At 71.0% G+C, this 55,360-nt stretch carries 49 protein-coding genes; 26 read left to right on the forward strand and 23 right to left on the reverse strand.

Annotated elements, in window-relative coordinates; genetic code table 11:
- Positions 1 to 43 precede the first annotated feature (43 nt).
- Entirely contained in the window at positions 44 to 940 is an 897-nt protein-coding gene (locus MXD57_RS26320; RefSeq protein WP_250404515.1) for a hypothetical protein, read from the forward strand.
- Between the two features lie 246 nt (positions 941 to 1,186).
- Here MXD57_RS26320 and MXD57_RS26325 read toward each other — a convergent pair whose 3' ends face one another.
- From MXD57_RS26325 to MXD57_RS26345, 5 genes are all read right to left on the reverse strand, one after another.
- Positions 1,187 to 1,732 (reverse strand): hypothetical protein, encoded by a 546-nt coding sequence (locus MXD57_RS26325; RefSeq protein ID WP_250404516.1) that lies wholly within the window; start codon positions 1,730 to 1,732, stop codon positions 1,187 to 1,189.
- Between the two features lie 10 nt (positions 1,733 to 1,742).
- Positions 1,743 to 6,464, reverse strand: a complete 4,722-nt coding sequence (locus MXD57_RS26330) for a putative T7SS-secreted protein (protein ID WP_250404517.1) — start codon at positions 6,462 to 6,464, stop codon at positions 1,743 to 1,745.
- A complete protein-coding gene (locus tag MXD57_RS26335) occupies positions 6,464 to 7,123 on the reverse strand; it encodes a hypothetical protein (RefSeq protein ID WP_250404518.1) in 660 nt (219 codons plus the stop codon). The genes MXD57_RS26330 and MXD57_RS26335 overlap by 1 nt, the downstream gene beginning before the upstream one ends.
- On the reverse strand, positions 7,120 to 7,647 hold the full coding sequence (locus MXD57_RS26340) for a hypothetical protein (RefSeq protein WP_250404519.1): 528 nt from the start codon (positions 7,645 to 7,647) through the stop codon (positions 7,120 to 7,122). Before MXD57_RS26340 ends, MXD57_RS26335 begins: the two co-directional genes overlap by 4 nt.
- Positions 7,648 to 7,819: 172 nt before the next feature.
- A complete protein-coding gene (locus MXD57_RS26345) occupies positions 7,820 to 9,532 on the reverse strand; it encodes a chitinase (RefSeq protein ID WP_250404557.1) in 1,713 nt (570 codons plus the stop codon).
- A gap of 359 nt (positions 9,533 to 9,891) precedes the next feature.
- Here MXD57_RS26345 and MXD57_RS26350 point away from each other — a divergent pair, with 359 nt between their 5' ends.
- The 14 genes from MXD57_RS26350 (at position 9,892) to MXD57_RS26415 (ending at position 21,224) form a co-directional block, all read left to right on the forward strand.
- Positions 9,892 to 10,719 carry a hypothetical protein gene (locus MXD57_RS26350; protein ID WP_250404558.1) on the forward strand — a complete coding sequence of 276 codons (828 nt, stop codon included), beginning with the start codon at positions 9,892 to 9,894 and terminating at the stop codon, positions 10,717 to 10,719.
- 62 nt (positions 10,720 to 10,781) lie between these two features.
- Positions 10,782 to 11,489: a Flp pilus assembly protein CpaB gene (gene cpaB / locus MXD57_RS26355; RefSeq protein ID WP_250404520.1), complete on the forward strand. Its 708-nt coding sequence runs from the start codon at positions 10,782 to 10,784 to the stop codon at positions 11,487 to 11,489.
- Between the two features lie 12 nt (positions 11,490 to 11,501).
- Complete coding sequence (locus tag MXD57_RS26360) at positions 11,502 to 12,752, forward strand: AAA family ATPase (protein WP_250404521.1); 1,251 nt, start codon at positions 11,502 to 11,504, stop codon at positions 12,750 to 12,752.
- A 7-nt stretch (positions 12,753 to 12,759) separates the two neighbouring features.
- A complete protein-coding gene (locus tag MXD57_RS26365) occupies positions 12,760 to 13,143 on the forward strand; it encodes a TadE/TadG family type IV pilus assembly protein (protein ID WP_250404522.1) in 384 nt (127 codons plus the stop codon).
- A 1-nt stretch (position 13,144) separates the two neighbouring features.
- Positions 13,145 to 13,492, forward strand: coding sequence for a TadE/TadG family type IV pilus assembly protein (locus MXD57_RS26370; RefSeq protein WP_250404523.1), 348 nt, complete (start codon positions 13,145 to 13,147; stop codon positions 13,490 to 13,492).
- An 18-nt stretch (positions 13,493 to 13,510) separates the two neighbouring features.
- A complete protein-coding gene (locus tag MXD57_RS26375) occupies positions 13,511 to 14,848 on the forward strand; it encodes a CpaF family protein (RefSeq protein WP_250404524.1) in 1,338 nt (445 codons plus the stop codon).
- 7 nt (positions 14,849 to 14,855) lie between these two features.
- Entirely contained in the window at positions 14,856 to 15,800 is a 945-nt protein-coding gene (locus MXD57_RS26380; protein WP_250404525.1) for a type II secretion system F family protein, read from the forward strand.
- Between the two features lie 13 nt (positions 15,801 to 15,813).
- Positions 15,814 to 16,701: a DUF5936 domain-containing protein gene (locus tag MXD57_RS26385; RefSeq protein WP_199211812.1), complete on the forward strand. Its 888-nt coding sequence runs from the start codon at positions 15,814 to 15,816 to the stop codon at positions 16,699 to 16,701.
- A gap of 20 nt (positions 16,702 to 16,721) precedes the next feature.
- Complete coding sequence (locus MXD57_RS26390) at positions 16,722 to 18,305, forward strand: sensor histidine kinase (RefSeq protein WP_374114751.1); 1,584 nt, start codon at positions 16,722 to 16,724, stop codon at positions 18,303 to 18,305.
- 27 nt (positions 18,306 to 18,332) lie between these two features.
- Entirely contained in the window at positions 18,333 to 19,088 is a 756-nt protein-coding gene (locus MXD57_RS26395; protein WP_250404526.1) for a response regulator, read from the forward strand.
- 113 nt (positions 19,089 to 19,201) lie between these two features.
- Complete coding sequence (locus MXD57_RS26400; protein WP_250404527.1) at positions 19,202 to 19,393, forward strand: Flp family type IVb pilin; 192 nt, start codon at positions 19,202 to 19,204, stop codon at positions 19,391 to 19,393.
- Positions 19,390 to 19,989, forward strand: coding sequence for a pilus assembly protein TadG-related protein (locus tag MXD57_RS26405; RefSeq protein ID WP_284506127.1), 600 nt, complete (start codon positions 19,390 to 19,392; stop codon positions 19,987 to 19,989). The genes MXD57_RS26400 and MXD57_RS26405 overlap by 4 nt, the downstream gene beginning before the upstream one ends.
- Positions 19,990 to 20,022: 33 nt before the next feature.
- On the forward strand, positions 20,023 to 20,604 hold the full coding sequence (locus MXD57_RS26410; RefSeq protein WP_250404529.1) for a hypothetical protein: 582 nt from the start codon (positions 20,023 to 20,025) through the stop codon (positions 20,602 to 20,604).
- A gap of 5 nt (positions 20,605 to 20,609) precedes the next feature.
- Positions 20,610 to 21,224 carry an OmpA family protein gene (locus MXD57_RS26415; RefSeq protein WP_250404560.1) on the forward strand — a complete coding sequence of 205 codons (615 nt, stop codon included), beginning with the start codon at positions 20,610 to 20,612 and terminating at the stop codon, positions 21,222 to 21,224.
- 127 nt (positions 21,225 to 21,351) lie between these two features.
- On the opposite strand, the gene MXD57_RS26420 is transcribed toward MXD57_RS26415, so the two are convergent.
- Complete coding sequence (locus MXD57_RS26420; RefSeq protein WP_250404530.1) at positions 21,352 to 21,732, reverse strand: DUF192 domain-containing protein; 381 nt, start codon at positions 21,730 to 21,732, stop codon at positions 21,352 to 21,354.
- 202 nt (positions 21,733 to 21,934) lie between these two features.
- On the opposite strand from MXD57_RS26420, the gene MXD57_RS26425 reads away from it, so the two are divergent.
- The gene (locus MXD57_RS26425) at positions 21,935 to 22,420 is read left to right on the forward strand and encodes a GNAT family N-acetyltransferase (RefSeq protein WP_250404531.1); all 486 of its coding nucleotides are present in this window, start codon (positions 21,935 to 21,937) and stop codon (positions 22,418 to 22,420) included.
- Between the two features lie 25 nt (positions 22,421 to 22,445).
- Here the strand turns inward: MXD57_RS26425 and MXD57_RS26430 are convergent, their stop codons facing one another.
- Positions 22,446 to 22,955 carry a DinB family protein gene (locus MXD57_RS26430; protein ID WP_250404532.1) on the reverse strand — a complete coding sequence of 170 codons (510 nt, stop codon included), beginning with the start codon at positions 22,953 to 22,955 and terminating at the stop codon, positions 22,446 to 22,448.
- Between the two features lie 53 nt (positions 22,956 to 23,008).
- Here MXD57_RS26430 and MXD57_RS26435 point away from each other — a divergent pair, with 53 nt between their 5' ends.
- From MXD57_RS26435 to MXD57_RS26455, 5 genes are all read left to right on the forward strand, one after another.
- On the forward strand, positions 23,009 to 23,794 hold the full coding sequence (locus tag MXD57_RS26435) for a class I SAM-dependent methyltransferase (protein WP_250404533.1): 786 nt from the start codon (positions 23,009 to 23,011) through the stop codon (positions 23,792 to 23,794).
- Positions 23,795 to 24,409: 615 nt separating this feature from the next.
- A complete protein-coding gene (locus MXD57_RS26440) occupies positions 24,410 to 25,183 on the forward strand; it encodes an isoprenyl transferase (RefSeq protein WP_250404534.1) in 774 nt (257 codons plus the stop codon).
- 385 nt (positions 25,184 to 25,568) lie between these two features.
- Complete coding sequence (locus tag MXD57_RS26445) at positions 25,569 to 26,894, forward strand: PhoH family protein (RefSeq protein ID WP_250404535.1); 1,326 nt, start codon at positions 25,569 to 25,571, stop codon at positions 26,892 to 26,894.
- 429 nt (positions 26,895 to 27,323) lie between these two features.
- Positions 27,324 to 28,028, forward strand: a complete 705-nt coding sequence (locus MXD57_RS26450; protein WP_250404536.1) for a transglycosylase SLT domain-containing protein — start codon at positions 27,324 to 27,326, stop codon at positions 28,026 to 28,028.
- A gap of 168 nt (positions 28,029 to 28,196) precedes the next feature.
- Positions 28,197 to 29,582: an AI-2E family transporter gene (locus tag MXD57_RS26455; RefSeq protein WP_250404537.1), complete on the forward strand. Its 1,386-nt coding sequence runs from the start codon at positions 28,197 to 28,199 to the stop codon at positions 29,580 to 29,582.
- Here the strand turns inward: MXD57_RS26455 and MXD57_RS26460 are convergent.
- From MXD57_RS26460 to MXD57_RS26480, 5 genes are all read right to left on the reverse strand, one after another.
- A complete protein-coding gene (locus MXD57_RS26460) occupies positions 29,538 to 29,990 on the reverse strand; it encodes a hypothetical protein (RefSeq protein ID WP_250404538.1) in 453 nt (150 codons plus the stop codon). The genes MXD57_RS26455 and MXD57_RS26460 overlap by 45 nt on opposite strands.
- A 99-nt stretch (positions 29,991 to 30,089) precedes the next feature.
- Entirely contained in the window at positions 30,090 to 34,118 is a 4,029-nt protein-coding gene (locus tag MXD57_RS26465) for an SGNH/GDSL hydrolase family protein (protein WP_250404539.1), read from the reverse strand.
- 177 nt (positions 34,119 to 34,295) lie between these two features.
- Positions 34,296 to 34,835, reverse strand: coding sequence for a hypothetical protein (locus MXD57_RS26470; RefSeq protein WP_250404540.1), 540 nt, complete (start codon positions 34,833 to 34,835; stop codon positions 34,296 to 34,298).
- A gap of 325 nt (positions 34,836 to 35,160) precedes the next feature.
- Positions 35,161 to 35,703, reverse strand: a complete 543-nt coding sequence (locus MXD57_RS26475) for an alkyl hydroperoxide reductase (RefSeq protein ID WP_250404541.1) — start codon at positions 35,701 to 35,703, stop codon at positions 35,161 to 35,163.
- A gap of 3 nt (positions 35,704 to 35,706) precedes the next feature.
- The gene (locus MXD57_RS26480; protein WP_250404542.1) at positions 35,707 to 36,261 is read right to left on the reverse strand and encodes a peroxiredoxin; all 555 of its coding nucleotides are present in this window, start codon (positions 36,259 to 36,261) and stop codon (positions 35,707 to 35,709) included.
- A gap of 133 nt (positions 36,262 to 36,394) precedes the next feature.
- On the opposite strand from MXD57_RS26480, the gene MXD57_RS26485 reads away from it, so the two are divergent.
- Positions 36,395 to 37,348, forward strand: a complete 954-nt coding sequence (locus tag MXD57_RS26485) for a LysR substrate-binding domain-containing protein (protein WP_250404543.1) — start codon at positions 36,395 to 36,397, stop codon at positions 37,346 to 37,348.
- 67 nt (positions 37,349 to 37,415) lie between these two features.
- On the opposite strand, the gene MXD57_RS26490 is transcribed toward MXD57_RS26485, so the two are convergent.
- From MXD57_RS26490 to MXD57_RS26510, 5 genes are all read right to left on the reverse strand, one after another.
- Entirely contained in the window at positions 37,416 to 39,797 is a 2,382-nt protein-coding gene (locus MXD57_RS26490; RefSeq protein WP_250404544.1) for an ABC transporter permease, read from the reverse strand.
- Positions 39,794 to 40,483, reverse strand: a complete 690-nt coding sequence (locus MXD57_RS26495) for an ABC transporter ATP-binding protein (protein WP_250404545.1) — start codon at positions 40,481 to 40,483, stop codon at positions 39,794 to 39,796. Before MXD57_RS26495 ends, MXD57_RS26490 begins: the two co-directional genes overlap by 4 nt.
- Positions 40,480 to 41,004, reverse strand: coding sequence for a PadR family transcriptional regulator (locus MXD57_RS26500; protein WP_250404546.1), 525 nt, complete (start codon positions 41,002 to 41,004; stop codon positions 40,480 to 40,482). Before MXD57_RS26500 ends, MXD57_RS26495 begins: the two co-directional genes overlap by 4 nt.
- 163 nt (positions 41,005 to 41,167) lie before the next feature.
- On the reverse strand, positions 41,168 to 41,422 hold the full coding sequence (locus MXD57_RS26505) for a hypothetical protein (protein ID WP_250404547.1): 255 nt from the start codon (positions 41,420 to 41,422) through the stop codon (positions 41,168 to 41,170).
- Positions 41,419 to 42,405 (reverse strand): SPFH domain-containing protein, encoded by a 987-nt coding sequence (locus MXD57_RS26510; RefSeq protein WP_374114752.1) that lies wholly within the window; start codon positions 42,403 to 42,405, stop codon positions 41,419 to 41,421. The genes MXD57_RS26505 and MXD57_RS26510 overlap by 4 nt, the downstream gene beginning before the upstream one ends.
- Before the next feature lie 235 nt (positions 42,406 to 42,640).
- On the opposite strand from MXD57_RS26510, the gene MXD57_RS26515 reads away from it, so the two are divergent.
- The gene (locus MXD57_RS26515; protein ID WP_250404548.1) at positions 42,641 to 44,989 is read left to right on the forward strand and encodes a transglycosylase domain-containing protein; all 2,349 of its coding nucleotides are present in this window, start codon (positions 42,641 to 42,643) and stop codon (positions 44,987 to 44,989) included.
- Between the two features lie 60 nt (positions 44,990 to 45,049).
- Here MXD57_RS26515 and MXD57_RS26520 read toward each other — a convergent pair whose 3' ends face one another.
- The 5 genes from MXD57_RS26520 to MXD57_RS26540 all read right to left on the reverse strand — a co-directional run bounded on the left by MXD57_RS26520 (position 45,050) and on the right by MXD57_RS26540 (position 52,058).
- Entirely contained in the window at positions 45,050 to 45,463 is a 414-nt protein-coding gene (locus MXD57_RS26520) for a hypothetical protein (protein WP_250404549.1), read from the reverse strand.
- Between the two features lie 177 nt (positions 45,464 to 45,640).
- A complete protein-coding gene (locus tag MXD57_RS26525; RefSeq protein ID WP_250404550.1) occupies positions 45,641 to 47,719 on the reverse strand; it encodes a SpoIIE family protein phosphatase in 2,079 nt (692 codons plus the stop codon).
- A gap of 293 nt (positions 47,720 to 48,012) precedes the next feature.
- Positions 48,013 to 48,702: a cytidylyl-2-hydroxypropylphosphonate hydrolase gene (fomD, locus tag MXD57_RS26530; protein ID WP_250404551.1), complete on the reverse strand. Its 690-nt coding sequence runs from the start codon at positions 48,700 to 48,702 to the stop codon at positions 48,013 to 48,015.
- A 73-nt stretch (positions 48,703 to 48,775) separates the two neighbouring features.
- Positions 48,776 to 50,161: a class II fumarate hydratase gene (locus MXD57_RS26535; protein ID WP_250404552.1), complete on the reverse strand. Its 1,386-nt coding sequence runs from the start codon at positions 50,159 to 50,161 to the stop codon at positions 48,776 to 48,778.
- A gap of 223 nt (positions 50,162 to 50,384) precedes the next feature.
- A complete protein-coding gene (locus MXD57_RS26540; protein WP_250404553.1) occupies positions 50,385 to 52,058 on the reverse strand; it encodes a fumarate hydratase in 1,674 nt (557 codons plus the stop codon).
- A 168-nt stretch (positions 52,059 to 52,226) separates the two neighbouring features.
- On the opposite strand from MXD57_RS26540, the gene MXD57_RS26545 reads away from it, so the two are divergent.
- Positions 52,227 to 52,928, forward strand: a complete 702-nt coding sequence (locus tag MXD57_RS26545; protein ID WP_250404554.1) for a DUF1707 SHOCT-like domain-containing protein — start codon at positions 52,227 to 52,229, stop codon at positions 52,926 to 52,928.
- A 175-nt stretch (positions 52,929 to 53,103) separates the two neighbouring features.
- Complete coding sequence (locus tag MXD57_RS26550) at positions 53,104 to 53,478, forward strand: WhiB family transcriptional regulator (RefSeq protein WP_250404555.1); 375 nt, start codon at positions 53,104 to 53,106, stop codon at positions 53,476 to 53,478.
- A 189-nt stretch (positions 53,479 to 53,667) separates the two neighbouring features.
- On the opposite strand, the gene glpX is transcribed toward MXD57_RS26550, so the two are convergent.
- Positions 53,668 to 54,702, reverse strand: coding sequence for a class II fructose-bisphosphatase (gene glpX / locus MXD57_RS26555; RefSeq protein WP_199211838.1), 1,035 nt, complete (start codon positions 54,700 to 54,702; stop codon positions 53,668 to 53,670).
- Positions 54,703 to 54,829: 127 nt separating this feature from the next.
- Between glpX and MXD57_RS26560 the strand changes: the two genes are divergently transcribed.
- Entirely contained in the window at positions 54,830 to 55,354 is a 525-nt protein-coding gene (locus tag MXD57_RS26560) for a DUF4245 domain-containing protein (RefSeq protein WP_250404556.1), read from the forward strand.
- Positions 55,355 to 55,360: the final 6 nt, after the last annotated feature.

Raw genomic sequence — 55,360 nt, forward strand, 5'->3', positions numbered from 1 at the left:
GGCCTGACTCGTTGATCACGTCGACCGACAGAAGGGAGAGCCGATGGTCGGCTCGTCGCACGAAGCGCTGCACCGGATTTTCCAGAAGGACCCCACTCTGCTGACCCGTGCGTTACAGCGTGTGCTGCACGTGCCGTTCCCCGAACCGAAGGAGATCGCGGCGCTGAACGTGGACCTCACCGAGATCGAACCGGTCGAGCGGCGTGTGGACACGCTGCTGCGCGCGGAGACGGACGAGGGTACGTACCTCTTCGTGATCGAGTCGCAGGGGAAGGTGGACGACCGCAAGCGAGGGAGCTGGCCGTACTACCTCTCCTACCTCTACGAGAAGTACCGCTGCGAGCCGGTGCTCATCGTCGTCACCCAGAACAGTGCCACCGCCAGATGGGCCTCGCGACCGATCCGGTTGGGGTTCCGGGACTGGCATTCGCTGACAGTGCGGCCGCTCGTGCTGGGTCCGGACAACGTACCGGTGATCGCGGACGAGGAGGCGGCCACGAGGGACGTACCCGTTGCGGTGCTTTCGGCGATGACACACGGGCGCGGTCCGCAGGCCCCCGCCATACTGGAATCCCTGGCCACCGCCCTACGGACCATCGATGACGAAACCGCCGCGGTCTTCGTGCAGTTCGTCGACTCCTGCCTGGCCGACCCCCAGGCGAAGCAGATGTGGAGGGACCTGATGACAGCGACTCAGTACTTCTGGCGCCACCCGCTGGCCGAGCAGGTGCGCGAAGAGGGCCGGGAGGAAGGCCGCGAGGAGGGAAGGGTCGAGGCCAAGGCCGAGATGATCCTCCGCATGCTGCAGTGGCGCGGCATCGAGGTGCCCGACGCCGTCCGCGACCAGGTGAACGCCTGCACCGACCCGGGTCGGCTCGAGGTCTGGGCCCAGCGGGCGATGCGCGCCAGGGACGCGACGGAGCTGTTCGCGGCGGACTGAGGTAGAGCTCGACGGAGCATGGTGAGGTGCTTGCCGATATGGGTGTGGGTGCAGCCAATTTAGGTAGAGTTTGGCCCGCGCGTTATCCCTGGCACACCTCGCTACGCTTCAAATAATTAAGATGGTTCGAATTTAGGGTTGACCGGTTAGAAAAGGTGGCCGACCGGACTGGAAATCTTCCGCCAGTCAACCTGGCTATGCTTCTAACTCCTCCTGTGGTGAGCTGTCATGCAGTGCTGGGTGTCTTCAAGGTAGGTGCGGAATGACAGACAGCCACTCCGTGAGCCGTTGACGCAGCGGATTTTCTAGCACGATTTCCATCAGCGGCCTCAGTGGTGTCAGGAGATTCTTTACGTACCTCAGTCTGAGTATCCTGTTCGGTGGTAGCGACCTCCATTCTTCAGCCTCGTTGATCACTTCTTCGTAAGTCTTCCCGATCTCGCGGAAAACCATCGAACACAGATCTTGTACATCACGCAGCGAATCGCCCTGCCTGGGACCAAAAGTCAAAACGGCGTAGGCGCGAATGTTGACCTCGTCGACGAGAATTTTCACAGGGGGCACCTGGCCGCTTTCGCGCTTCCGTTGACATGCGGTCAATGCCAAGCAGGCCCACTGGAGGCGCGTTTCCGCGCCCTGTCGATCGTCACGCATGCGACCGTCTGACAGTTCGCGCAGCGTTTCCCATTCTTGCCAATGAGTCGTAGTGCCGTCGGCCCTTGCTGAGATGCGCTGCAACTCTTCTACGGATCTGCTGGAGAAACTACCCCCAATCAATGCACTAAGGCTCATGTTCGACGGATTATCCGATGAGTATGATTCCGGCACGCTCGAAGCTGTCCTTTCCGATCTGCAGGCTTTCGGCTGATGGTCTGTAATGTCCACTATTGTTGTTGATTTCGATGCCGAAGTAACTTCCGTCGCCGCCCGCGATCTCCGCCTCGCCAGCGGCCTGTACCGGCTGTCCGCGAGTCAGGACGGGATGCTTGAGCTCGACGCCGTTGACGTGTTTCGGAATGATGAGCAGATCACCGTTCTGATCCACGGCCCATTTGACCGTTCCGGAGTTGATCGCTTCATCGAAACCGGCATCTCCTACCGTTAATGGCTTGACGCCGAGGCGCTCCGCATCGGCCAACTCGCTCTCGAGCTCTTCAGGTAGCTGATTTCTGAAGCACGGAGTGAGCCCGAGAGGGTCTGTGAGTCGGTTTGGATTTACTACGTATGCGCTCGGGTTGGGAGCAGGAGCGAGTCCGAGGGGGTCTGTTGTGGTGTAGCGGGCGGTTTCCGGGTCGTAGTGGCGGAAGTAGTTGTAGTGGAGGCCGGTTTCCGGGTCGTAGTACTGGCCTGGGAAGCGTAGGGGGGTGTAGGCGGTGCTGTTGGCTGTCCACGCCGTGGTGCCCCAGAGGGTGCTTCGTGTGCGCCAGGCGATGTCGCCGTGTTCGTCGATGAGTTCGCTGGGGGTGCCGACGAGGTCGGTGATGATGGCGAAGAAGCGGGAGTCGATCTCGTTCTGGGGGGCGTCGGCCGCTGTGATGCGCTCGGTCTGGGCGAGGGGGCGCAGGCCCTGGTGGTCCCAGGTGAGGGTGACCGGGTTGGGGAGGTCCGCGGAGGTGGTGGTCTGTTCGCAGAGGGTGGTGCCGTCCCAGGTGAAGGTGACCCGTTCCAGCACGGTCTCGCCGTCGTCCGCCAGGCGGAGTTTCGCGGTGCGGCGGCCCAGGGGGTCGTAGGTGTAGCGCCAGCGGGTGCCGTCCGGGGTGGTGACCGCCGTCAGGCGGTCCTCGGGGTCCCATTCGTAGCGCCAGGTGTCCGGTTTGCGGGACAGGCGGGTCTTCTGGCGCAGGGTGATGCGGCCCAGGGCGTCGTGTTCGTAGCGGACGTTGCCCGCCCGGGTGATGCGGGTGCCCGCATAGGTGCGCGGGCCGGTCGCTTCGCCGCCGGGGTGGTCGGCCGGCCATTCGGCCCGGGTCTGGTTGCCCGCCTCGTCGTAGGCGTAGCGCTCCGTCCAGCCGGCCGCGTGCACCGCGGTCACCCGCCCGGCGGCGTCCAGGTCGAAGCGGCGGGAGCCGGTCAGGTGGTCGTCGATGCCGGTCAGGTTGCCGTCGGCCCGGTAGCGGTAGGTCCGGTGCTGCACCGTGCGGTCGCCGGCACCGGTCACCGACTGGGTCGTCAGGCGGCCCACGGGGTCGAAGGTGTGGTCGAGGGTGATCGTGTCGCCGATGTGGCGGGACAGTTCGCGGCCCGCCTCGTCGTAGGTGAAGTCGATGGCGTGGCCCGAGGCGGCCACCATGCCGGTGCGGCGGCCCGTGGCGTCGTAGCCCCAGGTCGTCCTGGCGCCGGTCGGGGTGGTGCGGCCGGTGCGGCGGCCGAGGGCGTCGTACGCGTACGTCAGCGTGCGGCCGTCGACCGTCTCGGAGTGCAGGCGGCCGTGGCGGTCGCGCAGCAGCGTGAGCGTCGTGCCGTCCGGTCCCGTCGCCTGGGCGAGTTGGTCGGTGAGGTCGTAGGCGTAGGTGGTGACCCGGCCGGCGGCGTCCTTGCGCAGGACCTGGCCGAGTTCGTCGCGTTCGAAGGCCAGCGTCTCGCCGAGCGCGTTACAGCGGGAGGTGAGGCGACCCGCGGCGTCGTAGGTGTACGCCAGCGTGCGGTCGTCGAAGTCCGTCTCCGTGACCAGGTGGCCCGCCGCGTCGTACTCGTACGTCCACGTCAGCCCCTGCGGGTTGCTGACCTTCGTCAGGCGCAGTTCCATGTCGTGGTCGAACTCGTAACGCACCCCGTCCGGGCCGGTGCGCGCCGTCAGCAGGTCGAAGTGGGTGTACTCGAAGCGGGAGACACCGCCCATCGGATCGGTGTGGCCGGTGCAGTTGCCCTCGCCGTCGTACGTCCACGTCTCCGTCGTGCCGTCCGGCGCCGTGCGGCGGGTCAGGTGACCCTCCACCGACCACCGCAGCCGTGTCACGGCTCCGGTCGGGTCCGTGACGGCGACGGGGCGGCCCAGTGCGTCGCGTTCGTAGCGAGTGGTCGCGTCCAGGGGATCGATGATCTCCAGGGGGAGACCGGCGCGGTCGCAGACGACCCGTGTGGTGTTGCCCAGCGGGTCGGTCACGGTCGTCAGGTGGCCCGCGGCGGTGTACGTGAAGTGGGTCGTCCGGCCCGTCGGGTCCGTGACCGACGTGCGGTTGCCGCGCTCGTCGTACGTCTGGCGGACCACCGTGCCGCCGGGACCGGTCACCTTCACCGGCAGGCCGAGTCCGTCGTACTCGGCTGTCGCCTCACGGCCGTCCGGGCGCGTGAGCGACGTGAGGTTGCCCTCCTCGTCGTAGCGGAACGTCGTCGTGTGGCCCAGCGGGTCCGTCTCGGAGAGCAGACGGTTGAAGCGGTCGCGGCTGTACCGGGTCGTCGCGCCGAGCGGATCGGTCTCCGCCACCACTTGGAGCGCTTCGTTGATCAGGTAGCGCTGGGTGTGGCCCTCGCCGGTCGTGGTGGTCGTGGTCCGGAGGTTCGTCGACGGGTCCGGGGCCCCGTAGGACAGGCGCACGGTCACGTGTCCTGCGGAGCCGGCCTGGGCTGTGCAGCGGCTCTTGCCGTCGTACTCGTAGGTGTAGCTCCGGTCGTTCGCGTCCGTCCAGGACGCGACCCGGCCCGCCTCGTCGTATGCGAAGCGTAGTGGCAGCCCGGAGGAGTTGATGACCTTCGTCAAGTTGCCGTCCAGATAGCCGTAGCGCTTCAGCTCCTCACCGGTCGTGGCGAGGTGGAAGGCCGTGACCCGACCGGAGTCCGTCGTGATGCGAACGCCCTGGCCGCCGCTGGAGACCACGGCCAGCGGAGTGCCCTCCGCGTCGTACTCGAAGGTGATCCAGTTGCTGTTGCGGTCGTCTATCTGTTCCAGCACCGCGAGGTTCTCGCCCCGGTCGGCGAAATGCCGGGTCCGGCTGGTCTGCGGATCCGTGACCGTGTAGCCGCCCTCCACGCGGTCCAGGGGCCAGCGCGGGCCATGGCTGGGGAGGGTGGGCAGGCCGGGGGCCGGGTGCGGATAGGCCAGGAGCAGGCCGTCCTCCGTCACGAAGACGACGCCCTCGGTGTCGATTTCCAGGTGCTGGTCCAGAGTCGAGGACCAGGACGGGCCGAACCAATGGCCCAAGCGGTAACCGGACTCGGCACGTCGCTTGAGGACCAGGGGCAGTACCCCGGGCAGGGTGACGTCGGTCTGCGGCAGGAACATCTTGCCCGAAGCGACGTCGACCGGGTCGCCGCAGTGTTTCACGGCCCCGTCGGTACGTGAGTACTCGTGCGGACCGTCGTTCACCTCGGCGCGCGCGCTTCTCCCGGCCGCCCCCTCGGCTCCCGCCGCCTCCCGCTCGGCGGTCTTCAGCGAGTCGCGCATCGCGAGTCTCTCCGCGGTGGCGGCCCGGACCCCGTTCACCTCCAGCCCCACTCCGTCGGTCAGGAGTACCTGGGGCGCGAAGCGGCCACCGAATTCGGCGGGGTCCCTGGCGAAGTCCTGGAACGTCTGCCTGAGCGTCCGTTCGGGGTGTGTCGCGCTGGACACCAGGCCGGCCAGGGTCATCGCCTGATGCTGTAGTGCCTCGGCGGGGTGGGTCAGGTTGTACGGGTCGAGGGGGTTGGCGCCGCGGACCATGCCGTACAGGCCCGCCGTGCCTTTGATCATGCCTCCGCCGACATGGAGCATCTCGGTGTTGAAGGCGCCGTAGCCGTCGACCGCGTCCACCTTCAGCTGGGTCAGCGGGGGCGGTTCCGCCGGTGCGTGGGCCATGGCCGACCCGACGGCCTTCGCGGCGGCGCCGGCGGCTTCGTCGCGCTGCTCGCGGGCGTCGTGGAGAAGCTCCTCGGCCTCCTTCACGAGCCCGGCACCGGGGTCGTCGAAGTCACCGGGGTCCGGGCCTGGCTCCTTGTCGCCCGACTTCACCGCGTCCCTGTAGGCGGTGACGCGCTTGTCGTACGCGTCCTTCGCCGTCGCCGAGGCCTCCCTGCCCTTCTTGTAGAGGTCGATCGCGCCGCGGGCCTTTCGCTGTGCCCAGACGACCGTCTCCGCGTAGGTCTCCAGCGCCGTCGCCGCCTTGGCGCAGGCGTCCGCCGCGTGCAGCCAGTTCACCGGGTGCATCGCGAACTTCTCGCGGAACGCGTCGGCCGCCTCGCCCTGCCACTGCGAGGAGTCCAGCCTGCGCATGCCCTGGCCGACCCGGTCGAAGGCGGTGTGGAAGTCCTTCAGGTGCTTGGCGGTGGACCGGATGTCCCCCGCGTCACCGTGGATCAGGTCGGTCGGTTCGTCGGTCTCGCCGAGCTGCCGCTCGCCCGGCGTGGCGCCCAGCGCGGAGGCGGCCCGGTCGCCGTAGTGGTGGACCTTGTCCGCCCAGCCGTGGGCGCCGACCCCGTCGAGGGCGTCGGCGGTGACGTCGCTGCCCTTGTCGATGCCCTCGCCGAGCTTCTTCCTGCCCGCGTCGTAGACGTTCTTGCCGTGCCTCAGGCCACTGTTGATGCCGTCGCCGATGTCACCGAGGATGCCCATCAGCCCTCACCGCCCTGCCCGGCCGCCCTCGCGCGTTCCTCGGGGGACGGGCCCCACATGTCGTCGAGCACGCGGTTGTAGTCGTCGCCGGTCCCGGTCACCTGGTTGACGCGGTCCATCGTGACGCCCGGCGGCAGGCCCAGTGACCCGGTCATGGCGTCCCGTCCGGCGTCCTTCAGGCTCTGCTCGGACTTCTGCCGGGCCTCGTCGAACGACTTCCCGCTGTAGTCGGGATCCGTGACGGCGTCGACGCTGCTCCGGCGCAGTTCGTCCCAGCCCATCCGGGTGACGTCGTCCTCGGACGCGTACGGGTTGCCCACCCCGGCGTTGTAGGCGACCTTCATGGCGCCGTCGACGTACTGGTCCGTCTCGTGCAGGGTGCCCGCCGACAGGCCCACGTCCTGAGCGAACTCGTTGCCCTCCGCCACCAGGCCGCGCACGCCCCACTCCCAGCGTTCGCAGAACGACTTGAACTTGGCGGTCAGGTCCTCGTGACCCAACTGGATTCCGGAGAGTTCCAGGTTCGAGAAGCCCCGGCCCACACCGGCCAGGCTGTCGACGCCCAGTTCCTCGAGTTCGGCCAGGGTGAGCGTGATGCCCTTCGCTATCTCGTCCAGCCCCGCGGCCTTGATGTCCTTGCCGCCCTTGCCCCCGCTCACCGCGGTGCCTCCGCATCGGTCGTCCCGGCGGCCGGGTCCACGGCCACCGCGTCCGGCACGATCCCCGCGACGGGCGGGAACAGCACGCCCTCGTCCCCGTCGGCCGCGTCCAGCGCCACCCCGCACGGCACCCCTACGGCCGCGACCCCGGCGTCCAGCAGCCTGGCGCCCAGCACCCGCCGGTACGCCCACTCCCGCTCGCCCTCACCCCTCGCGACCGCGAACCGGGCCAGTGCCGGCTCGTTCGAGAAGGCCAGGATCCAGCGGACGCCTCCCTGGTCGGCGGTCAGCGGGTTCTCCTCCGCGTCCACCGGCACCAGCACGGGCGTGCGACGGAACTCACCCAGCACAGCGGCGAACTCGCGGCGCCGGCGCCGCACGTCGACGACTTCCGGATCAGGTGCGGCGCGCTCCTCGCGCGAGACCTCGCCGGGTGCCGCCGCGTCCGTCATCTCCGCGTACTCGGAAAGCGGCGACCTGCGTATGTGCCCCGTCCGGCCGCCGTCACCCCCGTGATCAGCCATGCCCGGGATCATCACACCGGCCCGTTGCCGAACGCAACGCGGTACCCGTCACGACCCAGGGGCTGTGGCCGGATCGGTTCGGCGCCGGAGACACGCACCTGCGGACACACGGACGCCCGGATCCCCCCGGACCCGGGCGTCCACGGCCGCCGGAGTTCAGCCGGCGCCCACCTCACGGCATCGCGTGCACATGCGCCCCCACCGCGTTCGACCACGCGTTGCCGGACGAGGCGTCCCAGTTCGTGGACCAGGTCATCGCGCCGCGCAGGCCGGGGTAGGTCTTCGAGGGCCTGAAGGTGCCGCAGCCGGTGCCCTTGCTCAGGCAGTCCAGCGCGTTGTTCACGACCGTCGGGGACACGTAGCCGCTGCCCGCGCCCCTCGTCGAGGCCGGCAGGCCGAGGCCGACCTGCGACGGGGACAGGCCGCCCTCGAGCTGGATGCAGGCGAGGGCTGTCAGGAAGTCCACCGAGCCCTGGCTGTAGACCTTGCCGTCACAGCCCAGCATGGAACCGCTGTTGTAGTACTGCATGTTGACGACCGTGAGGATGTCCCTGACGTTCAGGGCCGTCCGGAAGTAGGCGTTCGACGTCGACTGCATGTCGATCGTCTGGGGAGCCATCGTGATGACCAGGGACGGGCCCGCCTTCGAGGAGAGGGAGCGCAGCGCCTGCGTCATGTAGGTCGCGTCGAGACCGTTCTCCAGGTCGATGTCGACGCCGTCGAACCCGTACGTCTGCATGAGGGAGTGGACGGAGTTCGCGAAGTTCGCCGCCGAGGCCGAGTCGCTGACCGACACCGTGCCGTTCTGGCCGCCGATGGAGACGACGACCTTCTTGCCCGCCGCCTGCTTGGCCTTGATGTCGGCCTTGAACCGGTCGACGGTGTAGCCGCCGAGGCCGGCCGAGTCCAGGTTGAAGGAGACCGCGCCCGGTGTGCCGGTGGCGTCGGCGAAGGCGACCGCGATGATGTCGTAGGCCGACGGGACGTCGGAGATCCGCTGGACCTTCGCCCCGTTGTCGAAGTTCTGCCAGTAACCGGTCACGGCGTGCTTGGGCAGCGAACCGCCGCCGCCCCCACCGCCGGTGGCCGCCGTCGTCGCCGTCACCGCGCCCGACTTGGCGGACTCGCCCGCCGAGTTGGTCGCCGTGACCTGGAAGGAGTACGAGGTCGACGCGGTGAGGCCGCCGACCGTCGCCGAGGTGCCCGTCACCGCCGTCACCCTGGTGCCGTCGCGGTAGACGTGGTAGCCGGTGGCGCCGGACACCGCCGGCCAGGACAGCGAGACCGAGGAGGAGGTCGTGCCGGCAACCGTCACGCCGGAGGGCGCGGCGGGCACGGTGGGGGCCGGGTCGTCGCCGCCACCGCCGTCGGGGCCGTAGACGGAGATGTCGTCGGCGTAGTAGGCGGCCTGGCCGTACCAGCCGTGCGTGTACACCGTGACGGACGTCGTCGACGCGCCCGTGGTGAACGTCGTCGAGAGCTGCTTCCAGGACGCGCTGTCGGGGGTCCAGGTCGAGACGTCCGTCGTGCCGGTGCCGGTGACCCCCAGGTAGGTGTAGCCGCCCTGGACCCATCCGCTCAGCGCGTAGGTGGAGTTGGGCTTCACCGCGACCGACTGGGAGCACCGGGCGTTGTCCTGGCCGGCCGGAGTGGCCTGCAGCGCCGAGGAGCCGGAGTGGACGGGGGAGGAGACCGTCGTGCCGCTGGCGGCCGTACAGGTCCAGTTGCCCAGGCCCGCCTCGAAGCCGGCGTTGCGGGCGTTGTTGACGTCCGCGGCCGAGGCGGGGGCGGCGGCCAGGCCCGCGAGGGCGAGGGCGAGGGCGGTGGCGGCGGACCAGGTGCCGGCGCGTGTCCGGCGTCCGCGTCCGGTCCGGTCCGACGGCATGGCTGATGCACGGTCCACAGGGGCCTCCGGTGGGGGAGTCGGTGGGGAGGGTGGGGCGGGGGACGGTGGCCACCGTTGGCGTACAAGTTGGTCTAGGCCAATCCGGCTGTCAAGAGGTCCAGACCAAAACCATCTCCGGCCCGGCGCTCAACCTGTCCGGTTTTGGCGCCACTTGTGCCCGATGAGTTCCACACGAGCTACACAAACGCTGTTCTCCGGTCATTGGGGCGTGGATACAGTGCTCACGTAGTCACGCAATGAAGTCGTCCCGGCGCGGAGGAGTGACACCGACGAGCCGCGGGGCGTGAAGGAGCGGGGAGCTGCGCGTGCCAACTGCCATTGCCGTGACCAGTGCCGACATGGCACTGCCGGCGCAGGACGAACGGACCATGCCCGCCGTCGTGCTGCGCGACCTCGACCGGCGCCCGCTGGAGCAGACCCTCACCGAACTGCACGCGCTGACGGAGCAGTACGGGTACCTGGTCGTCGTCTGCTCGCAGGCCACTCCGGAGCCCGTCGTGCGGCGGCTGCACACCCTGCGCTCGCTGCTGGAGAGCGACCGCGTCGCCGTCTTCCGGCCCGAGCTCCCGCCGCTCGGCATCGCCGTCCTCGCCCGGCAGCTCAGACAGCTCGCCTCCTGCGACCTCAGCCCCGGCGTGCTCGCCTCGGCGGGCCGGCTGCTCACGCACTACATCCACGCCGGTGCCGTCCTCGGCTCCGTCGCCCGGCTGGACCGGGTGCCGGTCGGGCTGAAGACGCACGCCAGGTCCTGGGTGCCGGGCAGCCAGTTCGCCGTCGTCGCCCATCCCGAGCCGCAGCTCGTCCGGGTCGCCCCCGGCGCCAGGCTCAAGGGCCCCGAGTTCGGCACCTGGATGCTCATCGCCAAGGGGCAGTTGCAGAGCGACTGGCTCGCCGGACTCGCCGAGGAGTGGACCGCGCACGCGCTGCGCGAGACCCCGCTGCCGTCCGAGTCGCCGCGCTGGTGGGGTACGGGCCGGCTGATCGAGTTCTGCAGCCACCTCGCCGACCTGTCCGTCCTCTACCAACTGGTCACCTCGGTACGCCAGTCCACCTGCCACTGGTGCGGCCTCGACGTCATCGGCGACCGCTGCGTGTTCTGCTCCGCCACCCCGCCCCTCCACGAGCCGCCCGCGCCGCGGGCCCTGGAGCGGCGAACGCCCGCCTGACCCGTACGAACGCCACATCACATCCCGCTCGACCGATTCCCCCCAATGAGGTTGCCCGGTTCATGAACTCCCGTCAGCGCCGCGGCGTGATACTCCTGATCCTCTCGGTCCTGTGCGCCCTCGGCGCGTTCGCCGGCGTGCTCTCCGTCGTCCACGACGTGAACTCCAAGGTCGGGCCCGAGGTCACCGCCTACCGGGTCAAGTCCGACGTGAAGCCCTACACCGTGCTGAACACGGGCCAGTTCGAGAAGACCGAGATGCCCGAGCGGTGGCTGTCCGGCAACGCCGTCACCGATCTGCGGCAGATCCGGGGCAAGATCGCCGTGACCACCCTGCGCGCCGGCTCCCTGCTCCAGACCGACATGGTCGTCGACCGGCCCGCCCTGCAGCCGGGCCAGCAGGAGGTGGCCATCATGATCGACGCGGCGACCGGGGTCGCCGGCAAGATCACCCCCGGGTCGCGCGTCAACGTCTATGCCACCTTCGAGGGAAAGAAGGAGGGCGACCCCGACCAGTCGAAGATCATCGTGACCAACGCCCGGGTCCTCGACGTCGGCCGCATCACCGCGCTCGAACCCGACGCCGGCAAGGACCGCAGGGAGCCCACCGAGGCCGTCCCGATCACCTTCGCGCTGTCCACCCTCGACGCCCAGCGGATCACCTACGCCGAGTCCTTCGCCCAGCGGGTCCGGCTCGCCCTGGTGGCACCCGGCGGCCAGACCGGCGTTCCGGACAAGGACCGCACGTACGAACTCGCGACGGACAAGTGAGAGGCGGTCCGCATGCCCACCAGGATCCTCCCGGCCGGCGCCGACCCCGACGCCGTCCGCTCCCTCGTCACGCTGCTCAGCCAGCTCCCCGACGCGGAGCCGCAGCCGCCCGTCACCGACTCCACCCAGCTCGTCGACGCCCTCGCCCGGCTCGCCGCCGAATCGGTCGACGAACTGCCCGAGGTCGTCGTCGTCCACGAACGCATCGGCCCGGTACCCGCCCTGGAGCTGATCCGCGAGGTCGCCCTGCGCTTCCCGGCCGTCGGCGTCATCCTCGTCACCACCGACGCGAGCCCCGGCCTGTTCTCCGCCGCCATGGACGCCGGCGCGCGCGGCCTGGTCCCGCTGCCGCTGTCGTACGAGGAACTCGCCAACCGGGTTCAGGCCGTCGCCCAGTGGTCGACGGGCGTACGCCGCCATCTCGGTCACGGCGCCGACCCGACCGGCGGGGCCGGCGGCACCGTCGTCACGGTCAGCGGCGCCAAGGGAGGCGTCGGCGCGACCCTGGTCGCCATCCAGCTCGCGCTCGCCGCCCAGGCCTCCGGCCGGCCCACCGCCCTGCTCGACCTCGACCTGCAGGCCGGCGACGTCGCCTCCTACCTGGACGTCCAGTTCCGCCGCTCGGTCGTGGACCTGGCCGCCATCAACGACATCTCCCCGCGGGTCCTCGCCGACGCCGTCTTCCGCCACGACACCGGACTCGCCCTGCTCCTCGCCCCCGCCGAGGGCGAACGCGGCGAGGAGGTCACCGACCGCGCCGCCCGCCAGGTCGTCGGCGCCCTGCGCTCCCGCTACGAGGTCGTCGTCGTGGACTGCGGCGCCCAGCTCGGCGGGGCGAGCGCGGCGGCGGTGGAGACGGCCGACACCGCGCTGCTGGTGACCACCCCCGACGTGGTCGCCGTACGCGCGGCCAAGCGGACCGTGCGGATGTGGGACCGGCTGCAGATCCGCAAGGCCGAGGAGACCACGGCCGTGGTCAACCGGCACACCCGCGGCACGGAGATCCAGCCGCCGCTGGTGCAGCGCATCACCGGTACGGCGCTGGCGCGCACCGCCGTACCCGCCAACTTCAGGGAGCTGCAGGCGGTCGTGGACGCGGGGCGCGTCCACGAACTCGACGGCAGGAGCACCGTCAAGCAGGCCCTGTGGGCGCTCGCCGGGGAGCTGGGCCTGGCCAAGGCGTCCGAGGGCCCCTCCCACCGGGGCGGTGGCCGGCCGCGCGGCGACCGGGCGTCCGTGAGCTTCCGGCGGCGGAAGGAGTGAGGGTCCGATGAGACGCCCGCGCGGTGACGACCGGGGCCAGGTCGCCGTCGAGTTCCTGGGGATGACCCCGCTGATCGTGCTCACACTGGTGCTGATGTGGCAGTGCGTGCTCGTGGGGTACGCCTACACGCTCGCGGGGAATGCTGCCGACGAGGGGGTGCGGGCCGGGACGGCGGCGCACCGGGGCGAGCGTTTCGGCGCGTGCCAGCAGGCCGCGCTGAGGCACCTGTCGGGGGCCTGGCGGGAAGGGGCCGAGGTGACGCAGTGCGGCGGGCAGGGCTATGTGACCGCCGACGTGTCGCTGAAGGTCCCCGTCCTCTTCCCCGGCTCCGTCGACTTCCCCGTCACGGTGCACGGCCACGCCGGCGCCGTCGAGGAGGTGAAGGACTGACATGCCACGCAGGGGACGTGACCACGGCCAGGTGGCCATCGAGTACCTGGGGTTCATCCCGGTCCTGCTGATCGTCGCACTGGCCGGCTTCCAGATCGGGGCCGTCGCCTACGCGGCCGAGCAGGCCGGCACGGCCGCTCGGGCCGGAGCACGGGCCGAGTCGCTCGGGCAGTCCGCCCAGCAGGCCTGCGCGCAGGCCGTCAGCGGCGGCCTGCGCGTGACCTGCGGCCCCAGCGGAGGAGGGGACGACTCGGTCACCGTCACCGCCTCCGTCTCCATCCCCTCGGTCGTCCCGGGCTGGCACTTCGACCCCGCCGAGAAGTCCGCCACCATGCCCCGCGACCACTGACCGAGGAGAGGCGAACCCATGAGCCTGCGGGCACGCATCAACTCCCCCGAGGAACCGGGCACCCGGGGCGAGGACGGGCACCTGGTCGCCTCGTACCGGGCGAAGCTGCTGGAGGAGATCGACCTCGCCGAGATGAGTTCGCTGGCCGCCGCCGAACGCAGGGCGCGGCTCGAGCGGGTGCTCGGACACATCATCAGCCGCGAGGGCCCGGTGCTCTCCACCGCCGAGCGGTCCCAGCTCATCCGGCGGGTGGTGGACGAGGCGCTGGGCCTCGGCATCCTGGAACCCCTGCTGGAGGACGCCTCCATCACCGAGATCATGGTGAACGGGCCGGACGCGATCTTCGTCGAACGCGGAGGCCGCGTCGAGCAGCTGCCGATGCGCTTCGCCTCCGCCGACCAGCTCATGCAGACCATCGAACGGATCGTCTCGACGGTCAACCGCCGCGTGGACGAGTCCAACCCGATGGTGGACGCCCGGCTCCCCTCCGGCGAGCGGGTCAACGTCATCATCCCGCCGCTGTCCCTGACCGGCCCCACCCTCACCATCCGCCGCTTCCCGCGCTCCTTCACCCTCCAGGAGCTGATCGGCTTCGGCTCGCTCGACGAGCCCATGGTGTACCTGCTGGCCGGACTGGTGCAGGCGAAGTTCAACATCATCGTCTCCGGGGCCACCGGCACCGGCAAGACCACCCTGCTCAACGCCCTGTCCGGGCTCATCCCGGCACACGAGCGCATCATCACCATCGAGGACTCCGCCGAACTCCAGCTCCAGCAGACCCACGTGGTCCGGCTCGAGTCACGCCCGCCGAACGTCGAGGGCAAGGGCCAGGTCACCATCCGGGACCTGGTGCGCAACTCCCTGCGCATGCGGCCCGACCGCATCGTGGTCGGCGAGGTCCGCGGCGGCGAGTCCCTCGACATGCTCCAGGCCATGTCCACCGGCCACGACGGCTCCCTCGCCACCGTGCACGCCAACAGCGCGGAGGACGCCCTCACCCGGCTGCAGACCCTCGCCTCCATGTCCGACGTCGAGGTGCCCTTCGTGGCGCTGCACGACCAGATCAACAGCGCCGTCGACGTCCTCGTCCAGCTCACCCGGTTCGCCGACGGCGCCCGCCGCATCACCGAGATCGCCCTGCTGGACAGCCACGGTGGCGATCCGTACCGGCTCGCCACCGCGGCCCGCTTCCACGCCCGGCCCATGACCGCCGACGGCCAGGTGTACGGCGCCTTCGAGTACCACCCGCTGCCCCGCCGCGCCGCCGACCGCCTCCACATGGCGGGCCAGCCCGTCCCGCAGGCCTTCGGCGTCGCGCACTCCGCGGAACAGCTCGCCACCCGAGAAGCCAGGTAGGACCCCCATGGAACTCCACACGCTCGTACAGCTCACCACCGGTGTCGCCCTGCTGACCTGCGTCCTGGCCGTCGCGGGCGTCCACACCTACGCGGCGGGCCGGGCCCAGCGCGCCGCCCTCGTCGACCGGCTCGCGCACGGCGCGGAAGGCTCCGCCCCCGGCCGCCGGCGCCGCTTCCCCACCCTGGACCGCCGGCTGCGCCGCACCGCACTCGGCCGGAAGCTGGAGCTGCGGCTGGCCGCGACCGGACTGGACGTCACCCCCGGCGAGTTCTTCGCGTACATGCTCGCCACGGTCGCCGCGCTCTGGCTCGTCGGACAGGCCACCCTGGCGCCCTTCTTCGGCCCGCTCGCCGGGCTGCTCGGCATCTGGGCGGCCGTCCAGTTCCTCAACTGGCAGCGGCAGAAACGCATCGAGCGCTTCATCAACCAGCTCCCCGAACTGGCCCGCATCCTGGCCAACGCCACCCAGGCCGGCCTCGCCCTGCGCACCGCGATCGGCATGGCGGCGGAGGAGCTGGAGGCACCCGCGGGCGAGGAACTGGCCAAGGTCTCCGACCAACTGGCCATCGGCCACTCCCTCGACGACGCCCTGGGCGAACTCGCCGACCGGCTCCCCTCCCGCGAACTGGTCGTGCTCGTCACGACCCTGGTGCTGTCCAACCGGGCGGGCGGCCAGGTCGTCTCGGCCCTGCGCAACCTCACCGAGACCCTCGAGGAACGCAAGGAGACCCGGCGCGAGATCCGCACCCAGCTCTCCCAGGTGACGATGACGTCGTACGCCGTCCCCGTCCTCGGCATCGGCGCGCTGTTCCTGATGAACGGGGTCAAGGACGGCGCCCTCGACCGCATGACCGGCTCACCGGTCGGCCAGGCCTGCGTGATCATCGCCTTCGCCATGTACGCCGTCGGGTTCGTCCTCATCCGCCGGATGAGCCGGATCGACGTGTGAGGGGGCTGACCTGATGGCATACCTGCTGGCCCTGCTGATGGGCCTCGGCGTCTGGGGCGCCTTCGCCGGCGTCCGGATGTACCGCGCGGACGCGAAGCTCCCCGGCGACCTCGCGCTCGCCCTCGAGGTCGGCGCCACCCGCACCGGCGCGGTGGACTCCGTGATCGACCGGATGGGCATGCGCTACGCCCCGGCCGTGCTCCGCCTGATGGGCCCCCGCCTGGTCGCCCGGTACCGCCGCAGGATCGACCTCGCGGGCAACCCCGGCGGCCTCACCATCGACCGCTACGCGGCCCGCCGCGCGGTCTACGGCGCACTCGGCGGCGTCGGCTTCCTGGTCTTCCTGCTGCGCGGCCAGTGGTTCGTCGCCCTGCTCCTGCTGCTGTTCGGGGCGTTCTGGACGGAGGTCGGCATCTGGTCCGCGATCCGTGTCCGCAAGGACGTCATCGAGCGGACCCTGCCGGACTTCCTGGACGTGCTCGCGGTGGTGGTGAGCGCCGGGCTCGGCTTCCGCCAGGCACTGGACCGGGTGGCCACCCGCTACGAGGGCCCCTGGGCGGACGAACTGCGCATCACCCTGCGCCAGATGGACCTCGGCATGAGCCGCCGTCAGGCCTTCGCGGAGCTGCGCCGCCGGAACGACTCCGAACAGGTGGCGATGTTCGTGACGGCGCTGCAGCAGGGCGAGGAACTGGGCGCGCCGATCGTCGACACCCTCGTCTCGCTCGCCAAGGACATGCGCCGCACGGACGCCCAGAACGCCCGCCGCAAGGCCGCCCGCGCGGTCCCCAAGGCCACCTTGATGATCACCACGTTCATGGTCCCGGCGACGATGCTGCTGCTGGGCGCGGGCCTGCTGCTGGGTTCCGGCGTCGACTTCGGCTCCCTGACGGGCGAGTAGGCGGGGGCGAGGTGGCGACCATGACGCCGGCGAAGGGGGCCACGGGCCGTCGGTACCGGCGTGCCCGGGCGCAGGGCGCGGGCCCGGGCACCGGGGCCGGACGGCCCACGCCGGGCGGCGACGCCCCCGCCGGGGGCGCGGGTGGTGCCACCGGCGACATGAACCCGGCTCACGACGGGGCGCACGCTCCGTCCCCCGGCCCCGAGAAGCTGCAGATCCGTGCCCTGCAGGCGATGTGCCGGCAGGTCTTCGGGTTCCGCCTCGCCATGATCGTCCTCGCGGCCCCGGCCGCCCTGCTCAACGCGTCGCCCGGCCTCGGCGTCCGCCTGGTCGGCGCGGCCGTCGTCATCACCTTCATGGTGTCCTACGTGCTGTTCCGCGACTGGGAGCGCTTCGGCCCCCTCCTGCTGCGCCACCCCAGCCTGCTGGCCGCCGACACCCTCTTCGGCTCCCTCCCGCTGATCTCCGCGGGCCCGGACACCACCCTCGCCTACGTCAGCGTCTGCACCCCGCTGCTCGCCGGTCTGGTCTACGGCTGGCGGGGCGCGGCCTGCTTCGCCTCGCTCCAGTCCCTGATACTGCTGCTGGTCCACGCCACCCTCGAGGCCGACCAGCGCGCGGGCGTCGCGGAGTCCCTGCTGCTGCCCGGCCTGTGCGTCGTCACCGGCGCGATGGGCTCGACCCTGCGCAACCTGATGCTCCGCTACGGCGCCGCGACGCAGGCGCTCACGGCGGTGCAGGCCCGCCTCGCGGCGACGGAGGCGGTACACGCGGAACGCGCCCGGCTGGCCCGCGAGATGCACGACTCGGTGGCCAAGACCCTGTACGGCGTCGCCCTGGCCGCCGACGGCCTGGCGGCGACCGCGTCGGCCGACGCCCCGGACCCGGCCCGCGTCCGCCGCCAGGCCGACCTGGTGTCCCGCTCGGCGCGCCGGGCGGCGGCGGAGTCCAGGGAACTCCTGGAGGACCTGCGCCGTGAGGACTCCCCGGCGGCACCGCACACGGACCTCTGGTCGCAAGCCACCGCACGCGCCGCGGACTTCGGTGGCCGGACGGGCCTACCGGTGACGTGCCGCCGCACCGACGACCCCCGAGTCGCCCTCCCGTCCCTTCCCCCGCCCCTCGCCCGCCACCTCCTCGCCATCGCCGCGGAGGCCCTGGAGAACGCCCACCGCCACGCGTCGGCGACCCGCGTGGAGCTGACCGCGGGGGTCGAGGGCGACCTGCTCCGCCTGTCGGTCCACGACGACGGCGACGGCCTGCCGCCCGGCACGACGCTGGACAACCTGCGCCGCTCCGGCCACTTCGGCCTGCTCGGCATGGTCGAACGCGCCGCCGCGGCGGGGGCCCGCATCCGCATCGGCCGGGGCGGCAACGCCCGCGGCACGGAGGTCAGGGTGGAACTGCCCCTGCGGTCCGCCGGGCCCGCACGGCCCGGCACGCCCGCTGGGCCCGCCCGTCCCGCCGAGCCCACGGAGACCGCACGTTCCGCGTGGCCCACGGAGGCCGAAGGGTCCGCGCAGCCCACGGAAGCCGCAGGGTCCGCGTGGCCCACGGAGGCCGCACGTTCCGCGCGGCCCGACGGCACGCCCGAGAAAGCCTGAGCCCTTGAGCCCGAGAGGAGGCACCCGATGCAGCACCTGAACCCCGGTCCGGACTTCCCGCCGGCCACGGTCAGGGCCCCCCTCCGCCTCGTGGTGGCCGACGACAACCCGGTCATCCGCGCGGGCCTCACCGCCCTCCTCGCCGACCGCGAGGACACCACGGTGGTGGCGCAGGCGGCGGACGGCCGCGAGGCGTACGAGGCGGCGCTGCTCCACCGCCCCGACGTCGTCCTGCTCGACGTCCGCATGCCCGGCGTCGACGGAATCTCGGCATTGCCCCACCTGGTGCGCCTGGCCCCGGTCATGATGCTGACGTACAGCCACGAGACGGAGACCGTGCGGGAGGCGCTGCGGCTGGGGGCGGGGGGTTACCTGGTGCACGGCGAGTTCACGGCGGAGCAGTTGGTGAGGGCGGTGCGCGACGTACGGGAAGGACGGCCGCATGTGACGCCGGGAGCGGCGCGGGCGCTGGTGAACGGGCTGCGAGAGAGTGCACCTGCACATACGGGGCCCGAACCGCCTCCTGAATTGGGCTTGATTCCGCCCCAAAACCTTTCGCAACTGCAATCGGATGTGGGACAGTCATATCGTTCGCGGTTCCAACTCAGCGGCAGGGAGGCGGAGATCATGGACCTCATCGCATCCGGCATGACCAACCGGCAGATCGCCGCCGCCTGCTTCATCAGCGAGAAGACCGTCAAGAACCACATCAACCGCATCTTCGCCAAGCTCCACAGCGCGACCAGGTCCCAGGCGGCGGCCAAGTGGCTGGGGGTGGCCTGAAATGACCGACCGGGGGAGGGGCTGGGCCCGGGAATGGGTCCTGGGGCCCTTAGGGGGGCATCTTGTCGGGGCTTACGTTTCCGGCATCGGAAGCGAATCTGGAGGGAAGCGCGATGAGCGACCTGCTGCTGAGGTTCATGGTTGCCATGCGGCGACGTACCGACGACTCGGGGCAGACAGCCGTCGAGTACCTGGGGATCATCGCCGTGGTGGTGGCGATCGTGCTGGCGATCACGGGTACAGACATCGGGCAGACCATTTACAACGCCATCACGGACAAGGTCAACGAGGTCATCGGCGGCTGACGCGAGGCCGCAGGTACGACGATGCAGGGCAGGCTTTCCCCATCTACATCACGGTGGTGGCGGGCCTGCTCTTTCTTGCCTTTGCCTATTTGGCGGTCGGTCAGGCGGCCGTGAATCGGGGTGGCGCCCAGACCGCAGCCGACGCCGCGGCGCTCGCGGCCGCCCAGGAGGCACGCGACCGGCTCGCGGGCCTGTGGGTGGACGCCCTGTCCGACCCTGCCAAGTGGACTGACATCTTCGAGGGCAAGGGCGCCGGCGATCCGTGCTGGCGAGCGGAGCAACTGGCCGCGGAGAACGATGCGCGCCTCAACTCCTGCGACCCCGCACTGCTCCGATACACGGTCGAGGTCCAGACGAACAAAACGGTCGGAGATTCCGTCGTACCCGGGACCGAGGACATGAAGTCGACCAAGACCGCGACGGCTGTGATCGACCCCCTGTGCGACTTTGCTCCCCCCAGTGGGAGTGAGGGGGCCACGACCGAGGCACTGCCGCAACTGACCTGCAGGGGCGGGAAGGTCTGGGAGCCCGACCCGGACGACCGAGCAGGGCTGCCAAAGCCTGAAGACCTCTTCGATGTTCACCTGGCCGACTGACAAGCGCACGACGATCAAGAAGGAAGCAGAGTCATGAGCATTCGGTTCGCTGCGCAGGCCCGCAGGGGGCTGTTCGCGCTCACAGTGTCGGCCGGTCTGGCTCTCGGCGTAGCCGCTTGCGGGGGCAGCGGTGGCGAAGACAAGAAGCCAGAGAGTTCGACGCCCGCGTCAAGGAGCGACCATTCCCGGCCGAGCGCTCAGGAAGGCCAGTCGGAGCAGCCGCTGGCCGAACTGAAGGGACCCAACGGCTTGTTGTTGGACGTCACGTCGGCTGTGCGGGACACAGGCGGATTCGTAACCGTGAGTGGGAACCTGAAGAACGACGGCGGCAAGCTACTCACCATCCCCGCGCAGTTGAGCGGTAACGAAACCGAGATCATCAGAAATGGCCGCTCATTCGGCGGAGCGACGCTGGTGGACTCCAAGGGGAGGAAGCGTTACTACGTCCTTCGTGACACCGATGGGCGTCCCCTCACCACAACGGGGGTGTCCAGCATAAAGTCCGGAGAAGCCGTGCCTGTGTTCATGCAGTTCCCGGCGCCGCCCGCAGATACGAACGAAGTCTCCTTCCAGATGCCCATGTTCGCGCCCGCTGACATCACAATCTCCGGGTGAGCATCGTGCCCACGACGACTCGTCTCCCTCTGGCGGTGGCCGCGGTCACCCTCCTGTTCAGCACGGCCGCCCGCGCCGACGGCACCTCCCCCAGCGAACCCCCCGGCACGGAACCCTCCGCCACCGCCCCCGTGAAGGTCGACCCCACGGACCCGGACCTCAAGCTTCCCGAGGGGGCCACCCTCGCCGAGGCCAAGGTGCTGGACATCAAGTCGGTCGTCGAGGACCAGAGCGGGGACGAGCGGCGGGAGGACACCAACGCCGACGTCACCTTCGCCCTGCAGGCAGAAGTCCTCTTCGGCAAGGACAGCGCCAGGCTGAGCGGCGAGGCCAAGGCCCGTGTCGCGACGATCACCGAAGAGATCAAGAAGCAGAACGCGACCCGCGTCCGCGTCTTCGGTTTCACCGACAACCTCGGCTCCTCCGCCCACGGCGACGTGCTGTCCCGGCAACGCGCCAACGCCGTACAGGCCGTCCTGGACCAGGACCTGAACGACCCGAACGTCACGTTCGAGGTGCGCGGCTACGGCGAGCAGTACCCGATCGCCGACAACTCGACGGAGGCGGGCAGGAAGAAGAACCGCCGGGTGGAGGTCTCCTTCCCGCGCGCGGAGGACTGACCGGAGAGGTGCGCGGCCGCTGCCGCCTCGGCCGTTCACGTGGCCCTACGGCCGTCCGACGCTTCCGGGGCGGTGCGACCGCTTCGCCACCGGCGCACCGTGAGCGCACGCGGGGCCGGCGTCGGGGTCACGGACCGCGGTCGCCGAGGTCGACCTCGACCCGGGCCCCCGCCACCAGCCCCCACTCCGCCATGGCCCCGGCCTCCGCCTCCAGCACATGGCGGGACCGGAGCCGCGGCCGGCCCAGGCGACCGGGGGGCATCGTGCGGACGGCCAGGACGGTGAGGCCGCGGTCGAGGTGGGCGACGTCGATGGGGAAGCGCATGCGGAAGGTGTGCACGCCGCTCGCGGGGGACAGCAGCATCGCCCCGGCGAGCGCGTCACGGCCCAGCAGCCCCCTCGTGCGCGCCCGGTAGGACGTCGCGATCTCCAGGGGGACGGTGACCGCCGCCCCGCCCCCGCCCGGCCGGATGACCAGCCTGCCCCGCCCGTTCCGCCAACGCGCCATCCCGAGCCCACCTCCGCGGTGACCGTACCCGGGAGAGGGGAAGGAGAAGCGCCGTCGGGCGCGCTCGACGGGGCGGGCCGCCCGGGTCCCGGTGCCACGGGGGAGACGGGAGGGAGGGCGCCGCCGCGGTGCCCCCTCGTGCCGTGGCGGAAGCGCGCGGGAGGGGGCGGCGTTGTCAGTGGCGGCTGCCACACTGCACCGCATGACAGGCGAACCCATCGATGTGCGGCTGCGCGAAGTCAGGGACGACGACCTCCTCGTCCTCCACGCCTACGAGAACGACCCGGAGGCCGTCCGGCGGTCGAGGTTCACTCCCCGGCCGCTGGACGCCTTCCTCGAACACTGGCGGGAGCGGATCCTCCGTGCCCCCGACAGTCTGGTGCGCGCGGTCACCGTCGACGGCGAGGTGGCCGGCAGCGTCGTCTCCTGGACCGCGCAGGACGGGCGCAGATTCGTCGGCTACTGGCTCGGCCGCCGGTACTGGGCGCGCGGCGTGGGGACGCGTGTCCTCGGCCTCTTCCTGGAGCTGGAGCGGGTGCGTCCCCTGTACGCCGACCCCTTCTCCGGGAACACCGCCTCGGTCCGCCTGCTGGAGAGGCACGGCTTCGAGCGCGTCGGCACGGATCGGGAGGGCGACGACGAGTACGCCGTGCTCGCGCTCGGGCCCGCTCCCGCGGAGGGCCGGTGACGGGCGCCGTACCGGCCGCGGGCGGTCAGCGGGCCGCCGGGCGGTGATCGCCGGTGGCTCCGTCGATCAGTTCGCGCAGGATGTCCATGTGGCCGGCGTGCCGGGCGGTTTCCGTGGTCATGTGGACGAGGGTCCAGCGCAGGGAGACGGACTCGTCCCGCCACGAGGGGCGGCCCAGGGCCTCCAGCGGCAGGTCGGCGATCATCCGGTCGGCGGCGGCGCGGGCGCGGCCGTAGAAGGCGACGATCCGGTCCGTCGACTCGTCGGGAGCGATCCACATGTCCTCGCTCGCGTAGGGGTCGAACCACAGCGGTTCCACCGCGCCGCCGAACGTCTCCACGAACCAGCCGTACTCGACCGAGGCCAGGTGCTTGACCAGGCCGAGCAGCGTGGTGCCGGACGGCGTCATGGGGCGGCGCAGTTGCTCGTCGTCCAGTCCGTCGAGCTTCCAGAGCACGGCGTCGCGGTGGCGGTCCAGGCTGGTGCGCAGGATGTGCTTCTCTTCCGACGGGTCGGCTGCGGGCGAGTTCGTCATGGGCGGGGAAATTAGCAGGACCCGATGACAGCGGGGCTGCGACGATGGCACGCATGGGACAGAACCGCTCCTTCGAGGACCTCGTCGCCGAGGGCGCCGCCGTGCCCACCGAGGGCTGGGACTTCTCCTGGTTCGAGGGGCGGGCCAGTGAGGCGCGGCCCTCCTGGGGGTACGCCCGCGCGGCGGGGGAGCGGCTGGGGCGGGCCGGGTCCGCGCTCGACGTCCAGACCGGGGGCGGGGAGGTGCTCGACATCGCCCTGGGCGGGGCGGGGGCGAACCCGCCGCGCCTCGTCGCCGCCACGGAGGGGTGGCCGCCGAACGTCGCCAGGGCCACCGCCCTGCTGCGGCCGCGCGGCGTGGTGGTCGTGGCGGCCCCGGACGACGCGCCGCTGCCGTTTGCCGACGCGTCCTTCGACCTGGTGCTCAGCCGGCACCCGGTGACCCCGCACTGGGCGGAGATCGCGCGGGTGCTCCGGCCGGGCGGTACGTACTTCGCCCAGCATGTCGGGCCCAGCAGCGTGTTCGAGCTGGTCGAGTACTTCCTCGGGCCCCAGCCGGAGTCCGTGCGCCGGGGCCGTGATCCCGAGGGCGAGCGGAGGGACGCGGAGGCGGCCGGGCTCGAGGTCGTGGAGCTGCGGGCGGAGCGGCTGCGGATGGAGTTCCACGACATCGCCGCCGTCGTGCACTTCCTGCGCAAGGTGGTCTGGATGGTCCCGGGCTTCACCGTCGAGGCGTACGAGCCCCGGCTCCGCGCCCTGCACGAGGGGATCGGGAGGGAGGGGTCCTTCGTGGCGCACAGCGCGCGGCACCTCTTCGACGTCCGGAAGCCGACCTCCTGAAAGAGGAGGAACCGGATTTTCCGCCCCCCGGTTCGCCCGCTCCCTTCCCGGGGTGTCCACATCGTTATCGGGGACGGTTCACATCCGTCTCATTCGTCACGTAGGTTCAGGCCAAGGTAATTCGCGTCAGCAAAGCTGCGCGGGCGGCATCGCGCGGTGGAGGGGACTGCGCGATGCCGCGAGGCCCGGCGGAAGGCCGGCGAAGCCGTCAAGCCGCCGCTCGCTCGCCGGGTAGCCCGTCGGGGGGACCCCGGGGCGACTCGCCGGGCGTTCACCGGGACGGCCCAGGCCCTCCCGCCTCCGTCTCCTGCCGCCCGATTCCGCGAGAACCCGCTGTGAGCGGGTCGTGCGGCGCCTTTGAAGCCGGCGTTCCGCGTGCACCTCGGCGTCGCCGAACGATTTCGGAGAGTAGTTGTCGGACGCCGATGCACGCGTCAGCCCTCACGAAGGGTTATGGTGGAAACCCCCCCTCGGGCCGGTCCGTCTCCCCCCCCACGGACCGGCCCGTTTTTTCTTCGGGAACCGCCCGGCGGAAGGTCGGCGTCCCCTTCCTCGGGGGCGAACCGCCGCCGGCGGTACCCTCGACACCCGCCCAAACCCCGGAGGGTCCATCCCGTGAACCTGCGCGACAAGCTGCGTGGCCTGCTCGTCAGGCTCTACGCGCGCCGGGTGGAAGGTCACCTGGACCACGCTCAGGTGCCCAAGCACATCGGCGTCATCATGGACGGCAACCGGCGCTGGGCGAAGGCGGCCGGGTCCACCACGGTCCACGGCCACCGGGCCGGTGCCGAGAAGATCGAGGAGTTCCTCGGCTGGTGCAGCGAGACCGATGTCGAGGTCGTCACCCTGTGGCTGCTGTCCACGGACAACTTCGACCGCCCGCAGGAGGAGCTGGTCCCGCTCCTCGGCATCATCGAGGACGTCGTCCGCACCCTCGCCGCCGACGGCCGCTGGCGGGTGCACCACGTCGGCACCCGTGACCTGCTGCCGGCCGGGATGCAGGACGTCCTCAAGGAGGCCGAGGAGACCACCGGCCATGTGGACGGGATAGTGGTCAACGTGGCCATCGGTTACGGCGGCCGCCAGGAGATCGCCGACGCCGTGCGCTCCATGCTCCTCGACGCCCGGGACAAGGGCACGTCGCTGGAGAGCCTCGCCGACTCCGTCGACGTCGACATGATCGGCCGTCACCTCTACACCGGCGACCAGCCCGACCCGGACCTCGTCATCCGCACCAGCGGTGAGCAGCGGCTGTCCGGATTCATGCTCTGGCAGACCGCCCACTCCGAGTACTACTTCTGCGAGGTCTTCTGGCCGGCCTTCCGCAAGGTGGACTTCCTTCGCGCGCTGCGCGACTACGCCGCACGTCACCGCCGTTACGGCGGCTGACGCCGCACGGCGCCCGGACCGCACGCCCCGCCGGCCACCACACCGGCGGGGCGTCCCGTATACCCCGGTTGGGTGGGAAGTAACAAGGAGTTCACCGGTGCGCTGTCGGCCACTTCTGCATGGCGGCGCTTTTCCCAGGGCATAAGGCAAGCAGGTCGACGCCCGAACCACGGGTGTCGGATCTCAGCGGGCGGCACGGGGCCGTCCGCCCGGGAGGCCCTTTGCACCAGCCCGACCGTGCGGTCACCGCACGGAAGCAGCCGCGGAGGTCCGGTGTCCGGCCCGCCCTGCGCGGGGGCCGGGGACCGGTCGCAATGCTCCCGCCCTCCCGGCCCGGCTTCCGCTTCGTCGCTCCCCGACCTCATCCGAGGGGGTACGTCCTTCCGTGGTGACCAGCACAAAGCGCCACAAGCCCGATCGGCGCACTTATGTTCTCGACACCAGCGTCCTGCTGGCCGATCCCAACGCCCTGACCCGCTTCGAGGAGCACGAGGTCGTGCTCCCCGTCGTCGTGGTCACGGAACTGGAGGCCAAACGGCACCATCCCGAACTCGGCTACTTCGCCCGCCAGGCGCTGCGCCTGCTGGACGACTACCGGGTGAAGAACGGTCGCCTCGACGCCCCCATCCCGATCGGTGAACTGGGCGGGACCATCCGTGTCGAGCTCAACCACTCGGACCCCGGCGTCCTGCCCACCGGCTACCGCCTCGGGGACAACGACTCGCGCATCCTCGCGGTGGCCCGCAACCTGCAGGCCGAGGGGTACGACGTCACCGTCGTCTCGAAGGACCTGCCGCTGAGGATCAAGGCATCCTCGGTCGGCCTGCTGGCCGAGGAGTACCGGGCCGAACTCGCCATCACGGAGAATTCCGGCTGGACCGGAATGTCCGAACTGACCCTTCCAGCCGAACAGGTGGACGTCCTCTTCGAGGAAGGGCACGTGTACGTCCCGGAGGCCTCCGGCCTCCCCGTGCACACCGGTCTGACCATCCAGTCCGAGCGCGGCAAGGCGCTCGGCCGGGTCACCGCCGAGGGCAACGTCCGCCTGGTGCGCGGGGACCGGGAGGCGTTCGGCATCAAGGGCCGCAGCGCCGAGCAGCGCATCGCGCTCGACCTGCTGCTCGACCCGGACGTCGGCATCGTCTCGATGGGCGGCCGGGCCGGCACGGGCAAGTCGGCGCTCGCGCTGTGCGCGGGCCTGGAGGCGGTCCTGGAGCGCCGTCAGCACCAGAAGGTGATGGTCTTCCGGCCGCTGTACGCGGTGGGCGGGCAGGAACTCGGCTACCTGCCGGGCTCCGAGGCCGAGAAGATGAGCCCATGGGCCCAGGCCGTCTTCGACACGCTCTCCGCCGTCACCAGCCGCGAGGTCATCGAGGAGGTCACCGCCCGGGGCATGCTGGAGGTCCTGCCCCTGACCCACATCCGGGGCCGCTCGCTCCACGACGCCTTCGTGATCGTCGACGAGGCGCAGTCCCTGGAGCGGAACGTCCTGCTGACCGTTCTGTCCCGGATCGGCGCCAACTCGCGGGTCGTTCTCACCCATGACGTGGCGCAGCGGGACAACCTGCGGGTCGGCCGCTACGACGGAGTCGTGGCCGTGGTCGAGAAGCTGAAGGGGCATCCGCTCTTCGCCCACGTGACCCTGACCCGGTCCGAGAGGTCGCAGATCGCGGCCCTTGTGACCGAAATGCTCGAAGAGGGTCATATCTGACGGAATCAGCCCCTTTGGCGCCGTTCGGCAAAAGGCCAAGAGCCTAGCCGGGCGGCGCCTGCACGTGTGGGGGTTTCCAGGAAACGCCTGGGCCAAACGAGGTGTGACCTTTCACACACAACTCAGAATTGCCACCCGGTGTCTGGTTACGGCAGAGTCTCATTCCTGTCAGGCCCCGCATACGACACACCTGTACCCCTGGGGGTACCTCCGCGTCCTTGAGGCGATGGGGGAGGTACGGCACCACCGAAGCACCGCTCCAACTCCATAGCGTCGTCGTATGCCGCCCGCGCACCACGCGGCGCTCCCCCTGGGGGAGTTGCCCACCGGGCCCGTGCCTCCCGTGACCCCGCAGTTGGGAGGCCAGTGCCAGGGGCACGATTGCGTCCGCCAGGGTCACCGAAGCGGGCGATGCTGGAAGGAAACCGTGTGAGCCGGATTTCGGTCCGGGGATTCGCAGTGGCCTCGGCCACCGCGGTCACCGCTGTCGGAAGCGTCGTCGGTGTTGCCTCGGGCAGCACCGCCCAGAACAACGACGCCGAGGCGACGGCAGCCGACACCACGCTCCTCGCGGACATACCCGCGGGTCAGCAGGCCCAGGTGCAGACCGCGTCCCTGACGCAGCAGGCCGACGCGCAGGCCATCGCCGCTGACGCGAGTGCCAAGAAGGACGCCGAGGAAGCCGCCCGCAAGGCAGCAGCCGAGACCGCGGTCGCCAAGAAGGCGGCCGCCAAGAAGGCGGCTGAGGCGGCCGAGGCTGCCGCCAAGGAGCGTGCCGAGGCGAAGGCCGCGGCCACCCGCTCCACCCGGGACTCCTCGAGCTTCCCGGTGCAGAGCAGCTACAGCGTGGCGCAGATCCAGGCGATGGCACGTCAGATGGTGGCGGCCGACCAGTTCCAGTGCTTCAGCAACATCGTGAACCACGAGTCGAGCTGGAACTACCAGGCGGTCAACGCCTCGTCCGGTGCCTACGGTCTCTTCCAGGCCCTGCCCGCCGGCAAGTACGCCTCCGCCGGTGCCGACTGGCGGACCAACCCGGCGACCCAGATCAAGTGGGGCCTCAACTACATGAACGAGCGGTACCACAGCCCCTGTGGCGCCTGGTCGTTCTGGCAGGCCAACCACTGGTACTAGGCCGGCGGCCGGCCCCGGGCCGTCCCGCGCCGGCGGGTCGGCCCCGCTCAACCCCGCGCAGCCCCTTCCCGTCCTACGGGGAGGGGCTTTCGCACTGTACGGTCGTACGCGAACGGCTCCCGGGTGAGCGGTGGCGTACACCCGGGAGGCGGGGGAAGAGGACGGATCATGTCGCGAGTGCCAGGGTGGCTGGGCCGGCTCGGTGCCGGACTGACCGAGATGAGTGAGCGGTTGGACGAGCGCCGCGCCGAAGTGGAGCAGGACACCGGCTCCGGCTCCGTCGTCCGGCCGAGGGTCGACCGGGCCGTCGACCCGGCACCGCCCGCACCCCGGCCGGCCGCACCGGCCGGACCACGGCCCGACCCGGCCCAGGCGGTGCCCTGGGGCGTGCGGGTGGCGGCGGAGGCGGGCTGGCGCCTGCTGGTCCTGGCCGGCACCGTGTGGGTCCTGATGCGGGTCATCAGCGCCATCCAGCTCGTGGTCTTCACCTTTGTCATCGCCCTGCTGGTCACCGCGCTGCTCCAGCCGACGGTGGCCCGGCTGATGCGGCACGGGGTGCCGCGCGGCCCGGCCACCGCGCTGACCGCGATCCTCGGCTTCGTCGTCATCGGGCTGATGGGCTGGTTCGTGACCTGGCAGGTCATGGAGAACATCGACACCCTCTCCAACCAGATCCAGAGCGGCATCGACGACCTGCGCAACTGGCTGCTGAAGAGCCCCTTCCACGTCACCGACAAACAGATCAACCAGATCGCCAAGAACCTCCGCGAGGCGATCGGCGCGAACACCGACCAGATAACGTCCGCGGGCCTGGAGGGGGTGCAGGTCGTCGTCGAGGCGCTGACCGGCATCCTGCTGGTGTTCTTCTCCACGCTGTTCCTGCTCTACGACGGCGAGCGCATCTGGCAGTGGTTCCTGAAGCTGGTGCCCGCCGCGGCCCGCCCGGGCGTGGCCGGCGCCGGTCCGCGCGCCTGGCGCACCCTGACGGCCTACGTCCGGGGCACGGTGCTGGTGGCCCTCATCGACGCCGTCTTCATCGGCATCGGCATCTACTTCCTCAACGTGCCGATGGCCGTCCCGCTGGCCGTCTTCATCTTCCTGTTCTCGTTCATCCCGCTGGTCGGCGCCGTCGCCTCCGGCGCACTGGCGGTGATCGTGGCCCTGGTGACCCAGGGCGTGTTCACCGCGCTGATGACCCTCGTGGTGGTCCTCGCCGTCCAGCAGATCGAGGGCCACGTGCTGCAGCCGTTCATCCTGGGCCGCGCGGTCCGCGTCCACCCGCTCGCCGTCGTCCTCACGGTGGCGGCCGGCGGCATGGTGGCCGGCATCGGCGGCGCCGTGGTGGCCGTACCGCTGGTGGCGGTGACGAACACGGTGGTGGGGTATCTGCGCCGGTACGCACAGGAACCTGCGCTCGATCCGGACGGGGTGCCGGTGGACTCCGAGGCGGCCCCCGCGGTCGCCCGGGAACCGGGCGACGAGTCGTCGCGGGCGCCGTCGGTCGTGTCCTCAGCGGTAGAGGACGACCAGGGACGCGAGCAGCAGCGCGCCTGAGGCGGAGAGCCCGAGGACGCGGAACCGGCTCCACGCCGTGAGTGCGAGGCAGCCCGCCCAGGCCCCGCCCACGACCACGGCGGCCCACCAGCCCGCCGTGGTCTGCGCCGCCGACAGGGGAAGCGGTGCCAGCAGGACCGTCGGAGGGATCACGGCGAGCCGCGGCCGTATGCCCAGCCGCTTGTAGACGACGATCAGCGTGATCAGGGCGACCCCGATGACCAGCGGAAGGGCCGTCAGGTCCCACCATGTGAAGCACAGGCCGTCCGTCGTCTCGCACGCCTTGTCGCTGTGCCGCCTGACCCATGCGAGGTGGTGCACGGCACCGGCGGCCAGTACCGCGCCCGTGGCGGCGGCTCCGGCCACGCGCGGTACCGCGTGCGTGGGCTCCGTGGCGAGGGTGTTCATGACAGCAGTCTTCCTCAGTCGGCGGCCGGGGGCCTGAGTCCGGATACTCAGGCCCCCGGATCGGTCGTACGAAATCAGCGGTTCTCGATCAGCGCCCCGTCACATGCTCCTGAGGGTCTGTTCCAGTGTGTCCGCGTAGAGCCGGGCCCCCGCCGGCTTGGGGTGGAAGGACTGCATGGAGGGGTTCGGCGCCTCGTTGTCCGCCTGCTCCCGCCCGGTCTCCACGAGAGCGTGGATGCCTTCCGGATCACCGCAGGCCCCCTTGCCGTCGAAGTTGTCTCGCGGGTCGGAGAAGACCGCCCACGAACCGGCGTCCTCGGTGGCCCCCTTCATCTCGGTCGCGAGTGTGTCGGCCAGTGAACGCACCCAGTCGTTCTCCACGGTCTCGTAGGCCCCGGGGAGGCAGCCGTGGTCCTTCTCCACAAGGCGCGGGTAGCCCATGAGGACGACCTTCGCGTTCGGCGCCCGGGTGTGGACGGCGTCGAGCACCTTGACGATCTGTGGCCGCACGGCGTCGTGCAGCCACTTCGGCGCCCAGTCCTTCAGGTCACCGGTGGAGCCGCCCGTCTTGTCGCCGGTCGCGGGGTCGACGTTGTCGAGTTCGGAGTACGGGCACGTGCTGAGCGACGGAATCGGCAGGTCGATGCACTTCTTCATGATGTCGGCGAAGCGTGCGTCGTTGCCGCCGATGCTGATCGTCACCAGTGTGGTGTTCTGGTCCAGGTACCCGGTGTCGATCTGGGCCACCTCGCTGGACTGCCCCTCGCTGAGCACGTTGTAGGTGCGCGCTCCGGAGCAGGCCACGAAGTGGTAGTCCATCTTCGGGTCGAGGTTGTCGGACATGGCACCGATGGAGCTCGAGTATCCCGGGAGCGTCGCCTGCCTCGACCACGCCAGCTTGGAGCGGTGGCATTTGTCGATCTGCTTGTCGCTCACCTTGTCGGGGTGGTCGGTCTCGGCGTACAGGTCGGCGCCACCGGGCGCGGTGGCACCCTCACCCGACGAGTAGGAGTCGCCCATCGCGACGACGGAGTTGGCCGGCTTGCCCGCGAGCGGCTGGAAGGCGACCGCGCCCCAGGCGATGTCCTCGTCGGCGGTTCCGTCCTCGGTCGCGTTCGACAGCTCCACCCGCGGGGTGCCGGTGAAGTGGAACGCGCCGAGGCTGACCCAGCCCCCCGCGCGCTGCAGCACGACCCGCTTGGGGCTCTTGCTGTCCGTGCCGAGCACGTTGTAGGAGGCCTGCCGGGTCTGCGCCCCGGTGTCGGGAAGGTGCACCAGGACTCGTGCCCAGTTGAGGCTCTGGCCGAGGGTCCAGGTGCCGTCGACGGTCATGTACCCGCTGGGGCCGCCGAAGTGGGCGGCGTCGCGCGTGTGGGCGTACCAGTAGTGGCCGCCGTAGCCGCCGCCCACCGAATGCAGGTCGGCCTTCGCCTCGAAACGGCCTTCGGTGCCGGGGTTGAAGGAGAACTGGAAGCTGCCCGCCGAGGAGACCGTCGCGCAGTCGCTCCGGTCGCTCCAGGTCGGCGTTCCGTTCGGGACGGAGGCGACGACCTTGGAGCCGGCCGGAGCGCCGGAGCACACCGGCGTGCCGTTCTTCAGACGGGTACCGCGTCCCGGTTCCTGCACCAGGGACTGGTACTTGATGTTCTCGTGCCCGCAGGTGGCGGCGCAGTCGCTCTTCCAGGTCACATTGGGCTGGTTCCACCAGTACTGCGCGTAGCACTCGGCGTCCGGGCACTTCGGCGGCGTGTCGGGGTCGCAGTCGTTCTTGGAGTTGCAGAACGCGTCGAGCGAGGGCTGGACGTGCACCCGGTTGTACCGAGCGCTTCCTTCGTACAGGTACGGCAGGTCCGAACCGTTCCAGTAGGCGGGGCGGAAGCCGGCGGAGGAGAAGCCGGACTCGCCCGGCCAGTCCTGGCGGCCGGAGGTCGCGTAGGAGAAGCCGGTGTCCATGGACCAGGCGGACCAGCCCATCACCTTCACCTCGTACGGCCAGTCCTGCGGATGAGCCGCGTCCTTGACGGCGTACGGGTCCACGTCCGTGTTCATGAACGGGCGGCCCCAGCCCTTGGCGTAGATCGGGTTGGCCGGGTTGTTGTACCAGCCGAGGCCCCAGTGCCCCGCGTGCTTCCCGGCCTCGGAGGGCGGGTTGAACCCGAGGTTGTAGTTCCAGACGGCGGTGAACCAGTTCTCCACGTAGGCCGGGTCGTCGTTGTTGACGGTGATCTTCTGGCCGGTCTTGTGGACCTCGTTCCACTTGTCGGCGAGGATCTTCAGGGAGGCGGCGATGTTCGTCGCGTAGTCGATCGCGACGAGTTTCTGCAGGGCGGGCGACAGGCTGGTCTCGCCCGGCTTCTCGTGCCCGGCCAGACGCATGCCGTCGGTGACCTGGCCGACTCCGTAGCCGCAGTCGGACTTGTCCCAGTTGATCTGCCAGTAGGCGGCCGGGTCGTTCGGGTCGGCCTTGTGGCCGTAGTAGCCGTCGACGGCGGCCAGGGGGTTGCCCATCTGCCCGGGGACCGACCCGCCCTCGGCCTGCCACATGTTCGACTCCTGGGCCATGATGCCGAGGAGCACGTTGACCGGGATCCTGCCGCCGCCGGTCAGCTTCGGCAGCGGGAACAGGGCCTGCGGGTCGACGGTGCCGAGACCGGCCTGGTCGCGGTATCCGCCCTGGCGGATGTAGCTCGCGCTCAGATTGCCGCGCACCGCCATGTCGACGGCCCACTCGACCTGGTTCGGCGTCGGCTGCAGCGCCTGCACCTTCATGTCGTTGCGGGACACGGCGCACCAGCGGTCGTCGTCCGTCGGGGAGCCGGCCGTCAGCCCTGCCTTCGGGGAGGCGCTCCGCGGCCGGTGGTTCCCGGTGGCCGCGGCCAGGACCGGGGAGGGGTTGTTCCCCGAGCCGTCGACGGCGTCGTGCCGCACGCTCTGGGTCAGCTTCGCCCCGGTGGTGGTGGCGGTGCTGGTGACCGTCAGCGCCCTGCCGCCCTCGTCGGCGGGCGCCGCCGTCCGTGAGCCGGGTTCCGCGGACTTGGTGAAGCCCTTGCCCGCGCCCTTGATGTGGGTGAGGCCGGCGCGGACACCGGGCGTCAGCACGGGCTCGACGGCGAGCCTGCCCCGCGAGGACACGTCGGTGCCGGCCGGGGCGTTCAGGCGTGTGACGCCGGTTCCCGCGGTGGCGGGGGAGCCCTTGGTCCGGCCGGTGAGGAAGACCCGGCCGGCGTCGCCCGGCATGAGGTCGAGGTCGCCGAGCCTGCCGGTGGCGATGCTCTTGGGCCGGCCGTGGCCCGTGTACAGCCTGGCGTGCGCCGTGGACTGGCCCGCACGGTCGAGGAAGGCGATCCGGCCGCCGGCCGCGGGCCGGATGTCGAAGGGGGCACCGTCCGTGTCCGCGAGGTTCTTCACCTTGCCGGAGCGGTCGAGGTGGACCAGGCGGCTGCCGAGCGCGGCGACCGCGCCGTCCTTCACCGGAACGGCGCTGGTGATCTCACCGCGGGCCGCCGCCGTGCCCGTCGTCCTGCCGGACACGTCCACGGTGATCACACGGGTCCGGGTGCTCGCCGCGTCGTTCATGTCCCGGAAGCCGGTGAACGCGGCCTGGTGCGTGGCCGTGTTGCAGGACGGGTCGAAGTAGGCCAGCGACGCGGTGAAGGGCAGCTTGGTCACCTTGCCGGACGTCAGGTCGACGACGGCGGCGAAGGCGCCGCCCTGCATCAGGTCCGGCTTGTTGGTGAAGGCGCGCGGGGCATAGACGACGGCCGCGTGCGAGCGGTCCATCAGGCACTGGTTGCCGATCCACGAGTCCGCCGGCATGCCCGGCTCGGCCAGCAGCGCGACGCTCTTCCACGCGTAGGCCCTGGAGCTGTCGGCGACGAGGATCCGCAGGCCGTCCGCGTCGGCCGCGGCGGTGACCGCGCGGTCGGAGCTGCCGCGCCAGCCCCGGCCGAGCTTCCCGCCCGGGTCGCGTACCCCGCCTGAGGGCGCGGGCGGCGGTGTGGCGGCGCGGGCGGAGGGGCGGGACGCCGGAGTGGCGCCGGCGGGCGCCGCCTGGAGCATGCCGCCGGTCACGGCGGCGCAGGCCAGGAGCGCGACCAGGGGCGCGCGAGTTCGTCTCTTGGAACGCAAAGGAGCTTTCCCCGTATTTCATTGAGTTGTTCCCGTGCCTTTCCGGGCACGGCGAAATGCCCCTCCGCCCGGGACGGGACAGCCCTGCGGGACGGACGGGAGCGGGAATTCGAATTCAGCGATCCGGGTCTTCACGCGGGCGACGCGTGAAGACCCGGCGTACCGTTCAGGCGCCTGCTAGTTGCAGTTGGTGCTGTCCTGGACGTTGTTGACGAGGTACGTGCGCGAGCCGGAGCTGGTCTTCATCAGCGAGGTGACGGTGCCGCAGCCGCCGTGTTTGCGGTAGACGGGGCCCGCGTACTCGGAGTAGGTGCCGGCGTCGCTCGCACAGCCCTCCGCCGTGTAGTTCGAGCAGAGCTTGATCTTCATCCACTTCGCGCCCGACGTGTTGTTGTCGAGGATGGCGCAGGTGGGAGCGTCGTTGCTCGCGGGGTTGCTGCCCTTGACGTAGACGAAGAGCGTCGCCTTGCGGGACGCGTCGGGCAGGATCTGTGCCTTGTAGAGCTTGTAGCCCGTACCGCAGACGGTCGCGCCCGCGGCGGTGGCGGTGGGCTGCGCCGCCGCGATCGCGTTCGTGTGCCCGTCGGCCTCGGCGGAGACGGCGGGTACCGGCCGGTCGGCGGCGGCGACCTGTGGCGCGGCCGCGCCGAGGAGGCCCAGGCCGGCCGCGGCCGCGGCGAGCGCGGTCCGCGCCGAGACACGGATTCCAATGGACATGCATTCCCCCATGGAATGAACTTGAGCTGCATTTGAGCAATCGTCGGAAAATGCGGCCCGACGGTGCACGCGTGGTCCGGGGGAGCTAATCAGATCCTCTTTGCGCCTGTCGAAAGTAATTCGCAAGCAAAGTGGAGATTTGAATTCCGCTATGACTCTGGGCATGCGGAGCTTCTTCGCACGGAGGGGCGAACCGGGCATCGTTCGGCGGTGTGTTCACTCATGGTCTCCGGCCCGGAGCGGAGGGAGTAGTTCTTGTCACACCACCGGACGCACGACGGCCCCCGCCCATCCCATGGGCGGGGGCCGTCGAGTTCCGCAGCGGTTACTCGGCCGCCTGGGCCAGGGCCGCCTCGGCGTCGAGGGTCACCGCGACGGCCTGGACCACGGAGGCGATCTTGAACGCCTCCTGGACCACGTCGCGCTCGACGCCGGCCTTGCGCAGCACCTGCTCGTGCGAGTCGAGGCACATGCCGCAGCCGTTGATCGCGGAGACCGCGAAGGACCACAGCTCGAAGTCGACCTTCTCCACACCCGGGTTGCCGATGACGTTCATCCGCAGGCCGGCGCGCAGGGTGCCGTACTCGTGGTCGGACAGCAGGTGCCGGGTGCGGTAGAAGACGTTGTTCATCGCCATCACCGCGGCGGCGGCCTTGGCGGCCGTGTACGCCTCCGGCGACAGGTTCGCCTTCGCCTCCGGCTCCAGCTCACGCAGCACGATCGGGGAACGGGCGGCGATGGCGGTCGCCAGCACCGTGCCCCAGAGCTGCTGGGCCGGCAGGTCGGAGTTGCCGATGACCGAACCCAGGTTGAGCTTCAGGTCCTTGGCGTAGTCCGGGACGCGGGACTTCAGCGAGTCGAGCGACATGGGTCACTCACCGGCCAGCAGCGTGACCGGGTCGAGCGTCTCGTCGCCCTTGCTCCAGTTGCAGGGGCACAGCTCGTCCGTCTGCAGGGCGTCGAGGACCCGCAGGACCTCCTTGGGGTTACGGCCGACGGAGCCGGCGGTCACCATGGAGAACTGGATCTCGTTGTTCTGGTCGACGATGAAGACCGCGCGCTTGGCGAAGCCGTCCTCGCCCTCGATGCCCAGCTCGCGCATCAGCTCGTGCTTGGAGTCGGCCATCATCGGGAAGGGCAGGTCGCGCAGGTCGTCGTGGTCCTTGCGCCAGGCGTGGTGGACGAACTCGGAGTCACCGGAGAAGCCGAGGATCTGGGCGTCGCGGTCGGCGAACTCGTCGTTCAGCTTGCCGAACGCGGCGATCTCGGTCGGGCACACGAAGGTGAAGTCCTTGGGCCAGGCGAAGACGATCTTCCACTTGCCCTCGTAGGTCTTGTGGTTGATCGTGTCGAACTCCTCGCCCTTCTCCAGCGAGACGCAGGCGGTCAGTTCGAACTCGGGGAACTTGTCACCGACAGTGAGCACACGCTCTCCTTGCAGCGAGGCAGCGCCCGGATCGCGGGCGCTACCCATGGGTTGGACTTTCTTGATGTTGGCACAGGGTGCATTGATACGGGAAATAGCTACACTTGGTCGGGTTGATCGGAGGTATCTATCAGTGACTGTCGGTAGCGCGAGCGGTAAGCGGCGCCAGCCAAGCCTGTCCCAGCTCCGTGCCTTCGCGGCCGTGGCCGAGCATCTGCACTTCCGGGACGCGGCCGCCGCCATCGGGATGAGCCAGCCCGCCCTGTCCGGCGCGGTCTCGGCGCTGGAGGAGATCCTGGGCGTGACCCTCCTCGAGCGTACGACCCGCAAGGTGCTGCTCTCGCCCGCCGGTGAGCGGCTGGCGGTGCGGGCGAAGGCGGTGCTGGACGAGGTCGGGGCGCTGCTGGAGGAGGCCGAGGCGGTCCGGGCGCCGTTCACCGGGGTGCTGCGGCTCGGGGTGATCCCCACCGTCGCGCCGTACCTGCTGCCCACCGTGCTCGGCCTGGTCCACGAGCGGTACCCGCACCTCGACCTGCAGGTGCACGAGGAGCAGACCGCCAGTCTCCTCGACGGCCTGCAGTCCGGCCGCCTGGACCTGCTGTTGCTCGCCGTCCCGCTCGGTGTCCCCGGCGTGAGCGAACTCCCTCTGTTCGACGAGGACTTCGCGCTCGTCACCCCGCCCGACCACCGGCTCGGCGGTCGGGCGGGCATCCCGCGCGAGGCGCTGCGGGAACTCAACCTGCTGCTGCTGGACGAGGGGCACTGCCTGCGCGACCAGGCCCTGGACATCTGCCGCGAGGCCGGACGGCGGGACGCGCCGGTCACCACCACGGCCGCCGGACTGTCCACGCTGGTGCAGCTCGTGGCCGGCGGGCTCGGCTGCACGCTGCTGCCACGCACCGCGCTGAAGGTCGAGACGACCCGCGGCAGCCGGCTCCGCACCGGCTACTTCGCCGACCCCGCCCCCAGCCGCCGGATCGCCTTCGCCATGCGCGCGGGCACCGCCCGGGGGATGGAGTACGAGGAACTGGCGGCGGCCCTGCGCGAGGAGCTGCGGCCCCTGCCCGTACGGGTGCTGGACGCCTGACCGCCGTTCCGGAGACGTACGGCGGGGCGCCTGCCCCGCCGTACCGGTACCGGCACGGACGCCGCGCCTACTCGGTGCGCAACCCGTCCGGCCGCGCCAGCCTCAGCAGCGGGGGCAGGCTGAGCAGGGTCACCGCGAGCACCACCGCGGCGCCGGCCCCGGTCAGCGACAGCACGCTCGCCCAGTCGACCGTCACCGGTGTCGCCGTCATCTTCAGCAGCACCGTGCCGAGGGTCAGGCCGACCGCCGAGGACAGCAGCAGTCCGAGGAGGACCGGGACCGCCGTCTGCCACAGCACCGACAGGCCGAGCGTGCGGCGCCGGGTGCCGAAGGCGACCAGCGAGGACAGCAGCCTGCGCCGCTCACGAAGCTGCTCGAGCTGCGAGACCAGCAGGCTCGCGCCGATCAGCACCAGCACACAGACCGCGCCGACGAACAGGCCGGTGCGCAGCGAGGTGTACCTCGTGGACTGCTCCGTCTCCGTCCAGGTGAACACGTCCGCGGTCGCGTCCACCCGGGCGGCCGTGTTGCGCACGTGCTCCGGCGCGTCCGGCACCGACTCGTCGGTGCGCACGAAGACATGCCCGTGCAGCGCGGACAGTGCCTTCGCGGGCAGCGCGGACCGCGTGACCAGCAGGCCGTTGGCGCCGTTCTGCAGCGCGTCCTCGCGGTAGGGCACCTGCCGGAGGCCGGCCGGCAGCCTCCAGGGCACCTGGAGGCTGGGCGTGTCCGAGCCGTCCGGGTCGAGGTAGAGCTGCCGGCCGGGCCGGACGACGGCTGCTGTGGAGTCGTTGTACGAGGAGTCGTAGTGCGGGTTGCGCAGCGTGAACACGTCGCCGTCCCGGCAGGAGGGCAGCCGGGCCACCTCGCGGAGGGCCGCGCAGTCACCGACCGTGAGGTCGACCAGGTTGTCCGCGTCCCGGCGCTTGTCCGCGGCCGTGGTGGTGGACAGCACCACCGACACCCGCACCCCCTCGGTCCTGCGGAACGCCTCGCCCACGGCGGCGGCGTCGCTGCGCTCCGGCAGCGAGACCTCCATCGACGCCCGTCCGGGGTCCCGGCCGGTGCTCTCGGTGTACTGGCTCTCCACGCCCGCGAACAGCATCTGCAGCGCGATCGCGCCGGCCACCGCCACCGCGATGCCGTTGACCATGCGGGCCGCCGTGCCGCTGCTCAACTGGAGTCTTCTCACCGCCAGTTGCCAGGACACCGGGCCGGCGCCGAGCCGGGCGACGACCCGCTCCACGATCCACGGCAGCAGCGCGGTCACGCCGACGAGCAGCAGCAGGACGCCGCAGGTCACCAGATACTGGTTGAAGCCGCCGCTGTTGCGGCCCTTGCCGACCATCGGGTACAGCAGCGCGAGGCCCGCCAGCGGCAGCAGCAGCCGCCACCACAGGCGGCGCCGGGCCGGCCGGACCGTCCGGACCACGCCGAGCGGTTCCACGACCACCCCGCGCATCGCGAGCAGCGTCACCAGGACCGCGGACGCCGGCACCGCCACCGCCACCAGCGCGAGCAGCGCGGGGGAGGGGTCGAGGTACCCGGGGAAGACGCTCTCGCCCAGCACCTCCACCGAGCCGGCGATCTGACGTCCGATCAGGAAGAAGACCGTACCGACGGCCAGCCCGAGCAGCGCACCGGCCAGCGCCTCGCCCGCGGCGATCCGCCGGGTCATCCCGCTGTCGGAGCCCACGAGCCGCAGCGCGGCCAGCCGGCGGTCGCGCCGCTCACCGCCGAAGCGCACCGCCGCGGCGATGAACACGGCGACCGGCATCAGCAGCACCACGAACACGACCAGCACCATCAGCAGCAGCACCGGGTCGGTCTTCTCCGTGGTGGGCTGCGGGTCGCCGAAGCGGACCAGCCGGTCCACCCGCACGCCGCCGTTCGCGTCGGGGTCCAGGCCCTTGGCGCCCGCGTAGTAGGCCAGTTCCTGCGAACCGATCAGCCCGCTCTCGCCGATCGTCCCGACGATCCGGTAGGGCAGCCGCTCGCGCAGCAGCCGGGCACCGTCCGAGGCGAGCAGTTCCCGCAGCGCGGGGGAGACGGCCATCTCGCCCGCGGCGGGGAAGCGCCCGAGGCCGGGCGGCAACGGTGCCCGCGAGCCCTCGGGTTCGAGGAGCCGGCCCCGGACGTCCTTCGCGTGCCACCGGGTGTCGGTCACGGCGACCAGCACGGTGTCGTCGGCCCTGGGCCGTGTGGTGCCGGAGAACGAGTAGTCGTAGCGGGCCTCCTCGACCCGGTGGCGGGCGGTGAACACGTTGGGCAGCGCGGTGGTCAGCAGCAGCAGGGCGACGCCCAGGCCGACGCCGACCGCCGTCAGCGTCATCCGGACCCAGCCCTCACGTCCACCGGTGACGGCGAACCGGGCGCCCATGGCCAGATCCCCGGCCCACCCCCGCGCCCGGCCCCGGCCGGGCGGGAGGCCCCCGTCGCGCGGCTTCATACGGCCCGCTCCATGTCCCGGGACCTGCCGTCGCGCACGACGATCTCGCGGTCCGAGTAGGCGGCCACCCGGGCCTCGTGCGTGACCAGCACCACGGCCGCGTCGGTGGAACGGGCCGCCTCGGTGAGCAGTTCCATCACGCGCTCGCCGTTGAGCGAGTCCAGCGCGCCGGTCGGCTCGTCCGCGAACAGCACCCGGGGTCCGGTGACCAGCGCCCGGGCCACCGCGACCCGCTGCCCCTGACCGCCGGAGACCTCGCCGGGCCGTTTGCCTCCGAGGTCGTCCACCTCCAGCCGCTCCAGCCAGCCCAGCGCGGCCCGTTCGGCCTCCTTGCGGGAGGTGCCGTTGAGTCGCAGCGGAAGCGCCACGTTCTCCACGCAGGTCAGCTCCGGCACCAACTGGCCGAACTGGAAGACGAACCCGAAGTCGCCGCGCCGCAGCGCGCTGCGCTCGACGTCGCTCATGGTGGCGAGTTCCCGCCCGGCGTAGGTGATCGAGCCCGAGTCGGGCGGCACGATCCCGGCGAGGCAGTGCAGCAGCGTGGACTTGCCGGACCCCGAGGGGCCCATCACCGCGACGATCTCGCCGGGGTGGATGGAGAAGGCGGCGCCGTCCAGGGCGAGCGTCGGGCCGTAGGCCTTGCGCAGGTCCTCGGCGGCGAGCAGGGAGCCGGGGGGAGGGGTCACCGGGCCACCTCCGCGCGGAGCCGGTCCAGCCGGGCGGCGGTCAGCTCCAGCCAGCGCAGGTCGGCCTCCAGGTGGAACAGGGCGTGGTCGCAGATGAGCTGGTCCGCGAGATCGCCCCTGCGCTTGCGGTCGGTGAGGATGCGCATGCTGCGCAGGTGCTCGGCGCGCTGGGTGTCCAGGATGTCCGCCGCGTCGCGGTGGGTGAGCAGCGCGAGGACGACCTTGGTGTAGAGGGTCGACTGGAGGTACTCCGCCGGCTTCTCCGGGCTCGCGAGCCACCGCTCGACGTCGGTGACGCCGGCGTCGGTGATGGCGTACCGCTTGCGCTCGGGCCCGCCGCCCGACTCGATCCCGTCGACTTCGACGAGCCCGTTCCGCAGCAGCCGGGACATCGTCGAGTAGACCTGGCCGTAGTGCAGCGGCCGGTCGTGACCGAACTTCTCGTCAAAGGCCCGCTTCAGGTCGTAGCCGTGTCGGGGGCCGGACTCCAGGAGCCCTAGGAGGGTGTGACCGATGGACATGGCAGCACTCTACACACGGTGTATACGTCGAGTGTATACGTGGAGTGCCCCATGCCCGACGCACTGTGGCGCGGCCCAGGTGGGAGCCGGTTGTCCGGATTCGGTAACGACGGAGGGCCGCCGACGCGTGCGCGGCGGCGGCCCGGCCGGGGTGTGTCCGTCGTCAGTGCGCCGGCGGCCCGGCGGCGGGGCCGCCGGGTGGCCGCCCGCGGCGCGGCAGCGGGCCCGTGTCCCGCGGCAGGCGCCCCGCTTCCGCCAGTGCCTTGCGCAGCAGGAACTCGATCTGCGCGTTGGCCGAGCGCAGTTCGTCCCCGGCCCAGCGCGCGAGGGCGTCGTAGACCGCCGGGTCCAGCCTCAGCAGCACCTGCTTGCGCTGCCGAGGCCGTCGCCCCGGTGCCTGCTCGGACGGATCCGTCACTGGTAGAGGGTCCCGGTGTTGAGCACGGGCTGCGGGGCGCGGTCGCCGCACAGCACCACCATCAGGTTGGACACCATCGCCGCCTTCCGCTCCTCGTCCAGTTCCACGATGTCCTGCTCGGTGATCCGGGCGAGCGCCGCCTCCACCATGCCGACCGCGCCGTCCACGATCTGGCGCCGGGCCGCGACGACCGCGCCGGCCTGCTGGCGCTGGAGCATCGCCGAGGCGATCTCGGGAGCGTAGGCGAGGTGCGTGAAGCGCGACTCGACGACCCGCACACCGGCCGCCTCCACGCGCGCCTGCAGTTCGACGGCCAGCTTCTCGGTGATCTCCTCGGCGTTCCCGCGCAGCGAGAGGCCGTCCTCGTCGTGGGCGTCGTACGGGTACTCGATGGCGATGTGCCGTACGGCCGTCTCGGTCTGGGTGGCCACGAACTCGGCGTAGTCGTCCACCTCGAACGTCGCCTGCGCGGTGTCCTGGACCTTCCAGACCACCACCGCGGCCAGCTCGATCGGGTTGCCGTAGGCGTCGTTGACCTTCAGCACGGCGGTCTCGTGGTTGCGCACGCGGGTCGAGATGCGGGTGCGCGAGGTGAGGGGGTTCACCCAGCGCAGGCCGTCCTGCCGGATCGTGCCCCGGTAGCGGCCGAAGAGCTGGACCACGCGGGCCTCGCCGGGTGCGACGGTGTTCAGGCCGCGCATCGCGATCACGGCGGCGAGGAAGACGAGCACGCCGCCGACGATGAGCCCGGCCTTGGCGCCGTCCGCGGTCACCGCCGAGGCGGCGGCGAACAGGGCAACGGCCGCGACGAGCCCCAGCAGGCCGAGGAGCAGGGCGAGGCCGCCACCGATGCTGTGCGCCTGGAACTCGCGCACGCGCGGCGCGGGCATCTCGGGTACGTCGACGGCCGCGGACGTGCCGGGTGCGGGTGCGGGTGCGGGTGCGGGTGCGGGTGTGGGTGCGGACGTGTCGTGTGCGGACATGGCGGGTCCCCCGTTTCTCGTGGACGTCCGGACGCCCGGACGTCTATCCCTTTTCTAGCTAAGTGATAACACTTTAAGCCGTGGGGCAACCCAGGGCCAGTGATAACCGTCGGTTCCCTTGGGGCGGGTGCTGATTCTCACGTCCGTAAAAGGGCGGATCGGCCGTCCTTTGTCATATAGACGGGTGTTAGCTTTCGGAGCTGACCACTGAGACGGAAGCGGGAGCGTAGGACTCATGGGACGAGCGGAAGAGAGACGAGCGCGACAGCGCGGTGGTCGCCGCGCGGCGCCCAAGCGCCGCCGCTCGGAGCCCACGGCCGAATCGGCGGCGACGGCGCCCAGCGGCAAGCCCGCCAAGGGCCGAATACGCAGGCTGTTCACCTGGAAGAAGATCCTCGGCACGTTCTTCGGGCTGTGCCTGCTGTCCATCGGAGCCTTCCTGGCGCTGTACATGGCGGTCGACGTGCCCGCCGGCAACATCGCCGCCCAGCGGCAGAGCAACGTCTACAAGTACAGCGACGGCAGCATCCTGGCCCGCGACGGCAAGGTCAACCGCGAGATCGTGGCTCTGGACAAGGTGCCCAAGGAGGTCCAGCGCACCTTCGTGGCGGCGGAGAACAAGTCCTTCTACACCGACCCCGGAGTGGACCTCAGGGGCACCGCCCGGGGCCTGGTCAACACCCTGTCCGGGCGGGGCAAGCAGGGTGGTTCGACGATCACCCAGCAGTACGTCAAGAACTACTACCTGAACCAGGACCAGACCGTCTCGCGCAAGCTGAAGGAACTGGTCATCTCGCTCAAGGTGGAGCGGGAGAAGTCCAAGGACGACATCCTCGCCGGCTACATCAACACCTCCTACTACGGCCGCAACGCCTACGGCATCCAGGCCGCCGCCCAGGCCTACTACCGCGTCGACGCCCAGGACCTCACGGTGCAGCAGGGCGCCTACCTGGCCGCCCTGCTGCAGGCCCCGAGCCAGTACGACTGGGCGGCGGCGACCCCCACCGGCAAGCGGCTGGTCAAGGCCCGCTGGAACTACGTCCTGGACAACATGGTCGAGGAGCACTGGCTGCCCAAGGACAAGCGGGACGCCATGAGCTTCCCGGTGCCCAAGGAGCCCAAGGGCGCCCCGGGCATGGAGGGCCAGAAGGGCTACCTGGTCCGGCTCGCCAACGACGAGCTCGCCCGGAAGCTGATGCGTGACGAGGGCCTGTCCAGGTCGGACGCGGCGGCCAAGGTCGACAGCCAGGGCTGGACCATCACCCTCAACGTCAGCCGCAAGAAGCAGGCCGCGCTGGAGAAGGCGGTCAAGGAGCGGCTGACCAGCAAGCTGGACCCGAAGAAGCGCAAGGTCGACGACGACGTCCAGGCCGGCGCCGTGTCGGTGGACCCGAAGACCGGCAGGATCGTCGCGCTGTACGGCGGCAAGAACTACTTCGACCACTGGACCAGCAACGCCACCCGCCGGGACTTCCAGCCCGCCTCCACCTTCAAGCCGATCATCTTCGCCGCCGCGCTGGCGCAGGACGCCGGCACGCAGGACGGCAAGACGATCGACGCGAGCACGATCTACGACGGCACCAGCCGCCGCCAGGCCCTCGACCACGGCGCCAAGGTCGGCTTCGCACCGCCGAACGAGGACAACCGCAGCTACGGGCCCATCACCGTCCAGCAGGCCATGAACCAGTCCGTCAACTCCGTCTTCGCACAGATGGGCGTCGACGTGGGCATGGACAAGGTCATGAGCACCGCGAAGCAGCTCGGCATGGACACCGAGGGCATGCAGGCGGTGCCCGCGCAGACGCTGGGCTCCATGGGCGCCAGCCCGCTGGAGATGGCCGGCATCTACGCCACCTTCGACAACCACGGCCGCGAGGTGACGCCCAGCATCGTCAAGGCGGCCGAGCAGAAGGGCCGCTCGGTCGACATGCCCGACGCCATCGGCGACCAGGTGATCAGCCGCACGGTCGCCGACAGCGTGACCTCGGTGCTCACCGGGGTGGTCGACGACGGCACCGCCCGCACCTCCGTGGCGGGCAACCCGCTGCGCAACGGCCAGCAGGTCGCGGGCAAGACGGGTACCTCCGACTGCAACCGCTCGGCCTGGTTCACCGGCTACACCCCCGACCTGGTCACCTCCGTCGGCCTGTTCGGCGAGGCGGGCAAGTCCGGCGGCACCAACTGCGACGGCAAGCCGATCAAGAAGAACGACCACGTCTCGCTCAGCGGTGCGATGGGCGGCGGCCGGGTCAACGGCGGCGGTCCGCCGGCGGAGATCTGGGCGGCCTACACCTTCGGTGTCACCGAGAAGTCCGAGTTCGATCTGGAGACCACCCAGGGCGCGGCCGTCGAGCCGACGGACACCCCGACGGTCAGCGAGTCGCCGTCCGACACCCCGTCCAGCTCACCGAGCAGCGAACCGCCGCCGGTGTCCGAGTCGCCGTCGCAGACGCCGTCCCAGACCCCGTCGCGGTCGCCGAGTCAGTCACCCTCCCAGTCGCCGTCCCAGAGCCCGTCCAGCGAGCCGCCGACGGAGCCCGCCACGGAGGATCCGCTCAACCCGGCCGACGGCTTCGGCCAGTAGGCACACGACAGGAGGGGCGCCCGGAAAGGTCCGGGCGCCCCTCTTCGTCCGCCGTCGCGGTCAGGCCATGCTGACTTCCCAGCTACTGCAGTTGCGGACCGTGCTCGCGCTCTTCTCCAGGCTGCCCTTCCAGTCGCCGATGCAGGCGCGGAAGTTGACGGTGGTGTGCTCGTACAGGTCCAGGTTCACGTCGCGGGTGGTGCCTGCACCGCTCCGGTTGAAGTACGTGAACGTGTGGTAACGGCCCTCCGACTGGTCCCACCACCGGAAGATCGCGACCGCCGAGTGACTGTCCGCGACGGTGTCCTTCACGAGCAGGTGCTCGCCGTCCGCGTGCCAGGTCACACGTGAGCCCGCGGGGAAGGACTCGGCGGACTTGTCCAGGTCGTTCGCTGAGGCGACACCCGCCTGGGCGGTGGCCAGCGCGGCGGCGCCGAGCAGCGTCACCAGGCTCCGCCTGATGGTCCTGTGCATGGATGATTCCCCGTTCCGTACCGAGATGGCGTCCATGATCGAACGCGTGGTCGATACAGACCCTAGGGGTGGCCGGCCGGGAAGCGCACCCCGATTCCGCGGTTGACGGATGTGATCTCCACCGCGCCGGCCCGGCATCGGGGCGCCCGCAGACCGGACGCCCCGATGCCGTCGCACTCAGGCCCTGTTCAGCTCGAACCAGACCACCTTGCCGGTGCTCAGCCGGGTCGCGCCCCAGCGCCGGGCCAGCTTGTTGACCAGGTACAGCCCGCGGCCGCCCTCGTCCGTGGCCCGCGCCTGGCACAGCCGCGGCAACTGGGGCACGTCGTCCCCGACCTCGCAGCGCAGCACGTCCGTGCGCAGCAGACGCAGGGTCACCGGCCGGGTGGCGTAGCGCACCGCGTTCGTGACCACCTCGCTGACCAGCAGCTCGACCGAGTCCGTCAGCTCCTCCAGACCCCATCGGGCCAGTGCCCGGCGGGCCAGCCGGCGGGCCTGACCGGGCGTCGCGACCTCCGGCTCCAGCGTCCAGTACGCCACATCGCTCGGCGCGATCCCGTCGAAACGGGCCGCGAGCAGCGCGATGTCGTCGTCCCGGTCGCCCGGGCCGAGCATGTCCAGCACCTCGTCGCACAGCGCCTCGAGCGGCGGCGGATGGTCCGGGCCGGTCAGCCGCGCCGTCGCGGCGAGCTTCTCCCGCAACTGCTCTATGCCGGTCCACACGTCGCGCAGCCGTGACTCCACCAGCCCGTCCGTGTACAGCAGCAGCGTGGCCCCGGCCGGCGCGTCCAGCTCCACCGCCTCGAAGTCCACCCCGCCCACGCCGATCGGCGCGCCCGGCGGCACCCGCAGAACCTCCGCCCGGCCGCCCAGATGCAGCAGCACCGGCGGCGGATGCCCCGCGTTGGCGATCGTGATGCGGTGCGTCACCGGGTCGTACACGGCGTACAGGCAGGTCGCCATGCGGTCCGTGCCCAGCCGCTGCGCCTGCTCGTCCAGATGGTGCAGCACCTCCTGCGGGGGCAGGTCGAGACCGGCCAGCGTCTGCGCCGTCGTGCGGAGCTGGCCCATGATCGCCGCCGAGGTCATGGAGTGCCCCATGACATCTCCGACCACCAGCGCCACCCGGCTGCCGGGCAGCGGGATCGCGTCGTACCAGTCGCCGCCCACCCGCGCCGTCTCCGCCGCCGGCAGATAGCGGGACGCCAGCCGCACGCCGGTCGGCCGGGGCAGCGTCTCCGGCAGCATGGTGCGCTGCAGCTCGTCGGCGATGTACGCCTCCCGGCCGTACAGCACCGCCTTGTCGATACCGAGCGCGCTGTGCGTGGCGAGCTGCGCCGCCACCAGCAGGTCGTCGCCCTCGAACGCCGGCCGCTCCGGGCGCCGCAGGAACAGCGCGGCACCGATCACCCGGCGCCGGCCGCGCAGCGGCGCGAGGATCGCGTGCCGTCCGCCCGGCACGGCCGCCTCCCCGCCCTCGCCGAGCAGTTCGGGCAGCGCCGCCCGGGCGGCGGGCGCGTCGGCGAACACCGGGCGCACCCCGCGCAGCACCTCGTTCAGGGCGCCGCCGGGACGCACCTCGCACAGCTCGGTGGTCAGCGACGACAGCTCCGTCAGGGCCGAAGCCTCCGGCTCCGGTTCGGGGAAGGGCGGCAGCGCCAGCCCCTCCGCGTCCCGCTCGTCCGGAATGCGGTCCGTGCGGCGCAGCCGCAGCACCACGGGCCCGGTCGGGCGCTCGTCACCCACCGGCAGCGGATCGCGCAGATAGACCAGGATCGCGTCGGAGAACGTCGGCACGGTGGCCCGGCACAGCCCCATCACGATCTCGTCCAGATCGAGGCCGCGCGCGATCCGCCGGGTCGCCGCGCCCACGAACCTGAGCCGGTCCCCGTCGCGCCGCATCGGCATCGGCCGCCCAGGAGGCAGCCCCCGCCCGGTACGGCGGTCCTGGCCGTCGGACGCCCGTTCCTGCTCGGCGCCCGGCTGCGGCGGAATGGCCTCCGGCGCCGGACGGGGACGACCGGTGTCCGTCGGCGCGGTGGCGGGCTGGGAGTGCTCGGGGCCGTTGACTGGGGGCTCCTTCCCCTTGCCGCGGGGCGCGGCCGCCCCCGGTGCGGAGGGCGGTCCGTCGGCCCGGGCCTGTGCCGGTAAGGCCGGACTGCCGAGCTGCTCCGGGGTACGCAGCAGCGCCCCGCGGGACTCCGCGGGGTCGGCGCCCGACTGCGGGCGGTCGTAGGACGTGGGGTGCTCCGTCACGCGCGTCGAATCCATCCGTCCGGGGCTGCGCGCCGGGCGCGCACATGGTCCCGCCGAAAGTCCGATACCCGGAATACGTGCCCCAGGAACGGAATTCCCGCATGGTCAGAGGTCGTGCCTGTGCCGCCGGTGAACCCTGCCGGGCCCGCCGGGGTGTTGCCCTCGTACCCCTCGCTCACTCCTGCCGCCCCTCGGTGACGTCTGGTCAGACCCGGTTCGCGCCCCGGGAGTTGCCTTGCGGATTCTTGCGGAGGACGATCCTACGGTTGTGGACCCGGGGCGCATCAAGGGTCTCATGAGGACACGTGCGCGGGCGTACGGTCCCAGTCCTCGGGGAGTGACGGTACCGCCCAGGACGGATCCGGTCGCCAGTGCTGCCAGCCCTCCGAGAACGGCGGCCCCCAGGCGTCGATCACCTCCACCGCGGCCCGGCCGGCCGCCCGCACCCGCTCGGCGGTCTCCTCGTCCATCAGCCCGTCCCGCTGGGCCTGCGCGAACTCGTCCTCGTCCCGCCAGTGCCAACTGCGGTCCGGATGGACGGAGATGTCCAGGAAGTGGTCCTCGGAGTCGACCCCGCCCGCCCAGCGGGTCAGCGGCTCCTCCAGGTTGACGTACCAGTTCTTGAACCGCCAGCCCGGCTCCCAGAACAGCCACACCGACCAGGGCTCGGCGGGCCGGGCCAGCTTCAGCACACCCGTGCCGAACCACCGGTCCCGCTGCACCGAACGCGGCCTGGTGTAGCGGGTCCGAAGCGGTTCCACGTGCACCGGCGTACCGTCGGCGAGCACCGGCTTCACACACTCGGTACCGGGCGCCATCCACACGGCGAGCAGGTCCGCGTCGTCCCGGACGACGGTGACGGGCCGCGCGATGTGGAAGCGCGCGCCGGCGTTCTCCCGGTACCGCCACAGGATCCGGCTCCCGGGGGTCCAGTGGGTCGCAGGCCCCGCCGCCGCTCGTCTCACCGCTCCGTTGTCCGCCATGAACAGATATTAGGTGCCGTGCACATACGACGCTGCGGTACGCGTCACGGTTCTGCGATGACGCGAGCGGTTGTCACGGCCGTGTCATCCGCAGGACATCCAGCGCCTCGTCGAGCTGCTCCGGCGTGAGGTCGCCGCGCTCCACGTAACCGCCCTCCAGCACGACCTCGCGGATGGTCCGGCGCTCGGCCAGCGACCGCTTGGCGACCTTCGCGGCCTCCTCGTAGCCGATGTACTTGTTCAGCGGCGTCACCACCGACGGCGAGGACTCGGCGTACTCGCGGGCGCGTTCGCGGTCGGCGGTGACACCGTCCACGGTCCGGTCGGCGAGCAGCCGGGAGACGTTCGCGAGCAGCCGGATCGACTCCAGCACGTTCTTGGCGATGACGGGGAGCATCACGTTCAGCTCGAAGTTCCCGGCGGCGCCGGCGGTGGCGACGGTCGCGTCGTTGCCGATCACCTGGGCGGCGACCATGAGCACGGCCTCGGGGATGACCGGGTTGACCTTGCCCGGCATGATCGAGGAGCCCGGCTGCAGATCGGGCAGCCGGATCTCGGCCAGCCCGGTGCGCGGCCCCGACGCCATCCAGCGCAGATCGTTGGCGATCTTCGTCAGCCCGACCGCGATGGTCCGCAACTGCCCACTGGTCTCCACGACCCCGTCCCGGGCGCCCTGCGCCTCGAAGTGGTCGCGTGCCTCGGTGAGCGGCAGCCCGGTGGCCCGCGCGACCTCCTCGATCACCGCGGCGGAGAACCCGGGCGGCGTGTTGATCCCGGTGCCGACCGCGGTCCCGCCGAGCGGCAGCTCCGCCAGCCGGGGCAGCGAGGCCCGCAGCCGCTCCACGCCGTAGCGCACCTGGGCCGCGTACCCGCCGAACTCCTGCCCCAGGGTCACCGGTGTCGCGTCCATCAGGTGCGTCCGCCCGGCCTTGACGACGTCCGCGAACTCCTCGGACTTGCGCCCGAGGGCGGCGGCGAGGTGTTCCAGCGCCGGGATCAGGTCGCGGGTGACGGCGGCGGTGGCGGCGATGTGCAGGGACGAGGGGAAGACGTCGTTCGACGACTGCGAGGCGTTGACGTGGTCGTTGGGGTGCACGTCCCGGCCCAGCCGCTCACCGGCCAGGGTGGCGAGGACCTCGTTGGTGTTCATGTTGGACGAGGTCCCGGACCCGGTCTGGAACACGTCCACCGGGAAGTGCTCGTCCCACTTCCCCTCGGCGACCTCCCGGGCGGCCTCCTGGATCGCCTCCGCGACGTCCTTGTCCAGCACACCCAGCTCGGCGTTCACCTTCGCCGCGGCGCCCTTGATCCGTGCCAGCGCCTCGATGTGCGCCCGCTCGATCCGCTGCCCGGACACGGGGAAGTTCTCGACGGCACGCTGCGTCTGCGCCCGCCACTTGGCGCGGGCGGGCACCCGGACCTCGCCCATGGAGTCGTGCTCGATGCGGTATTCGCTCATACCGTCTACAGCGACCGGGAACGCCCCGATGTTCCGCCCCGGCCGGCCCGTGCGGGTGAAACCGGGCATGCGGGGCGGCGAGTCGGAGGCCGCGGCCGGGCCGCGCGGGAGGCGGAACCCGCCCTGCCCGGGCACGGGGCCCGCGGGCGCGGGCAGGTGCCCGCCGGGGCGACGGCGGAGCCCCCGGCGTGGTGCCGGGGGCTCCGGGCGGGACGGCGGCGGGTCAGCCGAGGCCGGGACCTCGCACCGGGATGCTCGTGAAGGTCGGCCGGGAGGGTTCCTGCGGGCTGAAGAAGTCGTTCCCCTTGTCGTCGACCACGATGAACGCCGGGAAGTCCTCGACCTCGATCTTCCAGACGGCCTCCATCCCCAGCTCCTCGTACTCCAGGACCTCGACCTTCTTGATGCAGTCCTGGGCGAGGCGGGCGGCCGGGCCGCCGATCGAGCCGAGGTAGAAGCCGCCGTGCGCGTCGCACGCGTCGGTGACCTGCTTGCTGCGGTTGCCCTTGGCGAGCATGACCTTGGAGCCGCCCGCCGCCTGGAACTGCTCCACGTAGGAGTCCATGCGGCCGGCGGTCGTCGGGCCGAAGGAACCGGACGCGTAGCCCTCGGGCGTCTTCGCCGGGCCCGCGTAGTACACCGGGTGGTCCTTCAGGTACTGCGGCATGTCCTCGCCCGCGTCCAGCCGCTCCTTGATCTTGGCGTGCGCGATGTCGCGGGCGACGACCAGCGGGCCGGTGAGGGAGAGCCGCGTCCTGACCGGGTACTTGGTCAGCTCCGCGAGGACCTCGTCCATCGGCTGGTTCAGGTCGATGGTGACGACGTCGGACGACTCGTCCAGGTGCTCGTCGGTGGTCTCCGGCAGGAACCGCGCCGGGTCCGTCTCGAGCTGCTCCAGGAAGACGCCCTCGGCGGTGATCTTGGCGACCGCCTGGCGGTCGGCCGAGCAGGAGACGGCGATCGCGACCGGGCAGGAGGCGCCGTGGCGGGGCAGGCGCACCACGCGGACGTCGTGGCAGAAGTACTTGCCGCCGAACTGGGCGCCGATGCCGATCTTCTGCGTCAGCTCGAAGACCTTCTCCTCCAGGTCCTTGTCCCGGAAGCCGTGGCCGAGCGGCGAGCCCTCGTCCGGCAACTCGTCCAGGTAGTGCGCGGAGGCGTACTTGGCGGTCTTCAGCGCGTACTCGGCGCTCGTGCCGCCGACGACGATCGCCAGGTGGTAGGGCGGGCAGGCGGCCGTGCCGAGCGAGCGGATCTTCTCCTCCAGGAACTTCATCATGGAGGCCTCGTTCAGGACGGCCTTCGTCTCCTGGTAGAGGAAGGACTTGTTGGCGCTGCCGCCGCCCTTCGCCATGAACAGGAACTTGTAGGCGCCGCCGTCGGTCGCGTACAGCTCGATCTGCGCGGGGAGGTTGGAGCCGGTGTTCCTCTCCTCCCACATGGTGAGCGGAGCCATCTGCGAGTAGCGCAGGTTCAGCCGGGTGTAGGCGTCGAAGATGCCGTGCGAGAGGGCCTTCTCGTCCCCGCCCTCGGTGAGCACGTTCTGGCCGCGCTTGCCCATGACGATCGCGGTGCCGGTGTCCTGGCACATCGGGAGCACGCCGGCCGCCGCGATGTTCGCGTTCTTCAGCAGGTCCAGGGCGACGAACTTGTCGTTGCCGGAGGCCTCGGGGTCGTCGATGATGCGGCGGAGCTGGGCGAGGTGGGCCGGGCGCAGGTAGTGCTGGATGTCGTGGACGGCCTCTTCGGCGAGCCTGCGCAGCGCCTCCGGCTCCACCTTGAGGAACGTCCGCCCGTCCGGCCCCTCGACGGTGGACACGCCTTCCGAGGTCACCAGCCGGTAGGGGGTGGTGTCCTCGCCCTGGGGAAGCAGATCGGTGTACGCGAACTCAGGCATCTCAGCCCATTCCTCACTCTGACGGACGGCTGCCCGCCGACGTTGGCGGGCCCCACCAGCGTAGGACCTGCCGCCGCGCCGGAACCTGTGAGGTCGGGCTCAGTTCGACACGCCCGGGGTCGTCCCCACCCCTAGTCGCGATCTATCGCGTTTCGGTACGCTGCCGCCGTGGACCTTCAGAAGCACGCCCCAGCCCGGGACGGGGCCCCGGCCCCCGCCGACCTGCGCGCCTCGGACGCCGACCGTGACCGCGTCGCCGACATCCTCCGTGAGGCCCTGGCCGAGGGCCGGCTGACCGCGGACGAGCACGCCGAGCGCGTCGAGGGGGTGCTGCACGCCAAGACGGTCGGCGAGCTGGAGACCTTCATCCGGGACCTGCCCGCGGCCCATCAGGGGCCGTCGGCGCCCGGCTGCACGTCCGTGCCGCCCCGCCCGGCTCCCGGTGTGATCCCGGCCGAGGCGGACGCCAACGTGGTGGCCGTCTTCAGCAGCGCCATGCGGCGGGGCCGCTGGCGGGCGGGGCGCCGACTGCACGCCTACGCGGTCTTCGGCAGCGTGGAGATCGATCTGAGCGAGGCGGTCTTCGAGTACCAGCAGGTCGTCGTCAAGGCCGTCTCGGTCTTCGGTGACGTGCAGATCCGCGTCCCGGAGAACGTCTCGCTGCGCGGAACGGGCGGCGGTGTGCTGGGCAACTTCGAGGTGGCGCCGCTGGACTCGGCCGAGTCGGAGGCGCCCGTGGTCTACGTCGACGGCTGGGCCGTGCTGGGCAACGTGGAGGCACGGCCCAAGCGCGGCAGGCTGGTGGCGGACATCCTCGACCGCGTCCAGGGCAAGGTCGACCGGAAACTGCGCAAACACCTGGACCGTTGACGGTCGCGAATCCGCCGGCGAACGGACGAGGCCGGTCCGGTCGTCGGCGGGTGCGTGGGGGCGTGAACAGGACGACAGGCACCCGCGGTTGGAAACGCTGTGCATAGGCGCGCGCACAGCGGGTAGGCCTTGCTGCATCGTCGCTCGCTCGCGAAGCCGTCGTCAGGAGTAGACCGTGCTGCAACCGCCGCATTCGTCCCTGCAGGTCGCTGCCGTTCCGGCCCAGCGGGTGCCAGTGCGAGACAGGGACCAAGACGCCCCCTGGCACACCGAGGCGGTGTGCCAACGTGACGAGGCGGGTCTGTTCTTCGCCCCGTCCAAGGAGCCGACGGCCGCCCGGCTGTCCCGCGAGGAAGCGGCCAAGCGTGTCTGCGCCCGCTGCCCGGTCATGGTCGAGTGCCGCGAGCACGCCCTCCTCCAGCCCGAGCCGTACGGCGTCTGGGGCGGCCTGACGGCGGCCGAACGCCGTGTGGTGCTGGCGCGCCGCCGCCGTCGGGACCTGGAGCTGAAGAAGGCGGCGCGGGCGACGACGGAACGCATAGCCGGCTAGGGGTGTCGTTCGGATCGGGCCGGCCCCGACCCGATCCGAACTGCACCCCCCGGGGTCCTGCGTTCGGATCGGGCCGGATCGGCCCCGGCTCCATCCGAACCAAGGGCCCTGGACGCGGCAATGGGCGCCCTCTCCGCACAGAGGGCGCCCGTCGCGATTCCGGGGGGAGCGGCACTCACCCCGGGCGGGTCACTTCGCCCGGTCGAAGTCGATCGCGCTGTAGGCCCGCAGCTTGCTCAGCCGGTGCTCGGAGTCGATCCGCCGCACGGTGCCGGACCTCGACCGCATCACGATCGAGTCGGTGGTCGCGGTCTCCGACCGGTACCGCACCCCGCGCATCAGCTCGCCGTCGGTGATGCCCGTGGCGACGAAGAACACGTTCTCGCCGGTGACCAGGTCCTCCGTGGTCAGGACGCGGTCCAGGTCGTGCCCGGCGTCGACGGCCCGTGCCCGCTCCTCGTCGTCCTTGGGCCACAGCTTGCCCTGGATGGTCCCGCCCAGGCACTTCACGGCGCAGGCCGAGATGATGCCCTCCGGGGTGCCGCCGATGCCGAGCAGCAGGTCGATGCCGGTGCCCTCGCGCAGGGCCAGGATGGACCCGGCGACGTCACCGTCGGAGATCAGCTTGATGCGCGCGCCGGTGTCGCGGATCTCCTTGATGATGCCTTCGTGCCGGGGCCGGTCCAGGATGACGACCGTGACGTCCTCGGGCGTGCGGCGCTTGGCCTTGGCGACCCGGCGGATGTTGACCGACACCGGTGCGTTGATGTCGACGAAGTCGGCGGCCTCGGGGCCGGTGACCAGCTTGTCCATGTAGAACACGGCGGACGGGTCGAACATGGCCCCGCGCTCGGCGGCGGCCAGGACGGCGATCGCGTTGGGCATGCCCTTGGCGGTCAGGGTGGTGCCGTCGATCGGGTCGACCGCGATGTCCACCTCGGGACCGGTGCCGTCGCCGACGTGCTCCCCGTTGAAGAGCATCGGGGCCTCGTCCTTCTCGCCCTCGCCGATGACGACGACGCCGTTCATCGAGACGGTCGAGACGAGGGTCCGCATGGCGCGTACCGCGGCACCGTCGGCGCCGTTCTTGTCGCCGCGGCCGACCCAGCGGCCCGCGGCCATGGCGGCGGCCTCGGTCACCCGGACGAGCTCCAGGGCGAGGTTGCGGTCGGGCGCCTCTGAGGGCACATCGAGCTCGGACGGCAGATGATGATTCTCGGTCATCGGAGCGCACCTTTCTGATACGACGACGGCCGGATGAGGGTGTTGGTCCTGACTCTATCGTTGAGCAGACAAAATGAGCAGGGGACCCCACGGATGAGCGGTCCGGGCACCTGCGACGATAGAGGGCGTGGCAGGTTCCAACGGCAAGCAGAAGACGGTCCGGGACATGATCCTCTCCCTGGGCCTCATCGGGATCGCGGCGGCGGTCATCTACGTCTTCGTCCCGCACGACGATCACGCTCCCGACATCAAGCGGGTCGACTACCGGGTCGAGCTGGACACGGCGCGCCGTGCCGCGAGCTACCCGGTGGCCGCCCCCGAGGGCCTGCCCGACGCCTGGAAGGCGACCTCGGTGCGCTTCCAGGGTGAGAACTCCGACCGCTGGCACCTCGGCTTCCAGGATCCCGAGGGTCAGTACGTGCAGGTCGAGCAGTCGACTCAGAAGCGGTCCGAATTCATCGACCAGGCCAGCCAGGGCTCGAAGGCGACGAAGCGGACCGAGCGGATCGGCGAACGCACCTGGACCCGGTACACCGGCGGCCGCTACGACGCCCTGGTACTGGAGGGCACCCCCGGCTCCACCACGGTGGTCGCCGGCACCGCGCCCTTCGACCGGCTGACCAGGATGGCCGAGGCCCTGAAGATGTCCTGAGGACCC

It is taken from the genome of Streptomyces cellostaticus (assembly GCF_023630175.1).
GTDB lineage: Bacteria > Actinomycetota > Actinomycetes > Streptomycetales > Streptomycetaceae > Streptomyces > Streptomyces cellostaticus_A.

Bases quoted from the DNA above. Each gene is read 5' to 3' on its own strand.
- MXD57_RS26520 (WP_250404549.1), bottom strand. From the start codon at position 45,463: ATGCACAGGACCATCAGGCGGAGCCTGGTGACGCTGCTCGGCGCCGCC.
- MXD57_RS26510 (WP_374114752.1), bottom strand. From the start codon at position 42,405: ATGTCCGCACACGACACGTCCGCACCCACACCCGCACCCGCACCCGCA.
- MXD57_RS26400 (WP_250404527.1), top strand. From the start codon at position 19,202: ATGAGCGACCTGCTGCTGAGGTTCATGGTTGCCATGCGGCGACGTACC.
- MXD57_RS26500 (WP_250404546.1), bottom strand. From the start codon at position 41,004: ATGTCCATCGGTCACACCCTCCTAGGGCTCCTGGAGTCCGGCCCCCGA.
- MXD57_RS26320 (WP_250404515.1), top strand. From the start codon at position 44: ATGGTCGGCTCGTCGCACGAAGCGCTGCACCGGATTTTCCAGAAGGAC.
- MXD57_RS26540 (WP_250404553.1), bottom strand. From the start codon at position 52,058: ATGCCTGAGTTCGCGTACACCGATCTGCTTCCCCAGGGCGAGGACACC.
- MXD57_RS26490 (WP_250404544.1), bottom strand. From the start codon at position 39,797: ATGAAGCCGCGCGACGGGGGCCTCCCGCCCGGCCGGGGCCGGGCGCGG.
- MXD57_RS26325 (WP_250404516.1), bottom strand. From the start codon at position 1,732: ATGAGCCTTAGTGCATTGATTGGGGGTAGTTTCTCCAGCAGATCCGTA.
- MXD57_RS26470 (WP_250404540.1), bottom strand. From the start codon at position 34,835: ATGTCCATTGGAATCCGTGTCTCGGCGCGGACCGCGCTCGCCGCGGCC.
- MXD57_RS26345 (WP_250404557.1), bottom strand. From the start codon at position 9,532: ATGCCGTCGGACCGGACCGGACGCGGACGCCGGACACGCGCCGGCACC.
- MXD57_RS26410 (WP_250404529.1), top strand. From the start codon at position 20,023: ATGAGCATTCGGTTCGCTGCGCAGGCCCGCAGGGGGCTGTTCGCGCTC.
- MXD57_RS26430 (WP_250404532.1), bottom strand. From the start codon at position 22,955: ATGACGAACTCGCCCGCAGCCGACCCGTCGGAAGAGAAGCACATCCTG.
- MXD57_RS26395 (WP_250404526.1), top strand. From the start codon at position 18,333: ATGCAGCACCTGAACCCCGGTCCGGACTTCCCGCCGGCCACGGTCAGG.
- MXD57_RS26460 (WP_250404538.1), bottom strand. From the start codon at position 29,990: ATGAACACCCTCGCCACGGAGCCCACGCACGCGGTACCGCGCGTGGCC.
- MXD57_RS26380 (WP_250404525.1), top strand. From the start codon at position 14,856: ATGGAACTCCACACGCTCGTACAGCTCACCACCGGTGTCGCCCTGCTG.
- MXD57_RS26370 (WP_250404523.1), top strand. From the start codon at position 13,145: ATGCCACGCAGGGGACGTGACCACGGCCAGGTGGCCATCGAGTACCTG.
- MXD57_RS26390 (WP_374114751.1), top strand. From the start codon at position 16,722: ATGACGCCGGCGAAGGGGGCCACGGGCCGTCGGTACCGGCGTGCCCGG.
- fomD (WP_250404551.1), bottom strand. From the start codon at position 48,702: ATGGCGGACAACGGAGCGGTGAGACGAGCGGCGGCGGGGCCTGCGACC.
- MXD57_RS26375 (WP_250404524.1), top strand. From the start codon at position 13,511: ATGAGCCTGCGGGCACGCATCAACTCCCCCGAGGAACCGGGCACCCGG.
- MXD57_RS26360 (WP_250404521.1), top strand. From the start codon at position 11,502: ATGCCCACCAGGATCCTCCCGGCCGGCGCCGACCCCGACGCCGTCCGC.
- MXD57_RS26455 (WP_250404537.1), top strand. From the start codon at position 28,197: ATGTCGCGAGTGCCAGGGTGGCTGGGCCGGCTCGGTGCCGGACTGACC.
- MXD57_RS26435 (WP_250404533.1), top strand. From the start codon at position 23,009: ATGGGACAGAACCGCTCCTTCGAGGACCTCGTCGCCGAGGGCGCCGCC.
- MXD57_RS26425 (WP_250404531.1), top strand. From the start codon at position 21,935: ATGACAGGCGAACCCATCGATGTGCGGCTGCGCGAAGTCAGGGACGAC.
- MXD57_RS26350 (WP_250404558.1), top strand. From the start codon at position 9,892: ATGGCACTGCCGGCGCAGGACGAACGGACCATGCCCGCCGTCGTGCTG.
- glpX (WP_199211838.1), bottom strand. From the start codon at position 54,702: ATGACCGAGAATCATCATCTGCCGTCCGAGCTCGATGTGCCCTCAGAG.
- MXD57_RS26330 (WP_250404517.1), bottom strand. From the start codon at position 6,464: ATGGGCATCCTCGGTGACATCGGCGACGGCATCAACAGTGGCCTGAGG.
- MXD57_RS26365 (WP_250404522.1), top strand. From the start codon at position 12,760: ATGAGACGCCCGCGCGGTGACGACCGGGGCCAGGTCGCCGTCGAGTTC.
- MXD57_RS26340 (WP_250404519.1), bottom strand. From the start codon at position 7,647: ATGGCTGATCACGGGGGTGACGGCGGCCGGACGGGGCACATACGCAGG.
- MXD57_RS26420 (WP_250404530.1), bottom strand. From the start codon at position 21,732: ATGGCGCGTTGGCGGAACGGGCGGGGCAGGCTGGTCATCCGGCCGGGC.
- MXD57_RS26385 (WP_199211812.1), top strand. From the start codon at position 15,814: ATGGCATACCTGCTGGCCCTGCTGATGGGCCTCGGCGTCTGGGGCGCC.
- MXD57_RS26535 (WP_250404552.1), bottom strand. From the start codon at position 50,161: ATGAGCGAATACCGCATCGAGCACGACTCCATGGGCGAGGTCCGGGTG.
- MXD57_RS26515 (WP_250404548.1), top strand. From the start codon at position 42,641: ATGGGACGAGCGGAAGAGAGACGAGCGCGACAGCGCGGTGGTCGCCGC.
- MXD57_RS26475 (WP_250404541.1), bottom strand. From the start codon at position 35,703: ATGTCGCTCGACTCGCTGAAGTCCCGCGTCCCGGACTACGCCAAGGAC.
- cpaB (WP_250404520.1), top strand. From the start codon at position 10,782: ATGAACTCCCGTCAGCGCCGCGGCGTGATACTCCTGATCCTCTCGGTC.